General features: G+C 68.7%; 43 protein-coding genes. 25 read left to right on the top strand and 18 right to left on the bottom strand.

Annotated elements, in window-relative coordinates; all coding sequences use genetic code 11:
- From FG99_RS23360 to FG99_RS23380, 5 genes are all read left to right on the top strand, one after another.
- A partial coding sequence (locus tag FG99_RS23360) for a beta-galactosidase (RefSeq protein WP_256204901.1) occupies positions 1 to 2,085 on the top strand: 2,085 nt, incomplete at its 5' end.
- 107 nt (positions 2,086 to 2,192) lie between these two features.
- On the top strand, positions 2,193 to 3,338 hold the full coding sequence (locus FG99_RS23365) for an EstA family serine hydrolase (protein WP_043272515.1): 1,146 nt from the start codon (positions 2,193 to 2,195) through the stop codon (positions 3,336 to 3,338).
- Positions 3,339 to 3,602: 264 nt separating this feature from the next.
- A complete protein-coding gene (locus tag FG99_RS23370) occupies positions 3,603 to 4,391 on the top strand; it encodes an OmpA family protein (protein WP_043272516.1) in 789 nt (262 codons plus the stop codon).
- Positions 4,392 to 4,474: 83 nt separating this feature from the next.
- Positions 4,475 to 5,122, top strand: coding sequence for a pyridoxamine 5'-phosphate oxidase (pdxH, locus tag FG99_RS23375; protein WP_009620672.1), 648 nt, complete (start codon positions 4,475 to 4,477; stop codon positions 5,120 to 5,122).
- A gap of 401 nt (positions 5,123 to 5,523) precedes the next feature.
- Complete coding sequence (locus tag FG99_RS23380; protein WP_043272517.1) at positions 5,524 to 6,663, top strand: glycerate kinase; 1,140 nt, start codon at positions 5,524 to 5,526, stop codon at positions 6,661 to 6,663.
- Here the strand turns inward: FG99_RS23380 and FG99_RS23385 are convergent.
- Entirely contained in the window at positions 6,648 to 6,884 is a 237-nt protein-coding gene (locus tag FG99_RS23385; RefSeq protein ID WP_009620668.1) for a hypothetical protein, read from the bottom strand. The genes FG99_RS23380 and FG99_RS23385 overlap by 16 nt on opposite strands.
- 185 nt (positions 6,885 to 7,069) lie before the next feature.
- Here FG99_RS23385 and FG99_RS23390 point away from each other — a divergent pair, with 185 nt between their 5' ends.
- The 9 genes from FG99_RS23390 (at position 7,070) to FG99_RS23430 (ending at position 15,772) form a co-directional block, all read left to right on the top strand.
- A complete protein-coding gene (locus tag FG99_RS23390) occupies positions 7,070 to 7,534 on the top strand; it encodes an outer membrane lipoprotein (RefSeq protein WP_009620666.1) in 465 nt (154 codons plus the stop codon).
- A gap of 214 nt (positions 7,535 to 7,748) precedes the next feature.
- Positions 7,749 to 10,544: a monovalent cation/H+ antiporter subunit A gene (locus FG99_RS23395; protein ID WP_043272518.1), complete on the top strand. Its 2,796-nt coding sequence runs from the start codon at positions 7,749 to 7,751 to the stop codon at positions 10,542 to 10,544.
- Entirely contained in the window at positions 10,544 to 10,876 is a 333-nt protein-coding gene (locus FG99_RS23400) for a Na+/H+ antiporter subunit C (protein WP_009620662.1), read from the top strand. The genes FG99_RS23395 and FG99_RS23400 overlap by 1 nt, the downstream gene beginning before the upstream one ends.
- Positions 10,873 to 12,372, top strand: coding sequence for a monovalent cation/H+ antiporter subunit D (locus tag FG99_RS23405; RefSeq protein ID WP_043272519.1), 1,500 nt, complete (start codon positions 10,873 to 10,875; stop codon positions 12,370 to 12,372). The genes FG99_RS23400 and FG99_RS23405 overlap by 4 nt, the downstream gene beginning before the upstream one ends.
- The gene (locus tag FG99_RS23410; RefSeq protein ID WP_043272520.1) at positions 12,369 to 12,869 is read left to right on the top strand and encodes a Na+/H+ antiporter subunit E; all 501 of its coding nucleotides are present in this window, start codon (positions 12,369 to 12,371) and stop codon (positions 12,867 to 12,869) included. The genes FG99_RS23405 and FG99_RS23410 overlap by 4 nt, the downstream gene beginning before the upstream one ends.
- Entirely contained in the window at positions 12,854 to 13,123 is a 270-nt protein-coding gene (locus FG99_RS23415) for a K+/H+ antiporter subunit F (protein WP_043272521.1), read from the top strand. Before FG99_RS23410 ends, FG99_RS23415 begins: the two co-directional genes overlap by 16 nt.
- Complete coding sequence (locus FG99_RS23420) at positions 13,120 to 13,449, top strand: Na+/H+ antiporter subunit G (RefSeq protein WP_043272522.1); 330 nt, start codon at positions 13,120 to 13,122, stop codon at positions 13,447 to 13,449. The genes FG99_RS23415 and FG99_RS23420 overlap by 4 nt, the downstream gene beginning before the upstream one ends.
- 303 nt (positions 13,450 to 13,752) lie before the next feature.
- Positions 13,753 to 14,655: a DMT family transporter gene (locus FG99_RS23425; RefSeq protein WP_043272523.1), complete on the top strand. Its 903-nt coding sequence runs from the start codon at positions 13,753 to 13,755 to the stop codon at positions 14,653 to 14,655.
- A gap of 19 nt (positions 14,656 to 14,674) precedes the next feature.
- A complete protein-coding gene (locus FG99_RS23430; protein ID WP_043272524.1) occupies positions 14,675 to 15,772 on the top strand; it encodes a PLP-dependent cysteine synthase family protein in 1,098 nt (365 codons plus the stop codon).
- A gap of 9 nt (positions 15,773 to 15,781) precedes the next feature.
- Here the strand turns inward: FG99_RS23430 and FG99_RS23435 are convergent, their stop codons facing one another.
- A complete protein-coding gene (locus FG99_RS23435; RefSeq protein WP_043272525.1) occupies positions 15,782 to 16,450 on the bottom strand; it encodes a COG3650 family protein in 669 nt (222 codons plus the stop codon).
- Between the two features lie 97 nt (positions 16,451 to 16,547).
- Here FG99_RS23435 and FG99_RS23440 point away from each other — a divergent pair, with 97 nt between their 5' ends.
- A complete protein-coding gene (locus FG99_RS23440; RefSeq protein ID WP_043272526.1) occupies positions 16,548 to 16,946 on the top strand; it encodes a DUF488 domain-containing protein in 399 nt (132 codons plus the stop codon).
- 356 nt (positions 16,947 to 17,302) lie between these two features.
- Here the strand turns inward: FG99_RS23440 and FG99_RS23445 are convergent, their stop codons facing one another.
- Entirely contained in the window at positions 17,303 to 17,902 is a 600-nt protein-coding gene (locus FG99_RS23445) for a short chain dehydrogenase (protein ID WP_043272527.1), read from the bottom strand.
- Positions 17,903 to 18,004: 102 nt separating this feature from the next.
- On the opposite strand from FG99_RS23445, the gene FG99_RS23450 reads away from it, so the two are divergent.
- From FG99_RS23450 to FG99_RS23460, 3 genes are all read left to right on the top strand, one after another.
- Positions 18,005 to 18,919, top strand: coding sequence for a LysR family transcriptional regulator (locus FG99_RS23450; RefSeq protein ID WP_043272528.1), 915 nt, complete (start codon positions 18,005 to 18,007; stop codon positions 18,917 to 18,919).
- 115 nt (positions 18,920 to 19,034) lie between these two features.
- Complete coding sequence (locus FG99_RS23455) at positions 19,035 to 19,517, top strand: outer membrane lipoprotein (RefSeq protein WP_043272529.1); 483 nt, start codon at positions 19,035 to 19,037, stop codon at positions 19,515 to 19,517.
- 23 nt (positions 19,518 to 19,540) lie between these two features.
- A complete protein-coding gene (locus FG99_RS23460) occupies positions 19,541 to 19,999 on the top strand; it encodes a hypothetical protein (RefSeq protein ID WP_043272530.1) in 459 nt (152 codons plus the stop codon).
- Positions 20,000 to 20,012: 13 nt separating this feature from the next.
- On the opposite strand, the gene FG99_RS23465 is transcribed toward FG99_RS23460, so the two are convergent.
- Both FG99_RS23465 and FG99_RS23470 read right to left on the bottom strand, forming a co-directional pair.
- Positions 20,013 to 21,335, bottom strand: coding sequence for an aspartate aminotransferase family protein (locus FG99_RS23465; RefSeq protein WP_043272531.1), 1,323 nt, complete (start codon positions 21,333 to 21,335; stop codon positions 20,013 to 20,015).
- On the bottom strand, positions 21,332 to 22,396 hold the full coding sequence (locus FG99_RS23470; RefSeq protein WP_043272532.1) for a phosphotransferase: 1,065 nt from the start codon (positions 22,394 to 22,396) through the stop codon (positions 21,332 to 21,334). Before FG99_RS23470 ends, FG99_RS23465 begins: the two co-directional genes overlap by 4 nt.
- A gap of 152 nt (positions 22,397 to 22,548) precedes the next feature.
- Between FG99_RS23470 and FG99_RS23475 the strand changes: the two genes are divergently transcribed.
- A complete protein-coding gene (locus tag FG99_RS23475; RefSeq protein ID WP_009620642.1) occupies positions 22,549 to 23,283 on the top strand; it encodes an SDR family NAD(P)-dependent oxidoreductase in 735 nt (244 codons plus the stop codon).
- A gap of 63 nt (positions 23,284 to 23,346) precedes the next feature.
- Positions 23,347 to 24,036 (top strand): GntR family transcriptional regulator, encoded by a 690-nt coding sequence (locus FG99_RS23480; protein WP_043272533.1) that lies wholly within the window; start codon positions 23,347 to 23,349, stop codon positions 24,034 to 24,036.
- A 351-nt stretch (positions 24,037 to 24,387) separates the two neighbouring features.
- On the opposite strand, the gene FG99_RS23485 is transcribed toward FG99_RS23480, so the two are convergent.
- The 8 genes from FG99_RS23485 to FG99_RS23520 form a co-directional block, all read right to left on the bottom strand.
- Positions 24,388 to 25,473 carry an IS110 family RNA-guided transposase gene (locus tag FG99_RS23485; RefSeq protein ID WP_081884568.1) on the bottom strand — a complete coding sequence of 362 codons (1,086 nt, stop codon included), beginning with the start codon at positions 25,471 to 25,473 and terminating at the stop codon, positions 24,388 to 24,390.
- A gap of 525 nt (positions 25,474 to 25,998) precedes the next feature.
- On the bottom strand, positions 25,999 to 26,412 hold the full coding sequence (gene vapC, locus FG99_RS23490; RefSeq protein ID WP_043272534.1) for a type II toxin-antitoxin system tRNA(fMet)-specific endonuclease VapC: 414 nt from the start codon (positions 26,410 to 26,412) through the stop codon (positions 25,999 to 26,001).
- Positions 26,412 to 26,642, bottom strand: coding sequence for a type II toxin-antitoxin system VapB family antitoxin (gene vapB / locus FG99_RS23495; protein ID WP_009620639.1), 231 nt, complete (start codon positions 26,640 to 26,642; stop codon positions 26,412 to 26,414). Before vapB ends, vapC begins: the two co-directional genes overlap by 1 nt.
- 184 nt (positions 26,643 to 26,826) lie before the next feature.
- Positions 26,827 to 27,528 (bottom strand): ATP-binding cassette domain-containing protein, encoded by a 702-nt coding sequence (locus tag FG99_RS23500; RefSeq protein ID WP_009620638.1) that lies wholly within the window; start codon positions 27,526 to 27,528, stop codon positions 26,827 to 26,829.
- A gap of 3 nt (positions 27,529 to 27,531) precedes the next feature.
- The gene (gene livG / locus FG99_RS23505; RefSeq protein WP_009620637.1) at positions 27,532 to 28,299 is read right to left on the bottom strand and encodes a high-affinity branched-chain amino acid ABC transporter ATP-binding protein LivG; all 768 of its coding nucleotides are present in this window, start codon (positions 28,297 to 28,299) and stop codon (positions 27,532 to 27,534) included.
- Positions 28,296 to 29,549 carry a high-affinity branched-chain amino acid ABC transporter permease LivM gene (locus FG99_RS23510; RefSeq protein ID WP_043272535.1) on the bottom strand — a complete coding sequence of 418 codons (1,254 nt, stop codon included), beginning with the start codon at positions 29,547 to 29,549 and terminating at the stop codon, positions 28,296 to 28,298. The genes livG and FG99_RS23510 overlap by 4 nt, the downstream gene beginning before the upstream one ends.
- A complete protein-coding gene (gene livH / locus FG99_RS23515) occupies positions 29,546 to 30,466 on the bottom strand; it encodes a high-affinity branched-chain amino acid ABC transporter permease LivH (protein ID WP_009620635.1) in 921 nt (306 codons plus the stop codon). Before livH ends, FG99_RS23510 begins: the two co-directional genes overlap by 4 nt.
- Before the next feature lie 119 nt (positions 30,467 to 30,585).
- Positions 30,586 to 31,707, bottom strand: coding sequence for a branched-chain amino acid ABC transporter substrate-binding protein (locus FG99_RS23520; protein ID WP_043272536.1), 1,122 nt, complete (start codon positions 31,705 to 31,707; stop codon positions 30,586 to 30,588).
- 305 nt (positions 31,708 to 32,012) lie between these two features.
- Here FG99_RS23520 and FG99_RS23525 point away from each other — a divergent pair, with 305 nt between their 5' ends.
- Together FG99_RS23525 and FG99_RS23530 are read left to right on the top strand one after the other, a co-directional pair.
- Positions 32,013 to 32,330, top strand: coding sequence for a DUF2288 domain-containing protein (locus tag FG99_RS23525; protein ID WP_043272537.1), 318 nt, complete (start codon positions 32,013 to 32,015; stop codon positions 32,328 to 32,330).
- A gap of 65 nt (positions 32,331 to 32,395) precedes the next feature.
- Positions 32,396 to 32,761, top strand: coding sequence for a DUF5064 family protein (locus FG99_RS23530; RefSeq protein WP_009620632.1), 366 nt, complete (start codon positions 32,396 to 32,398; stop codon positions 32,759 to 32,761).
- A gap of 549 nt (positions 32,762 to 33,310) precedes the next feature.
- Here the strand turns inward: FG99_RS23530 and phnE are convergent.
- From phnE to FG99_RS23550, 4 genes are read right to left on the bottom strand one after another with little or no spacing between them, the layout of a single operon-like run.
- Positions 33,311 to 34,093 carry a phosphonate ABC transporter, permease protein PhnE gene (gene phnE / locus FG99_RS23535; RefSeq protein ID WP_051879160.1) on the bottom strand — a complete coding sequence of 261 codons (783 nt, stop codon included), beginning with the start codon at positions 34,091 to 34,093 and terminating at the stop codon, positions 33,311 to 33,313.
- Entirely contained in the window at positions 34,090 to 34,911 is an 822-nt protein-coding gene (locus FG99_RS23540; protein ID WP_043272538.1) for a PhnE/PtxC family ABC transporter permease, read from the bottom strand. The genes phnE and FG99_RS23540 overlap by 4 nt, the downstream gene beginning before the upstream one ends.
- Positions 34,905 to 35,708, bottom strand: coding sequence for a phosphonate ABC transporter ATP-binding protein (locus FG99_RS23545; RefSeq protein WP_043272539.1), 804 nt, complete (start codon positions 35,706 to 35,708; stop codon positions 34,905 to 34,907). The genes FG99_RS23540 and FG99_RS23545 overlap by 7 nt, the downstream gene beginning before the upstream one ends.
- Positions 35,705 to 36,562: a putative selenate ABC transporter substrate-binding protein gene (locus FG99_RS23550; protein WP_043272540.1), complete on the bottom strand. Its 858-nt coding sequence runs from the start codon at positions 36,560 to 36,562 to the stop codon at positions 35,705 to 35,707. Before FG99_RS23550 ends, FG99_RS23545 begins: the two co-directional genes overlap by 4 nt.
- 169 nt (positions 36,563 to 36,731) lie before the next feature.
- On the opposite strand from FG99_RS23550, the gene FG99_RS23555 reads away from it, so the two are divergent.
- From FG99_RS23555 to FG99_RS23565, 3 genes are all read left to right on the top strand, one after another.
- The gene (locus FG99_RS23555; protein WP_043272541.1) at positions 36,732 to 37,619 is read left to right on the top strand and encodes an NAD(P)-dependent oxidoreductase; all 888 of its coding nucleotides are present in this window, start codon (positions 36,732 to 36,734) and stop codon (positions 37,617 to 37,619) included.
- 11 nt (positions 37,620 to 37,630) lie between these two features.
- A complete protein-coding gene (locus FG99_RS23560) occupies positions 37,631 to 38,422 on the top strand; it encodes a hydroxypyruvate isomerase family protein (RefSeq protein WP_043272542.1) in 792 nt (263 codons plus the stop codon).
- 132 nt (positions 38,423 to 38,554) lie between these two features.
- Positions 38,555 to 40,219: a phosphoethanolamine transferase gene (locus FG99_RS23565; protein WP_043272543.1), complete on the top strand. Its 1,665-nt coding sequence runs from the start codon at positions 38,555 to 38,557 to the stop codon at positions 40,217 to 40,219.
- A gap of 99 nt (positions 40,220 to 40,318) precedes the next feature.
- On the opposite strand, the gene FG99_RS23570 is transcribed toward FG99_RS23565, so the two are convergent.
- The gene (locus FG99_RS23570; protein ID WP_009620619.1) at positions 40,319 to 40,768 is read right to left on the bottom strand and encodes a universal stress protein; all 450 of its coding nucleotides are present in this window, start codon (positions 40,766 to 40,768) and stop codon (positions 40,319 to 40,321) included.
- Positions 40,769 to 41,466: the final 698 nt, after the last annotated feature.

Here is a 41,466-nt window from a genome sequence, read left to right on the forward strand (position 1 = left end):
CATCCGGCGGCGCGCCCCACGCTGACCCTCAAGCCCGCCGGCGGCAGTTGGGACTGGTCGCGGGCCGACGCCATGAGTCTGCGCATCCAGAGCGCCATGGACTGGGCGCTGACCCTGGAGATCGACATCGACAACCTCGACGGCACGCCCGGCCTGCACGCCAGCGTCGCGCTGCCCGCCGGCCCGGCGCAGACCCTGCTGGTGCCGCTGCAGGCCACCGCGCCGCAGCTGTTCGGCATGCGCGCCGGGGTGCCGATGCCGATGAGCCTCGACGGCCAGCGCGTGCTCATCGCCCCGGTGGTCACCGGCGAGCTGCAGCGCAACAAGGTCGGCGCGGTGCGCATCTACCTGAACGCCCCGAAGGCGGCCCAGGACATCCTCGTCGGCCGCTTCGGCACCCGTTCCGGCGGCGACGAGCTGCGCAAGGCCTACACCGGCATCATCGACGCCTACGGCCAGTCCACCCGCAGCGACTGGCCGGAGAAGGTCAGGAGCGTCGAGCAACTGGCCAATGCCTGGAAGGCCGAGGGCGAGCAACTGAAGAAATGGCAGGCCCAGGCGCAGCCCACCGACACCTTCGGCGGCCTGCTGGAAGGCCCGGACTTCCAGGCCACCGGCTTCTTCCGCACGGAGAAGCGCAACGGCCGCTGGTGGCTGGTGACGCCGGACGGGCACCCGTACTGGTCCCTGGGCGTGAACACGGTGAACAGCGAAAGCAGCCAGACCTACGTCGAAGGCCGCGAATACATGTTCACCGAACTGCCCGCCGAGGGCGAGCCGCTGGCCGACTTCTACGGCCAGAGCGACGACCGCGACGGCGTCGGCGCCCAGCAGGGCAGGGCCTTCGGCCACGGCCGCTGGTACGACTTCTACGCCGCCAACCGCTACCGCGCCACGGGCGGGCTGAGCGGCCAGCCGGCCGCCGACGCCTGGCTGGAGCGCACCCTGGCGCGCCTCGACGCCTGGGGCTTCAACGGCCTGGGCAACTGGAGCCAGCCGGCCTTCGCCGGCGCCTCGCGGATACCCTACAGCCTGCCGCTGGCCATCGGCGGCGACTACGCCACGGTCAGCACCGGCTACGACTGGTGGGGCGCCATGCCCGACCCCTTCGACCCGAAATTCGCCATGGCCGCCGAGCGCGCCATCGCCATCGCCACCCGCGACCACCGCGAAGACCCCTGGCTGCTCGGCTACTACGCCGACAACGAACTGGCCTGGGCCGGGCAGGGCAGCGAGCCGCGCAACCGCTACGCCCTGGCCTTCGGCACCCTGGCGCTGTCCACCGACAGCCCGGCCAAGCGCGCCTTCATCAAGCAGCTGAAGGACAAGTACCACGAGCACGAGGCCCTGGCCGCAGCCTGGGGCATCGAGCTGGGCGCCTGGGAAGACCTGGACGCGCCGGGCTACCAGGCCCCCGCGGTGCAGGCGGAACACCCGGCCATCGAGCAGGACTACAGCGCCTTCCTGCGCCTGTATGCCGACCAGTACTTCAAGACCCTGCGCGACTCCCTCAGCTGGCACGACCCCAACCACCTGCTGCTGGGCGGGCGCTTTGCGGTGAACACCCCCGAGGCGCTGGCTTCCTGCGCGCAGTATTGCGACCTGCTGAGCTTCAACCTCTACGCGCCGACGCCGCAGCAGGGCTACGACGCCGCCTACGTGCGCAGCCTCGACAAGCCGGTGCTGATCAGCGAGTTCCACTTCGGCTCCCGCGACCGCGGCCCGTTCTGGGGCGGGGTTTCCGAGGTGTACAACGAGCAGCAGCGCGGCGAGCGCTACCAGCAGTTCCTCGCCGCCGCGGTGAAGGACCCGCAGATCGTCGGCGCGCACTGGTTCCAGTACCTCGACCAGCCCGCCAGCGGCCGCCTGCTCGACGGCGAGAACGGCCACATCGGCCTGGTCGGCATCACCGACCTGCCGTTCGCCGGCTTCATCGACGCGGTGCGCAAGGGCAACCAGCAGGTGATGAAGACCACGCTGGAAGAGGCCCGCGCCGCCGCCAAGGCGGCGCCCGAGGCGCCGACCCCGCGGGTCGATCCGGACGCCACCGCCAGCGCCGCGCCGGAAGCGCCGGCGGTGCAATAGAGCGGCATTCGCCGCCGCCATGATGGCCGCGGCCCTACCCTGGTCGGGTTCACAAGCCGGCAGGGGGCTGGAAGAATGCGTCTTTCGCCCACAGCCCGGAGTGCCCCATGACCCTGCAAGGCCATTGCGACAGCCGCTTCACCCCCGTAGCCGACGCCTTCGCCGCGCTCTTCGAGGACCCGCAGGAGCGAGGCGCCGCGCTGTGCATCCAGGTCGGCGGCGAGACCCTGGTGGACCTCTGGGCCGGCAACGCCGGCAAGGACGAAGGCCAGGCCTGGCAGGCCGACACCATCCTCAACCTGTTCTCCTGCACCAAGACCTTCGCCGCCGTGGCCGCCCTGCAACTGGTGGGCGAGGGCCGCCTGGAGCTGGACGCCCCGGTGGCGCGCTACTGGCCGGAGTTCGCTGCCGCCGGCAAGCAGGCCATCACCGTGCGCCAGTTGCTCTGCCACCGCGCCGGGCTGCCGGCGCTGCACCAGATGCTGCCCGCCGAGGCGCTGTACGACTGGCAGACCATGACCGCCGCGCTGGCCGCCGAAACGCCCTGGTGGACGCCGGGCAGCGAGCACGGCTACGCGCCCATCACCTACGGCTGGCTGATCGGCGAGGTGATCCGCCGGGTGGATGGCCGCGAGCCCGGCGCCGCCATCGTCGAGCGCACCGCTCAGCCCCTGGGCCTGGACTTCCACATCGGCCTGGACGACGCCGAGTTCCCCCGCGTGGCGCACATCGCCCGGGCCAAGGGCAACCTCGGCGACGCGGCGGCGCAGCGCCTGCTGCGCACAATGATGAGCGAGCCGAACGCGCTGACTACCCGCGCCTTCACCAACCCGCCGTCGATCCTCACCAGCACCAACAAGCCCGAGTGGCGGCGCATGCAGCAGCCGGCCGCCAACGGCCACGGCAATGCCCGCGCCCTGGCCGGTTTCTACGACGGCCTGCTGCAGGGCAAGCTGCTGGATGCCGCGCTGCTCGCCGAGCTGACCTGCGAACACGCCCGCGGCGAGGACCGCACCCTGCTCACCGGCACCCGCTTCGGCCTGGGCTGCATGCTCGACCAGCCGGAACTGGCCAACGCCACCTACGGCCTCGGCCCGCAGGCCTTCGGCCACCCCGGCGCCGGTGGCTCGGTGGGCTTCGCCGACCCCGAGCGCAGCCTGGCCTTCGGCTTCGTCACCAACACCCTCGGCCCCTACGTGCTGATGGACCCGCGCGCCCAGAAGCTAGCGCGCATCGCCGGCGACTGCCTGTAGGAGCCCGGGCCAGACGCCGCTCAGCGCCCGGCCGACGAAGCGGCGGAACCTTCCGCCGCGGCTCCGCTCGAATGGCGACTTCATGGGGAAACCGCGCCGGGTTTCGTCGCGGTTTTTCCCCCGCTGCTACGGCCGGGGTTCCACCGCTCGTCAGTTGAAGAGCAAAATACCCATTTCCCTTAGTAAGTTATGTTCGAATCTTGATTCGCGACATTAACTTGTGTCCGTCCCTGTTGCCCAAGACCGTCCAATGGAAGTCCGCCCATGAGACTGCTCAAGCTTTCCACCCTGACCCTCTGCGTCACCCTCGGCGCCTGCAGCCACTTCCAGTCCCAGGACGCCGCCGCGCCGGCGCCCAGCCAGGCCAAGGCCGACGGCGGCAGCCACTGGTGGTGGCCGTTCGGTAACAGCGCAGCCAGCGCCCAGGCCGAGACCAAGGCCCCCGCCCAGGTGCCCAAGCCGGTGGTGGCCCAGGTGGACGCGGCCACCGACAAGTCCGCCGGCGGCCACTGGTGGTGGCCCTTCGGCGATTCCGCCTCGGCCCAGGCCAAGGCGGAAAACCCGGTGGCCGCGCCCAGCGCCCAGGACACCAAGGCCTGGCTGGACCAGCACGAAGCCGCCGTGCGCGCCGCCGTGGCCGGCAGCAAGTTCAGCGTCGAACGCCGCGACAACGCCCTGGTGCTGACCGCGCCGGTGGACGGCTCCTTCAATCCCAAGCGCCAGGAACTGCTGCTGCCGATCACCCTGGCGCCGCTGGCCAACGTCGCCAAGATCGTCGAGAAGGACCCGCAGGCCGGCGTGTTCATCCTCGGCCACAGCGACAGCAGCGGCGACAAGGCGGCCAACGACAAGGTCAGCCAGCAGCGCGCCGTGGCCATCGCCGCGATCTTCCGCCTGAGTGGCCTGGGCAACGACCGCCTGCGCTACAAGGGCGTGGGCGACGCGCAACCGGTCGCCGACGACAAGACCAAGGCCGGCCGCGCCAAGAACCGCCGCGTCGAAGTCATGCTGACCCCGCGTGGCGGCCTGCTGGCCCTGGCCCAGAGCAACTGAAGCAGCGCGGCGCTTGTCGCCGGTCAAGCAATCTCGCCTGCCACTGGTTAAGCTAATGCACTGGCTTTTTCGAGGAGACGACGATGGCCCAGACCCTGGCCGACATGCGCCGCGAATACACCCGGGACGGACTCAACGAGGCCCAGGCGCCCGCGGAGCCCTTCGTACTGTTCCAGCAATGGTTCGAAGACGCGGTGAAGACCGAGCAGTTGCCGGTCGAACCCAACGCCATGACCCTGGCCACGGTGGATACCGACGGCCAGCCGCACTGCCGGGTGCTCCTGCTCAAGGGGCTGGATGACCGCGGCTTCACCTTCTTCAGCAACTACGACAGCGCCAAGGGCGACCAGCTGGCGGCCAACCCGCGCGCGGCCATGACCTTCTTCTGGCCGGCGCTGGAGCGCCAGGTGCGCATCGAAGGCCGGGTGGAGAAGGTTTCGCCGGAAGAGTCCGACGCCTACTACCGCGTGCGCCCGCTGGGCAGCCGCCTGGGCGCCTGGGCCTCGCCGCAGAGCCGGGTGATCGGCAGCCGCGAGGAACTGGAGCGGATGCTGGCGGAAACCGAGAAGCGCTTCATGGACGTCGCCCCGCACTGCCCTGACCACTGGGGCGGTTACCGCCTGCTGCCGCAGCGCATCGAATTCTGGCAGGGCCGCCCGAGCCGCCTGCACGACCGCCTGAACTACCGCCTGGTGGACGGCGCGTGGCAGCGCGAGCGCCTGGCGCCCTGATCCCGCACGGTGCTTTTCGTAGGATGGGTTGAGCTTGCGAAACCCATGCGGTCGTGGTGATGGGTATCGCTTCGCTCAACGCCATCCTACGGCGGCTCGTACAAAGCTCCGCGCCCTTCCATGTAGGAGCGCGCCCTGCGCGCGATTCGCGGGCAGGGCCTGGCGGGCACGGCTTCTCGTAGGAGCGAGCTTGCTCGCGAACAGACTCCGCTGCGGGGCTCATTCGCGAGCAAGAACTAGGCGTCCCCCTCGATCCTACGAAGAGCGCTCCGGCATGAGTCCGAGTGGGATACGGCCAAGGTCAAGCGGCGGATAACGCCGTAGGCGTTATGCGCCCTACGGGGAAACCCTGGGTAATGCGGTGTAGGATTCCTCCTCTCGCCTTGCCCACGGACCCACCCATGAAACTCGTCATCGCCCCCGACTCCTTCAAGGAAAGCCTGTCCGCCCCCGAGGTCGCCGCCGCCATCGCGCGGGGCTGGTCGCGGGCGCGGCCGCTCGACGAGATCCTGCTGCGGCCCATGGCCGATGGCGGCGAGGGCACCGTGGATGCGGTGCTGGCGGCCACCGGCGGCGAGCGCCGCGAATGTGCGGTGCGCGGGCCGTTGGGTGCGCCGGTACAGGCTCACTGGGGCTGGCTGGAGGAGGGCGCCGCGGTGATCGAGATGGCCGCCGCCAGCGGTCTGCACTGGGTCGCCCCGCAGCAGCGCGACGCCACCCGCACCACCAGCTACGGCACCGGCGAGCTGATCCGCGCGGCGCTGGACGCCGGCGCGCGCAAGATCATCCTCGGGCTCGGCGGCAGCGCCACCAACGACGGCGGCATGGGCCTGCTGCAGGCGCTGGGCGTGCGCTTCCTCGACGAACGCGGCGAGCCCCTGGGCGACGGTGGCGCGGCGCTGGCCGGACTGCACGCGATCGACCTGGCTGGCCTGGACCCGCGCCTGGCCGCAGTCGAAGTGGAGGTCGCCGCCGACGTGAACAATCCGCTGTGCGGCGAGCAGGGCGCCTCGGCGGTGTTCGGCCCGCAGAAGGGCGCCAGCCCCGAGCAGGTCCGCCAGCTCGATGCCGCGTTGGCGCGCTACGCCGAAGTCGCCGCGCTCACCCTGGGCCAGGACCACAGCCTGTTCCCCGGCGTCGGTGCGGCGGGTGGCCTGGGCTTCGCCGCGCGGGCCTTCCTCAAGGCGCGCTTCCGCCCGGGCGTGGAACTGGTGGCCGAGGTCTCCGGCCTGGCCGAGGCGCTGCGGGGCGCGGACCTGGCGATCACCGGCGAGGGCCGCCTGGACGAGCAGAGCCTGCACGGCAAGACGCCCATCGGCGTGGCTCGGCTGGCACGGGAGGCAGGGGTTCCGTTGATCGCCCTGGCCGGCAGCCTGGGCAAGGGCTATGGCCGCCTGCACCAGGCGGGCATCGCCGCGGCCTTCAGCCTGGTCCCGGGGCCGATCAGCCTGGCCGAGGCCATGGCCGGCGCCGCGGGCGAGCTGGAGGCGCGCGCCGAGGAGCTGGCGCGCCTGTGGAGCCTGGCTCAGCCGGCGCGGTAGTCGTCGGCGGCGCGCTGCAGCCAGGCCGGCAGCTCGCTGCGCGACACGCCTTCGTCGCGGGCCAGTTGCAGGCACTGCAGCAGGTACTCGCGCTTGTGCGGGTCGTCGCCGGCCAGCGACAGCGCCAGGTCGCGGTCCATCCAGCGGCGGATGCGCACGAACAGCCACCAGTGGAAGTACAGGCCGGCGGCGGTGGTGACGACGATGATGAAGTAGTCCATGGGCCTTCCTCGTGGGGATGCTGACCTTACCCCAGGCGGGATGGGGGAATGAACGCGCGCTTTTGCCGCAGCTGTAGGACGAAGCTGTACGGCGGCTGAATCGAACGAAAACTTTGACCTGGCCGGCGTGACAGCAAGTGGCGCGGCAGAGTCTAATATTCACATATCTATCCGGAGGTTCCCGTATGCGTAAATCCGCCTTCCTGCTCGCCGGTTTCACTGCAGTGGCCCTTGCCCTCGGCGGCTGCCAGTCCAGCCTGACCGGCGACACCTACAGCCGTGACGAGGCCCGCACCGTGCAGAACGTGCGCTGGGGCACCATCGAAGCCCTGCGTCCGGTGAAGATCGAGGGCACCAAGACGCCGATCGGCGCCGCGGCGGGCGCCGCCGTGGGCGGCATCGGCGGCAGCGCCATCGGCGGCGGCAAGGGCAGCTACGTGACCGCCATCATCGGCGCCGTGGCCGGCGGCCTGCTGGGCGCGGCCACCGAAGAGGGCCTGACGCGCACCCAGGGCGTGGAGATCACCGTCCGCGAAGACGACGGCAGCTCCCGCGCCTACGTGCAGGAAGTCGACCAGGGCGCCATCTTCCGCGTCGGCGAGCGCGTGCGCATCCTGACCGTCAACGGCACCAGCCGCGTTTCCCACTGATCGGCCCGCTCCGCCCACCCGGGCGGCAGCCTTTCCTGGCGCGCGACACCGGTTTCCGGTGTCGCGCGCTATCGTTTCCGGGTAGCGCTTTTTCCCGCGCCCAGCCTTTCGTAATAGTTCTATCCAAGACGCGCATTCGATAGATATGGATAATCGCCCGGTTCCATGGCTTTCCTGGTAAGTCAGCCATGTCTGAAGGATTAAGGAGAAGGTGATGATGCTGGCGCTGTTGATCGCGCTGCCTTTCCTGGGCTGCTGCCTGCCGGCGCTGTTCGAGCGCCTGGGCCGCAGCGCCTGCGCCGCGGCGGCGGCCGTCGCGCCCTTGCTGGGCCTGGGGATTCTGTTCGGCCAGCGCGGCGTGCTCGGCGGCGAGCGCCTGCTGGCGCGCTACGACTGGCTGCCGGAGCTGGGCCTGAACCTCAGCCTGCGCCTGGACGGCCTGGGCTTCCTGTTCGCCCTGCTGATCCTCGGCATCGGCCTGCTGGTGATCCTCTACGCCCGCTACTACCTCTCCGAGCGCGAACCCACCGGGCGCTTCTACGGCTTCCTGCTGCTGTTCATGGGCTCCATGCTCGGCGTGGTGCTCAGCGAGAACCTGCTGCTGATGCTGGTGTTCTGGGAGCTCACCAGCCTGTCGTCGTTCCTGCTCATCGGCTTCTGGAGCCACCGCTCCGACGCCCGCCGCGGCGCGCGCATGGCCCTGGCGGTCACCGGCGGCGGGGGCCTGGCGCTGCTCGCCGGCATCCTGCTGATCGGCCAGGTGGTGGGCAGCTTCGAGCTGAGCGACGTGCTCGCCGCGCGCCAGGTGCTGCAGGCCAGCGCGCTGTTCCCGCTGATCCTGGTGCTGGTGCTGCTGGGCGTGTTCACCAAGTCGGCGCAGTTCCCCTTCCACTTCTGGCTGCCCCATGCCATGGCGGCACCCACGCCGGTGTCGGCCTACCTGCACTCGGCGACCATGGTCAAGGCCGGGGTGTTCCTGCTGGCGCGCCTGTACCCGGCGCTGGCCGGCAACGACCTGTGGTTCTACCTGGTCGGCCTGACAGGCCTGGCGACGCTGCTGCTGGGCGCCTTCCTGGCGCTGTTCCAGAACGACCTCAAGGGCCTGCTGGCCTACTCGACCATCAGCCACCTGGGCCTGATCACCCTGCTGTTCGGCCTGGATTCGCCCATGGCCAACGTCGCGGCGATCTTCCACATCATCAACCACGCCACCTTCAAGGCCTCGCTGTTCATGGCCGCCGGCATCATCGACCACGAGACCGGCAGCCGCGACATGCGCCGCATCAACGGCCTGTGGAAGTACATGCCGCACACCGCGGTGCTGGCGATGGTGGCTTCCGCGTCCATGGCCGGGGTGCCGCTGCTCAACGGCTTCCTCAGCAAGGAGATGTTCTTCGGCGAGACCCTCTCGCAGAACATGGCCGGCGCCTTCAACTGGCTGATCCCGACCCTCGCCACCGTGGCCACGCTGTTCTCGGTGGCCTATTCGGTGCGCTTCATCCACGACGTGTTCTTCAACGGCGAGCCGGTCGACCTGCCGAAGACGCCCCACGAGCCGCCGCGCTACATGAAGGTGCCGGTGGAGGTGCTGGTGGGCCTGTGCCTGCTGGTGGGCATGGCCCCGGCCTGGACGGTGGCGCCGCTGCTGTCGGCGGCCGCCTCGGCGAGCCTGAACGGCGCGCTGCCGGCCTACAGCCTGGCGATCTGGCACGGCTTCAACGCGCCGCTGGCGATGAGCCTGATCGCGCTGGTCGGCGGCATCGCCCTGTACCTGCAGCGGCGGCCGCTGTTCGCCTGGTTCGCCGGCCTGCCGGCGGTGGATGCCAAGGCGGTGTTCGAGGCGCAGGTGCAGCGCTTGGTACGCTTCTCCAGTGGGCTCACCGGGTTGCTGGAGAACGGTTCGCTGCAACGTTACGTGCTCTGGCTGCTGCTGGCGGCCGTGGTGGTGGTCTGCGCCGGCCTGGCGGGCCTGCCTGCGCTGGCCGGCAGCCGCGCCTTCGTCGAGGTCGATGCCGTCACCGCCCTGTGCCTGGCGCTGCTGGCCCTGGCCGGGCCGCTGACCGTGGTGTTCCACCGCCAGCGCCTGGTGGCGCTGGTGCTGCTGAGCATCGCCGGGCTGCTGGTGGCCCTGGCCTTCGCCCGCTTCGCCGCGCCGGACCTGGCGCTGACGCAGTTGGCGGTGGAAGTGGTGACCATGGTGCTGCTGATGCTCGCGCTCTACTACCTGCCGCAGCGCACGCCGAAGGAAAGCAGCAGCCTGCGTGGCCTGCGCGACTTCCTGGTGGCGCTGGCCTGCGGCGTGATGGTGGCGCTGCTGGCCTACGCGGTGTTCAGCCGGCCCTACGACAGCATCGCCGGCTACTACCTGCAGCACAGCGTTTCCGGCGGCGGCGGGCACAACGTGGTGAACGTCATCCTGGTCGACTTCCGCGGCTTCGACACCCTGGGCGAGATCAGCGTGCTGGCCATCGCCGCGGTGGGCATCTTCGCCCTGCTCGACGGCCTGCGCCTGCCGCGCCGCGCCCGCGACGCCGAGGGCCTGGCCTGGTCGGCCGACGCCCACCCGCCGATCCTCGCCACCCTGGCCCGGCTGCTGTTGCCGCTGGCCTTGCTGGTGGCGGTGTTCATCTTCCTGCGCGGGCACAACCTGCCGGGCGGCGGCTTCATCGCCGGGCTGGTCACCGCGGTGGCGCTGATCCTCCAGTACATCGCCTGCGGCAGCCGCTGGGTGCATACCCGCCTGCCGCTGAACTACTCGCGCACGGCCGGCCTGGGCGTGTTCGTCGCCGGCCTCACCGGCCTGGGCAGCTGGGCCTTCGGCTATCCCTTCCTGACCTCGTCCTTCGGCCACTTCCAGCTGCCGCTGGTGGGCGAGTTCGAGCTGGCCACGGCCATGCTCTTCGACCTGGGCGTCTACCTCTCCGTGGTGGGCGCGACCCTGCTGATCCTCGCCGGCCTCGGCGAGCTGAACGCGCCGCCGCAGCCGGCGCCGGCCAAGGAGGCCCGCTGATGGAAGCGCTGTTCGCCATCACCCTCGGCCTGCTCACCGCCAGTGGCGTGTACCTGCTGCTGCGGGCACGCACTTTCCCGGTGGTGCTGGGCCTGACCCTGATCTCCTATGCGGTGAACCTGTTCCTCTTCGCCATGGGCCGCCTGGCCGGCGAGCCGGCGGTGCTGGGCCAGGTGGCCAACCCCGGGGACCCCATCCCCCAGGCGCTGGTGCTGACCGCCATCGTCATCGGCTTCGCCATGACCGCCTTCGTCATCGTCCTGGCCCTGCGCGGCCTGGCCGAGACCGGTGACGACCACGTCGACGGCAAGGCGCGGGAGGACGGCGAATGAATCACCTGCTGATTGCGCCAGTCCTGCTGCCGCTGTTCGCCGGCTGCCTGCTGCTGCTCGCCGGGCACGCCTCGCGCGCCGCGCGGGGCATCTCGCTGCTGGCCACCCTGGCGCTGCTGCCGATCGCCGCGTTGCTGCTGCAACAGGCCGCCGGCGGCCAGGTGCAGTTCTACGCCCTGGGCAACTGGCAGCCGCCGTTCGGTATCATCCTCGTGCTCGACCGCCTGAGCGCGCTGATGCTGCTGGCCAACGCGGTGCTGGCCAGCTTTGCCTTGCTGTACGCGCTGCGCGGCGACGACCGCCGCGGCAAGCACTTCCACGCGCTGTTCCAGTTCCAGCTGCTGGGCCTCAACGGCGCCTTCCTCACCGGCGACCTGTTCAACCTCTTCGTGTTCTTCGAGATCCTGCTGATCGCCTCCTACGCGCTGCTGCTGCACGGCGGCGGGGCAGGGCGGGTGCGCGCCGGGGTGCACTACGTGGTGCTCAACCTGGTGGGCTCGGCGTTCTTCCTGATCGCCGTGGGCACGCTCTATGGCGTCACCGGCACCCTGAACATGGCCGACATGGCCGTCCGCGTAGCCCAGCTGGGCGCGGCCGACGCGCCCCTGGTGCGCGCGGCGGCGCTGCTGTTGCTGGTGGTGTTCGGCCTCAAGGCGGCGCTGCTGCCGCTGTACTTCTGGCTGCCGCGGGCCTATGCCGAAGCCAGCGCGCCGGTGGCGGCGCTGTTCTCGATCATGACCAAGGTGGGCATCTACTCGATCCTGCGGGTGTACACGCTGATCTTCGGCGACCACGCCGGCGAGCTGGCCAACCTGGCCCAGGCCTGGCTGTGGCCGCTGGCCCTGGCGGGCATCCTGGTCGGTACCTTCGGGGCGTTGGCGGCGACGCGCCTGCAGGGCCTGCTGGCCTACCTGGTGGTGATTTCCGCCGGCACCCAACTGGCGGTGCTGGCGCTGGGTTCCGCGCAATCCCTGGCGGCGCTGCTGTTCTACCTGCTGCACAGCACCTGGGTGGTGGGTGGACTGTTCCTGCTCGCCGACCTGATCGCCCGCCAGCGCGGCGACAAGGCCGGCCTGCTGGTACAGGGCCCGGCGCTGCTGCAGCCGCAGCTGCTGGGCGCGCTGTTCTTCGTCGGCGCCATCGCGGTGGCCGGCCTGCCGCCGTTCTCCGGCTTCTTCGCCAAGCTGCTGATCCTGCGTTCGGCCAGCGGCGGCGAGGCGCTGGCGCTGTGGGCTGTGGTGCTGGGCAGCGGCCTGCTGGTCACCGTGACCCTCAGCCGCGCCGGCAGCACGCTGTTCTGGAACACCGGGCGCAGCGTCCTCGGCAACGCCGAGCGTGACTCGCTGCGCCTGCTGGCTGCGGTGGCGCTGCTGGCCTCGGCGGTGCTGCTGGTGCTGTTCGCCAAGCCGCTGCAGGCCTACCTGCAGGCCACCGCCGAGCAGTTGCTGGATGTCGACCTCTATCGCCGGGCGATCCTGGCCGGAGGTGGCACATGATCCGCCGCCTGCTGCCGCATCCGCTGCTCAGCCTGTGCCTGCTGCTGGGCTGGGTGCTGCTGGTCGACGACTTCTCCTTCGGCCACTGGCTGCTCGGCGGCATGCTCGGTCTGGCGCTGCCGCTGCTGTGCCGCGACATGCTGCTGGCGCCGCTGCGCATCCGCCGCCCGGGCCTGCTGCTGCGCTTCATCGGCCTGGTGCTGTACGACATCGTGGTGGCCAACCTGCAGGTCGCGCGCCTGGTGCTCGGGCCCACCGGCAAGCTGCAGCCGGGCTTCGTCGAGGTGCCGCTGGAACTGCGCGAGGATTTGCCCATCGCCATCCTCGCCAGCGTCATCACCCTGACCCCCGGCACCGTCTCCGCCGACCTCAGCGCCGACCGCCGCAGCCTGCTGGTGCACGGCCTGGACGTGCCCGACCCGCAGGCCCTGGTGGCGGACATCAAGGCGCGCTACGAGGCGCCGTTGAAGGAGGTGTTCGAATGCTCGCCTACGTGATCCCGCTGTGCCTGGCGCTGATCGCCCTGGCCCTGCTGCTGACGGTGGCGCGCCTGGTGCGCGGGCCGAGCGCGGCCGACCGCATCCTTGCGCTGGACACCCTCTCGGTGGAGGCCATCGCGCTGATCCTGCTGTACGGCCTGTGGAGCGGCAGCGGCCTGTATTTCGAGGCGGCGCTGCTGATCGCGGTGATGGGCTTCGTCAGCACCGTGGCGCTGTGCAAGTTCCTGCTGCGTGGAGACATCATCGAATGAACCTGTTGGTGGAAATCCTCGTCAGCGCGCTGTTGCTGGGCGGCAGCCTGTTCGCCCTGCTCGGCGCCGTGGGCCTGTACCGCCTGCCGGACTTCTACACGCGCCTGCACGCGCCGACCAAGGCCTCGACCCTCGGCGTGGGCGGCGTGGCGCTGGGTTCGCTGCTGTACTTCAGCACCAGCGGCAACGGCGTGAGCCTGCACGAGGTGCTGATCACCCTGTTCCTGTTCATCACCGCGCCGGTCAGCGCCCACCTGCTGGCCAAGGCCGCCATGCAGGCGCGCCTGCCGCGCACGCCGCGTACCCGCGGGGAGCCCTGGGAGTAGGGCTTCCGGCTGCGCCGGGGTGCTCTTCGTAGGATGGGGTGAGCCTTGGCGAAACCCATGCGGTTGCGCTGATGGGTATCGCTTCGCTCAACACCATCCTACGGGTCTCGTGCTTGCCGGAGGGGGTAGGAGCGGACCTTGTCCGCGATAGCCGGAGGATCCGGCGCGGTTCGCGGATGAGATCCGCTCCTACGGGCGGGAGAGACGCTGGCGCAGGCCATTACAGTTTTCCCCCGGCGCTGTGCCTGTCGGCCACCCGCGGCGCGCTTCTATACTGCGGGGATTCATTTCCTGGAGCGTCCCGTGCAGCAGTCCCGGCCCTTCGCCCTGGCATGCCTGGTCCTGGCCATGGCGCTGTGGGGCAGTTCCTTCATCGCCCTGAAACTGGCCTTCGCCGAATGGCCGGCGATGTGGGTGATCTTCGCCCGCATGGCCATCGGCAGCCTGATCTTCCTCGCCGCCTGGCGCTGGCGCGGGCGGATGGACTACCAGGCGGGCGACTGGAAGTACCTGGTGGGCCTGGCGGTGTGCGAGCCGTGCCTGTACTTCGTCTGCGAATCCTTCGCCCTGCAGTACACCAGCGCTGCCCAGGCCGGGATGATCACCGCGCTGCTGCCGTTGCTGGTGGCGGTCGGCGCCTTCCTCCTGCTGCACGAGCGCATCGCCCGCAACACCTGGGCCGGCTTCGCCCTGGCGGTGCTCGGCGCGCTCTGGCTGACCCTCGCCGGCGAGCCCGACCAGCATGCGCCGCAGCCGCTGCTGGGCAACTTCTTCGAACTGCTGGCGATGGTCTGCGCCACCGGCTACACCCTGCTGCTCAAGCACCTGTCGGCGCGCTACTCGCCCTTCATCCTGACCGCCATGCAGGCCTTCATCGGCTCGGTGTTCTTCCTGCCGCTGGCGGCTTTCAGTTCGGGCGTGCCGCCGGCGCCCAGCGGCCAGGGGCTGTTCGCCCTGGTCTACCTGGGCAGCGTGGTCACCGTCGGCGCCTACGGCCTGTACAACTTCGGCGTCAGCCGGCTGCCGGCGAGCCAGGCCACCGGCTTCATCAACCTGATCCCGGTGTTCACCCTGGTGTTCGCCTGGCTACTGCTGGGCGAGCGCCTGAACGGCCAGCAGTTGCTGGCCGCCGGCCTGGTATTCGCCGGAGTCGCCCTCAGCCAGTGGCGCAGCGCCACGCCCGCGCCCGCCGGGGTGCTCGACTGACCGAACGAGGAACCGCCCCATGTCCATCGACATCCGTGACTGGACCCGCGAAGCCATCCGCATCATCGAGGCGGACTTCCAGCGCAGCGCCGACACCCACCTGATCCCCCTGGAGGCGCCGGGCCTGCCCGGCATCGACCTGTACTTCAAGGACGAATCCAGCCACCCCACCGGCAGCCTCAAGCACCGCCTGGCGCGCTCGCTGTTCCTCTATGCGCTGTGCAACGGCTGGCTGAAGCCGGGGGCGCCGGTGATCGAGGCTTCCAGTGGCTCCACGGCGATCTCCGAAGCCTACTTCGCGCGCCTGCTGGGGCTGCCCTTCATCGCCGTGGTGCCGGCCAGCACCTCGAAGGAGAAGATCGCCCAGATCGCCTTCTACGGCGGCCGCAGCCACCTGGTGGACGACCCCACGCAGATCTACGCCGAGTCCGAACGCCTGGCCCGCGAGAGCGGCGGGCACTTCATGGACCAGTTCACCTACGCCGAGCGCGCCACCGACTGGCGGGCGAACAACAACATCGCCGAATCGATCTTCCAGCAGCTGCGCCACGAGCGCTTTCCCGAGCCGGCCTGGCTGGTCTCCAGCCCCGGCACCGGCGGCACCCTGGCCACCCTCGGGCGCTTCGCCCGCTACCGCCGGCATCAGACCCGCGTGCTTTGCGCCGACGCCGAGCGCTCGGTGTTCTTCGATGCCTACCGCACCGGCGACCGCAGCCTGACCCTGGACTGCGGCTCGCGCATCGAGGGCATCGGCCGGCCGCGGGTGGAGGCTTCCTTCCTGCCGGCGGTGCTCGACGCCATGGTCAAGGTGCCCGACGCCTGGTCGCTGGCGGCCATGCACTACCTGGCGCAGCGCCTGGGACGGCGCGTCGGCGGCTCCAGCGGGACCAACCTGGTGGGCGCGCTGCTGGCGGCGCGGAGCATGCTCACGCGCGGCGAGTCCGGCTCGATCGTGGCGATCCTCTGCGACGGCGGCGAACGCTACGCGACCAGCTACTACGAGCCGCTGTGGCTGATCCAGCAGGGCTTCCAGCTGGAGCCGCTGATCGACGCGGTGCGCGCCTGCGTGGAGCAGGGCAGCGCACTGCCGGAGGCGTTGCCGGCGCTGGGCTTGTGACGGGCCGGCTTATTCCTGGTAGGCGGCGCCGGGGTAGGCGCAGCCGCGCATGACCTTGTCGTCCAGGCGCAGCTCGGCGGTGAGGTTGTTCACCGCGCCGCTCATGCTGTTGACGCAGCGCGCCGGGGCCACCCACAGCTCCAGCTTCTCGCCGTTGGCCTCGGTGGAATAGCTGCTGCTGCCGCCGGGCACGCTTTCCACCACGTAGGGCAGCACCTGGTCCGGCTGCCCCGGGCGCTGCAGCAGCAGGCCCTGGGCGTTGACCATCACGCTCCAGCCCGGCTCGTTGCCGCCTGCCTGGACGATGGTCTGCCTGAAGTTGGGGTCGTCGCAGCCGTGGCCCTCGTTCTGCAGGCGGTACAGCGAGCGCACCTCGAACTTGCCGTCGGTGTTGCTGGCCTGGCCGCCGGAATAGGCGCCGCGCGCGTCGATGAACAGCTTGCCGGCGCCGTCGGCGAACAGGTCGCGAGACTCGCGGGCCACGGCGCTGTCGGCGCCGTCCACCAGGTTGAAGCGGCGCTGCTCGTTGCACGGCCGCAGCACCAGGCCGCCGTCCTCGCGGGTGACCTCGCCCTGTATCCGCGTCGGCGCATCCTGGCGGGTGGGCTCGGGCTTCCACACCTGGCAGGCGGCGAACAGGGGCAGCAGGGCATAGAGGAAGAGACGGGCTTGGCGCATGAGATAGGGCTCCCGGAAAAATGCGCCCACGTTACCGAGCCAATGGCACCGGCTCAAGGGCTACAGTGGTAGGGACAGTCGCAAAAGGAGGTATCCGATGATTCGCTACAAGCGCGCCTACGAGGCCCCGGCCGCGGAGGACGGCTACCGGGTGCTGGTGGACCGGCTCTGGCCCAGGGGCATCAGCAAGGAAGAACTGCACATGGACGAATGGCTCAAGGACGTGGCGCCGTCCACCGAGCTGCGCCAGCGCTTCCACCACGATCCCGGCCTGTTCGAAGAATTCCGCCGCGCCTACCACGCCGAACTGGCGGCGCACCCGGAGCACTGGTGGAAGCTGCTGGGCATCGCCGGCAAGGGCGAGCTGACGCTGCTCTATGGCGCGAAGGATACCGAGCACAACAATGCGCGGGTGCTGGCGGAGTTTCTGGAGGACGAGATGGAAAGGGTGGGGGAGGGGAGTTCGCCGGTGTGTTATGCGGGGAAGAAGGAGTGAGGGGGTTGGCTTTTCGTAGGGGCGAGGGGGACGCCTAGTTCTTGCTCGCGAACGGAGTTATCCGGTGGCTTCGGTGTTTGGGGTTGACGCCGTCCCCTCTCCCCAACCCTCTCCCTGAAGGGAGAGGGGGCTTGTCCGTGCCGAGAGAAGGAATGGTTTCAGCTGGAACCTTCGGTATTGCCGGCTAACGCCAGAACACCCACATCTGCCCAACGGTCCCCTCTCCCTTCAGGGAGAGGGTTAGGGAGAGGGCGCTCTTGAGGATGCGCACCGAAGTCGCCGGATAACCTCGTTCGCGAGCAAGAACTAGGCGTCCCCCTCGCTCCTACAAGTAGCAAGTAGCCCCCGCCCCACACTCACCAAACCTTGTAGACCCGCCCCGTCTCCGCCCCTTCCACGCTCCGCGCGAACCCCAGCGCCGCGTCCGCCGCCGGCACCGGCTTGAAGCCGCGGAAGAACGGCCCGTAGCCCGCCATCGACTCCACCAGCACGTTCGGGCTCACCGCATTGATCCGCTGCCCGCGCGGCAGTTCGATGGCGGCGCTGCGCACGAAGCCTTCCACCGCGGCGTTGACCATGGTCGCCGAGCTGCCCTGGCGGATCGGCTCCTCGCTGAGGATGCCGGTGGTCAGGGTGAAGGATGCGCCGTCGTTGGCGTAGCGGCTGCCGATCAGCACCAGGTTGACCTGGCCCATCAGCTTGTCCTTCAGGCCGACGGCGTACTCCGCTTCGCCCATCTCGGCGAGCGGGGCGAAGTGCACCTTGCCGGCGGCGCTGACCAGGGCGTCGAAGGGGCCTACCTGCTCGAACAGGGCGCGGATCGAGGCGCTGTCGGTGATGTCCACCCGCAGGTCGCCGCTGCTGCGGCCGACGCGGACGATCTCATGGCGCTGGCCCAGTTCGCTGGCCACGGCCTGGCCGAGGGTGCCGCTGGCGCCGACGAGGATGATCTTCATGCTGACTCCGGGAGTGAGTGGGTGACGGAGCCAGTCTAGGGACGTATTTTGTTGAGATAACCGGGGTAATCGGCAACCTGGCGTTTTCGTGGGGAAACAATCATGGGCGAACTGGAAGACCTCTCGGCTTTCGCCGTGTTGCTGGAATGCGGCAGCTTCACCCGCGCCGCCGAGCGCCTGGGCTGCAGCAAGGGGCAGTTGTCAAAGCGCATCAGCGCCCTGGAGCACGCCCTGGGCGTGACCCTGCTGCATCGCACGACGCGAAGCCTGGCGCTGACCGCCGCCGGTCAGGCGCTGCTGCCCGAGGCCCAGGCGCTCAACGCCCAGGCGGCGCGGGCGCGGCAGGCGGTGGCGCGGTTGCAGGAGGAGGCGCGCGGCACGGTGCGCATGAGCGTGCCGGTGTCCCTCGGCGAGACCTTCTTCGACGCCTGGCTGGTGGAGTTCTCCCGCAGCCACCCGGGCATCCGCCTGGAACTGGACCTGGCCAACGAGCGCCGCGACCTGGTGGCCGACGGCTTCGACCTGGCGATCCGCTCCGGCGTCGGCGGCGACGAGCGCCTGGTGGCGCATCCGCTGTTCGCCCTGCAGGAACTGACCTGCGCCACCCCGGCATACCTCGCCGCCCACGGCGAGCCGCAGCGGCCGGCGGACCTGGCCGGGCACAACTGCCTGCTCAACACCCACTACCCGGGCCCTGGCCCGTGGCTGTACCAGCGCCAGCACGAGCTGTTCCGCGTGGAGGTCGGCGGGGTGCTGGCGAGCAACCATTACACCCTGCTGAAGAAGGCGGCGCTGGCCGGCGTCGGCATCGCCCGGCTGCCGTCCTACATGCTCCAGGACGAACTGGCCGACGGCCGCCTGCGCTGGCTGCTGCGCGACTACCAGACGCGCAGCACGCCGGTGTTCCTGGTGCACCCGTACCAGGGCGGGCTGCCGCGGCGCACGCAATTGCTGGTGGACTACCTGCTGGCCTGGTTCGAGCGCGCCCGCCAGCGTCTGCTGCAACTTCAGGGCTGAAACCGGCTTCGTTCAGCTTCGTTCAGTGCGGGTTCAGCTGGAGTTCAGGGGGTGTTCAGTGACGAGGGAATAGGCTTTGTCCATTCCCTTAGTGACCGTCCGCGAGGACCCGAGCATGAAAAACCCGACCTTGAAAGCCTCCCGTTTCCTGCTGCTCGCCGCCTTCGTCGGCAGCGCCCTGGTGCTGTCCGGCTGTGCCTCGAACCTGTCCGGCAGCAGCTATTCCCGCGCCGATGCCCGCGCGGTGCAGAGCGTGCGCATGGGCACCATCGAATCCCTGCGCGCGGTGCAGATCGAAGGCACCAGGACGCCGATCGGCACCCTGGCCGGCGCCGCCGTCGGCGGTATCGCCGGCAGCGGCATCGGGGGTGGCCGTGGCGCCGCCATCGCCACCGTCCTCGGCGGCGTCGCCGGTGGGGCCGCCGGCTCGGCGCTGGAAGAGGGCCTGACGCGTACCCAGGGCGTGGAAATCGTGGTCCGCGAGGACGACGGCATGTCCCGCGCCTACGTCCAGGCAGTGGATGCCGGCCAGCGCTTCCGCGTTGGCGACCGCGTTCGCATCATGAGCGTCAACGGCGCCAGCCGCGTGACGCTCTGAGCCGCCGTGCAGGAGGCACAGTCATGAACAAGGCACTGATCCTGCTGGCGGCGTTGCTGCTGGCGCCCGCTGCCTGGGCCGGCGAGGGCGATTCCTGGTACCTGCAGACCAGCGTGTTCACCCGGCACTGGAACCACGACCCGCAACACAACAACCACCAGGACCTGATCGGTGTCGAGCGCAACCGCGCCGATGGCTGGGTGTGGGGCGGCGCGACCTTCCGCAATTCGTTCCGCCAGCGCTCCAACTACGTCTACGCCGGCAAGCGTTTCGACCTGGACGACTCGCCGTTCTACTTCAAGGTCACCGGCGGCGCCATCCAGGGCTACCGCGGCGAGTACCGCGACAAGATCCCGCTCAACCGCTACGGCGTGGCGCCGGCCGTCATTCCCTCGGTCGGCGCCCAGGTCGGCCGCTTCGCCAGCGAGTTCGTGGTGCTGGGCAACTCGGCCGGGATGCTCAACCTGGGCGTGCACCTGTAGCGGCGCGCCCCGCTCAGCCGGCGGTTTCGGCCAGGGCGGCGTCCAGGGTATCGATCAGCAGGTCGGCGTGTTCCTGTTCGAAGGCCAGCAGCGGGCGGATCTTGAGGATGTTCTCCTGCGGTCCGGCGGCGCTGATCAGCACGCCGCGCTCGCGCATGGCGTTGACCACCCGGCGCGTCTGCGCGGCGGCCGGGGCCTTGCTGGCGCGGTCGGCGACCAGCTCCACGCCGAGGAACAGCCCGGCGCCGCGCACGTCGCCGATCAGTTCGTGGCGCCGGGCCAGGCGCTGGAAGCCTTCGCGCAGGTAGTTGCCGAGCCGTTCCGAGCGCTGTTGCAGGCCTTCCTCGCGGATCACATCGAGCACCGCCTGGCCGGCGGCGCAGCTCACCGGGTTGCCGCCGAAGGTGTTGAAGTAGCGCACGCTGCGGCCGAAGCTTTCCAGCACCTCGGGGCGCGCCACCACGCCGGCGATGGGCTGGCCGTTGCCCATGGGCTTGCCCAGGGTGACCAGGTCCGGCTGCACGCCGTGGCGCTGGAAGCCCCACATGCGTTCGCCGGTGCGGGCGAAGCCGCTCTGCACTTCGTCGGCGATGTAGAGCAGGCCTTCGCTGCGGGCCACGGCCACCGCCTCGGCGAGGACGCCGATGGGGCCTGCGAACACGCCGTCGCTGGCGAAGATGCCATCCACCAGCAGCGCGGCGGGCTCGATGCCGTTGGCGCGCAGGTCGGCGATGGTGGCGCGCACGTCCTCGGCGAGCAGGCGGGCGACGTTCTCCGCGCCCAGGCGGTAGGCGTCCGGCGCGCGCACGGTGCGCGCGTGGGCGGGCAGGGTGATGCCGCTGCCCAATGCCGGCGAGAGTTCGGAAATGTCGCCGGTGACGCCGTGGTAGGCGAAGCGGGTGACGATCACCCCGCTGCCGCCGGTGTGGTGGCGGGCGATGCGCAGGGCCAGGTCGTTGGCCTCGCTGCCGGTGCAGGTGAACATCACCTGGCCGAGTTCGGCGGGGAAGGTGGACAGCAGGTCCTCGGCGTAGTCGAGGATGCCTTCCTGCAGGTAGCGCGTGTGGGTGTTCAGCACCGCCGCCTGGCGGGCGATGGCCTCGACCACCCGCGGGTGGCAGTGGCCGACCGAGGCGACGTTGTTGTAGGCGTCGAGGTAGCGCCGGCCCCGCTCGTCGTAGAGCCACACGCCCTCGCCGTGCACCGTGTGCAGCGGGCGCTCGTAGAACAGCCGGTAGGCCGGGCCGAGCAGGCGCTCGCGGCGCTCGATCAGGCTGCGTTCCTTGTCGCTCAGGCGCTCGGCGTCGGCCGGGCTGTAGCCATTGGTCATGGTCATGCGGGGGACTCCTCGTGGCAGGCGCGGGCGATGCGTTCGCGCGCCTCGGATCGGGACAGCCCGGCCAGGCCCTGCAGGCTGGCGCGGGCCTGGCGGGCGTTGCGCAGGATGTAGTCGCGGTTCTCCGGGTGCAGGCTGGCGCGCCAGGCGGTGATGCCCAGGGTGAGCACCAGGCGGGTGGCCATGAGGTCGCAGAGGATGTCCTGCTCGGCTTCCAGCAGCGGGTTGCGCGCGTGATAGGCGGCGATGAACTCCAGGGCGGGGGCCAGCACGTCGCCCTCGCTGCCCAGCTGGTAGGCGGCGGCCACGCCGAGGTCGTTGACCAGCGGGGCATGGACCATGTCGCCGAAGTCGAGGATGTTGCGCAACTGCTCGGGGTGCGCGGCGTCGACTATCACGTTGTGCGGGTTGAGATCGTTGTGGATCACCTGGGCGCGCAGCGTCGGCAGGCGCGGCAGGGCGTGTTCCTCGAAGTTGTCCAGGGCGCGCTCGACCAGGGCGCGCAGTTCCTCATCGTCGATGTGCCGCAGCAGCGGGCGCAGGCGCTGGGCGTGCTGCAGGTCCCAGAGCAGTTCGTGGCCGGAGGCCGGGTGCTGGTAGCCGTGCAGGGCCAGGTCCAGGCGCGCCAGGGCTTCGCCCAGATTGCGCCGCAGCGCCGTCGAGCGCTGCGGCACGCGGTGCAGCGGCAGGCCTTCGACGAAGGACATCAGCCGCGCCAGCATGCGCTGGCCGTCCACTTCCACCCAGGTCTGGTACTGGCCGTCGAGGGCTGGGTAGACGCGCTGCACCGGCAGGTTCGGGTCGGCCTGCTGGACGCGCAGCAGGGCACGGTTGTGGAAGTCCACCACCTGCGGGTCCTCCAGCGGGTGGGACAGCTTGAGCAGGCGGCTGGCGCTGTCGTGGGCACCGATCTGGAAGTTCAGGTCGCGCTCCCCGGCCAGGCGTTGCAGCGGGCCTTCCAGGCCGAAGCAATCGCGGGCGATGGCCGCGGCCTGGTCCGGCGTGACCTGGGCGGGCGCGGCTTCCAGCAGGGGATCGTGGGCGAGGGCGGTCAGCGGCATGCGCGGTGGCTCCGGTTCTTGTCGTGCTTGTCGTTCTTGTGGGGCTGGCGGCCATTAAAGCATAAAGAAAATATGATGCATCATATTTTATTCGGTGGCCGATTGCGTCATCATCGAACGCACTCCGCAAGCCCGAATGGATGGACACGCACATGAGCGAACCCAGGACCCTGCTGCTCACCGGCGCCAGCCGCGGCATCGGCCACGCCACCGTGAAGCACTTCAACGCCGCCGGCTGGCGCGTGTTCACCGCCTCGCGCCAGGACTGGGTGGCCGAATGCCCCTGGGCCGAGGGGCTGCTCAACCACATCCACCTGGACCTCGAGGACATCGCCAGCGTCGAGGCCGCCCTGCCAGCCATCCGCGAGAAGCTCGGCGGCCGACTGGACGCCCTGGTGAACAACGCCGGCATTTCGCCCAAGGGCCCGGAAGGCCAGCGCATGGGCGTGCTGGAGAGCGACTACGGCACCTGGCTGAAGGTGTTCAACGTCAACCTGTTCTCCACCGCGCTGCTGGCCCGCGGGCTGTTCGAGGAGCTGAAGGCGGCCCAGGGCAGCATCATCAACGTCACTTCCATCGCCGGCTCGCGGGTGCACCCTTTCGCCGGCGTCGCCTACGCCTCGTCCAAGGCCGCGCTGGCGGCGCTGACCCGTGAGATGGCCTACGACTTCGGCCGCCACGGCGTGCGGGTAAACGCCATCGCGCCGGGGGAGATCGATACCTCGATCCTGTCGTCGGGCACCGAACTGATCGTCGAGCGCGACATCCCCATGCACCGCCTGGGCAAGCCGGAGGAGGTCGCCTCGCTGATCCACTTCCTCTGCACCCAGGGGGCTTCGTACGTGAACGGCGCGGAAATCCACGTCAACGGCGGCCAGCACGTCTGAGCCGGTGGCTGGCAATTCGCCGGCCAGCACCGCATCATCGCGCCCGGAACCTGCGAGGAGCCCATGAACTACCCCATCGACGGCCTCAACCACGCCTACCTGGGCAGCGGCGTCTACGCGCTGCTGCGCGAGGCGCTGATCACCGGACGCTTCCAGCCCGACGACCGCCTGCGCATCCGCGACCTGGCGCAGCAACTGGGCACCAGCGTGACGCCGGTGCGCGACGCCATCCTGCAACTGGCCAAGGAGCAGGCCCTGGTGCTGCGCACGCCAAGGGACATCCGCGTGCCGGTGCTGAGCCGCGAGCAGTACCTGGAAATCCGCAGCATCCGCGTGGCCCTGGAGGGCCTGGCCGCCGAGACCGCGGCCAGCCGCGTCACGCCCGCGCAACTGGCGATGCTGGAGAAGAACATCCGCGACAACCTCGCGGCCATCCACGCCGACGACCTGGTGGCGGCGCTCAAGCTCAACCAGGCCTTCCACTTCGCCCTCGCCGAGATCGCCGGCATGCCGCTGCTCAAGGGCTTCCTCGACAGCCTGTGGATGCGCACCGGGCCGCTGATCGCGCGGACCTACGGCAGCTTCAACGAACGCATGGCGGTGGAGCACCACTGGGAGGTGCTGCACGCGCTGCAGCAAGGCGATGGTGCCGCGGCGCGAGTGGCCATCTGCGCCGACCTCACCGATGGCAGCCAGAAGATGCTGGAGTTCCTCGCCCAGCGCGAAGAGGACGAGGCGCGGGCGGCGGGGTGAATCCCCCATGGGAATGGCGCGGGTGGGGCAGCGTAGGAGCGGATCTCATCCGCGAACCGCGCCGGTGGTTCCGGTTATCGCGGACAAGGTCCGCTCCTATGTATGGACTCACCCCCACCGTCAACCCGCTTTTGAACATGAAAACCCGACTGCATCTATGTATTAGGCCTGTTCGAGGAAGCCACGTCGGGCTTCTGGCCAACATTGGGTAAGCCCGCGGAATGCCGATTACAAAGAGGCCTCGAAGGCCGGTAGGAGCGTAGGCATCGATCCGCGACGGTCTGACCAGGGGTCAATGTTCTTCAGCAAGGGTTGGAGCGACTTGGCGCCCCGTTGGCGGGAACTCGTTGATCAGTGGCTCATTTCCATCTCCCGGCAAGCATTCGGCTTGCGCTGGTAGGTTTGTTCGCTGCACAGCAGCACCCAGGCGATACGCAGGTTGCGGTTGGCCAGTCGCACTGCCGCGCCCTTGCGCCCCAGACGTTGTAGCCAGCGCTGCAGGCGCCGATCATCCGGGTGTTCGGAATCGGGCCGCAGTTGCTTCAACACCGCATGCGAGCCTACGACCATCAGGCTGCGCACATAGGCGTCGCCACGTTTGGTCATCTTGCCCAGCCGCACCTTCTGCCCGCTGCTGTGCTGGTCGGGCACGATGCCGAAGTAGGCAGCGAACTGACGCGCATTGGCGAAACGTTCCGGCTCGACCTGTTTGGCCAGCAAGGCCGTAGCCGTGATCGGACCGATACCACGTACCGTCATCAGCCGTTTGGCTGTCGGGTCGGCGGCGGCACAGGCTTCCAGACGCCCGGTCAGCGCGGCGATACGCTCGCCCAGCCGTTTCCATTCGTTCAGCATCTCGTCGATCAGCTCGCGCAGCAGCGCCGGCAACGGCTGTCTAGCGTCTTCCAGCACCCGGGTGACACCTTGCTTCAAGCCCACATCCCCCTGCGCCAGGGCGATACCCTGCTCCAGCAGCAGCCCGCGGATCTGATTACCCATGGCGGTGCGCCGCCGCACATAGCCCCGCCGGACACGGTGCCAGGCCTGCATCGCCAGTGCCGCGACGCTCTTCACCGGCACCGACGCAATACTGCTATCCCGGCCCGCCCGCAGAATGGCGTGGGCATCATTGCGATCATTCTTCGCTCCGCTCCGGTGCTCGGCCACCCGCTGGGCCGGCAGGATACGCACCAGGTTGCCCTGCGCCTGCAGCAGCCGGGCCCAGGCTTGTGCTCCAGGACCGGTCTCCATCAGCACCGTCACGCCCTCCGGCAGCTTCTGCAGAAACACCTGAAACGCTTCACGCGACTTGATTCGCTGTTCGTATGCCAGTTGACCCTGGGCGTCTTCCCCCGCCACCTGGAAGACCTTTTTCGCCAGATCCACGGCGACTGTCGTGCACACCGATACATCGGTTGCAGACACCGGCTTATTCATCGTCGTATGCTTTTTCATGGATTCACCCTCACTGTCGGTGGCTTCTTAGACCGCCACCGTGGCGCCTCGACGCCTCGGTGAGGGTGAGTCCATCCAATTACGACCGTGCATTCCTGTGGCTATCCGCCATGTCATGCCGATGTAGCGGGCCCTGCCCGCGATTTCGCGCGCAGGGCGCGCTCCTACTCGCGAATGGTGTTTACCGGCGGCAACTGTGTTTCGGATTGACGCCGCTCCCTCTCCCCAACCCTCTCCCTGAAGGGAGAGGGGGCTGTCCGTGCGACCGGGGAGGGAGGTTTCATCCTGCCGTTTTCGCAGGTCCGCAGAGGGCGCAGTCGTAGGATGGGTTGAGCGAAGCGATACCCATCGCCATGCATGACCGAGCGCCGGCCTTTTCGGTCATGCCATTTCAATGTAGGAGCGCGCCCTGCGCGCGATTCGCAGGCAGGGCCTGTTCCTACGCTACAGGCGTGCACGGCTTCTCGTAGGAGCGAGCTTGCTCGCGAACAGATTCCGCAGCGGCACCTAAGGCGATGGGGCTACGGTCCAGTCCTCCAGGCGCAGCCCCGGCACTCGCTCGAATTCGCGCAGGTTGTTGCTGACCAGGATCAGCCCGCGGGAACGGGCGTGCCCGGCGATCATCTGGTCGTAGGGGCCGATGGGCTTGTCGATTCGCGCCAGTTCGGCGCGCAGTTGCCCGGTGTGGGCCGCCGCGTTGCCGTCGTAGTCGAGCACTTCCAGGCGGGCGGCGAAGCCTTCGACGATGCCCAGGTCGTGTTCCGGCATGGAGGACTTCTCGGCGCCGTATATCAGTTCCATCAGCGTCACCGAGCTGATCGCCAACTGCCCATGGTGCTGGTTGAAGGCCTCGCGAACGACTTGCGGCTTGTTCTTGATGGTGAAGATGCAGATGTTGGTATCGAGCATGAACTTCAGCATCAGAACCCCTCGCGTTCCTGTTCCGCCGGTTGCTCGCGCTCGCTCATGAAGTCGGCGCTGACGTTCTCGCCGTCGAACCAGCTGTCCCAGCTCTCCCCGGCCGGGGTGAGGATGCGGGTTCGGCCGATGGCCACGACGTCCACGCGCTTCACGTCTTCAGGCAGCGCGACGGCCTTGGGCAGGCGCACGGCCTGGCTGCGGTTGCTCTGGAATACGGCGCCTTGTTCCATGTTCGGCCTCCGAGAAGGGGAGGTTCCATGGTAAGGCGAACTTGGGATATGTCAACGGGATATACCAGGCTTCAATCGTAGGATGGGTTGAGCGAAGCGATACCCATCGCCAGGACTCGACCCATCCTGCGAAGAACCAAAGAAAAACGGCCCCGAAGGGCCGTTTTCTCTTGCCGCAAGAGGCTCAACCCCCCAGGTAGGCGTCGCGCACCTTGGGGTTGACCAGCAGGTTGGCGCCGGTGTCCTGCATCACGATGTGGCCGTTCTCCAGCACGTAGCCGCGGTCGGCGAGCTTCAGCGCCTGGTTGGCGTTCTGCTCGACGAGGAAGACGGTCACGCCTTCGCTGCGCAGCTGTTCGATGATGTCGAAGATCTGCTGGATGATGATCGGCGCCAGGCCCAGGGACGGTTCGTCGAGCAGCAGCAGCTTGGGCTTGCTCATCAGCGCGCGGCCGATGGCGAGCATCTGCTGCTCGCCGCCGGACATGGTGCCGCCGCGCTGGCTGAAGCGTTCCTTCAGGCGCGGGAACAGGCCCAGGACGCGGTCCATCTGCTCCTGGTAGTCGCCCTTGCTGGTGAAGAAGCCGCCCATGGCCAGGTTTTCCTCGACGGTCAGGCGGGCGAACACCCGGCGGCCTTCGGGGACCACCGCGATGCTCTTGCGCATGATGTGCGAAGACTCCTGGCCGACCAGTTCCTCGCCGAGGTACTTGATGCTGCCGGAGGCCGCCCGCGGCGAGCCGCAGAGGGTCATCAGCAGGGTCGACTTGCCGGCGCCGTTGGCGCCGATCAGGGTGACGATCTCGCCCTGCTGCACTTCCAGGCTGACCTCGTGCAGGGCCTGGATCTTGCCGTAGAAGGTGGAGACCTTGTCGAACTTCAGCATGGCTCAGGCCTCCCCCAGATAGGCTTTGATCACGTCCGGGTTGTCGCGGATCTGCTCCGGGGTACCGTCGGCCAGGGGCGTGCCCTGGTTGATCACGTAGATGTGGTCGGAAATGCTCATCACCAGCTTCATGTCGTGCTCGATCAGCAGCACGGTCACGCCGTGCTCGGCGCGCAGCATGGCGATCAGCGCCTTGAGGTCCTCGGTCTCGCGCGGGTTGAGGCCGGCGGCCGGCTCGTCGAGCATGAGGATCTGCGGGCGCGTCATCATGCAGCGGGCGATCTCCAGGCGGCGCTGCTGGCCGTAGGCCAGGGTGCCGGCCGGGCGGTTGGCGACGTCCTTGAGGTTGACCACTTCCAGCCAGTGCGCCGCGTAGTCCAGCGCCTCGGCCTCGGCGCGGCGGAACCCGGGGGTCTTCAGCAGGCCGGCGAAGAAGTTGGTGTTGATGTGCCGGTGCTGGGCCACCAGCAGGTTCTCCACCGCGGTCATTTCCTTGAACAGGCGGACGTTCTGGAAGGTGCGCACCACGCCGCGGTGGGCGATCTTGTGGCCCGGCAGGCCCTGGATCGGCTCGCCGCGCAGCAGGATCTGCCCGCCGGTGGGCTGGTAGAAGCCGGTCAGGCAGTTGAACACGGTGGTCTTGCCGGCGCCGTTGGGGCCGATCATCGAGACCACCTGCTTTTCCTCGACCTTGAGCGCGACGCCGTTGACGGCCAGCAGGCCGCCGAAGCGCATGGTCAGGCCGGATACTTCAAGAATCGGTCGACTCATTTACGCAACTCCAGGTGCGGGCGCTGCATCGGCAGCAGGCCCTGCGGACGCCAGATCATCATCAGCACCATGATGGCGCCGAACATCAACATGCGGTATTCGCTGAACTCGCGCATCAGCTCGGGCAGCAGGATCATCACCACGGCGGCGAGGATCACTCCCAGCTGCGAGCCCATGCCGCCGAGGACGACGATGGCGAGGATGGTGGCCGACTCGATGAAGGTGAACGACTCCGGGGTCACCAGGCCCTGGCGCGCGGCGAAGAAGCTGCCGGCGAAGCCGGCGAAGCAGGCGCCGAGGGTGAAGGCGGAGAGCTTGATGATGGTCGGGTTCAGGCCCAGCGCGCGGCAGGCGATCTCGTCCTCGCGCAGCGCTTCCCAGGCGCGGCCCAGGGGCATGCGCAGCAGGCGGTTGATGACGAACAGCACCAGCAGCACCAGCAGCAGCGCCACCAGGTAGAGGAACACGACCTTGTAGTTGGAGTTGTAGGCGATGCCGAAGAACTCGTGGAAGGTCTGCATGCCCTCGGGGGCGCGGCGCTCGAAGGTAAGGCCGAGCAGGGTGGGCTTCTCGATGCTGCTGATGCCGTTGGGGCCGCCGGTCAGGCCGGTGAGGTTGCGCAGCAGCACGCGGATGATCTCGCCGAAGCCCAGGGTCACGATCGCCAGGTAGTCGCCGCGCAGGCGCAGCACCGGGAAACCGAGCAGGAAGCCGAACAGCGCGGCCATCGCCCCGGCGATCGGCAGGCAGGTCCAGAAGCCCAGGCCGTAGTAGTGCGAGAGCAGCGCGTAGCTGTAGGCGCCCACGGCGTAGAAGCCGACGTAGCCCAGGTCGAGCAGGCCGGCGAGGCCCACCACGATGTTCAGGCCCAGGCCCAGCAGCACGTAGATCAGCACCAGGGTGGCGATGTCCACCGCCCCGCGCGAGCCCCAGAAGGGCCAGGCCAGGGCGACCAGGATCATCACGATGATCACCTTGCGCTGCACCGAAGGCTGCGTCAGCGAGCGGTACAGGAAGTTGTTCTCGCCCATGTGCAGGGTACGGCCACGGCTGAAGCTGAAGCGGTCGCGCACCAGCTGCCAGACGAACATGGCCACGGCGCACGCGGCGATGGTCCACAGGGTGCTGGGGCTGACGCCTTCCAGCTGCAGGCCGATGCCGATGACGCTGAGTTTCACCCCGAGGATCGGGTAGGCCACCGCCAGCACCAGCAGGGCGCTGAAGAAAGCCGTCTTGAGTCGCTTGTTCATACCTTCTCCACCTCCGGACGACCGAGCAGACCGGTGGGGCGGAACAGCAGCACCAGGACCAGCAGGCTGAAGGCCACCACGTCCTTGTACTGGTCGCCGAACACGTCGGCGCCGAAGGCTTCGGCGACGCCCAGCACCAGGCCGCCGAGCATGGCGCCCGGGATGCTGCCGATGCCACCGAGCACCGCGGCGGTGAAGGCCTTGATGCCGGCGAGGAAGCCGATGTTCGGGTTGATCACGCCGTACTGCAGGCCCAGCAGCACCGCGGCCACGGCGGCCAGGGTGGCTCCGATGACGAAGGTCAGGGCGATGATGTTGTTGGTGTTGATCCCCAGCAGGTTGGCCATCTTGATGTCCTCGGCGCAGGCGCGGCAGGCGCGGCCCAGGCGGGAACGGGAGATGAACAGGCTGAGGCCGTACATGGCCAGCAGGGTGACGATGAAGATCAGCACCTGCATGTACGAGACGGTCACCCCGTAGGTGGGATCGCCGAAGACGAAGTTCCCCGGCAGCAGGTTGGGGATGGCCTTGTCCTTGGAGTCCTGGGCGAGCAGGACCTCGTTCTGCAGGAAGATCGACATGCCGATGGCCGAGATCAGCGGGATCAGCCGGTTGCTGCCGCGCAGCGGGCGGTAGGCGATCCGTTCGATGCTGTAGCCATAGGCGCTGGTGACGATGATGGCGGCGGCGAAGGTGCAGAAGATGACGATCGGCAGGCTGACGATCCCCATCATGGCCAGGCCGGTGATCACGATGAAGGCTACGTACGAGCCGATCATGTAGACCTCGCCATGGGCGAAGTTGATCATGCCGATGATGCCGTAGACCATGGTGTAGCCGATGGCGATCAGGGCATAGGTGCTGCCAACGGTAAGGCCGTTGACCAGCTGTTGCAGGTAGTGATAGAGCTCAGGCATCACCTAACTCCTCGGGCGTCGCGTGAAGCGGCGCTTGTGGCGCGACGGACCCCCGGAATACGCGGAATAAACAAAGCCCACTGCGGGCGCAGTGGGCTCTGGACCTCAGGCGGCGGACCTTATTTGACTTCGGTCTTGGTGCCGTCCTTGTGCCACTGGTAGACCACGAAGTTGAAGTTCTTCAGGTCGCCCTTCTCGTCGAAGGCCAGGGCACCGGTGGGCGTATCGAAGGTGTTGCTGCGCAGGGCGGTGGCGACCTTTTCGGTGTCCTCGCTGCCGGCTTTCTTGATGCCGTCGGCGATGACCTGCACGGCGGCGTAGGCCGGGAACACGAACGGGCCGCTCGGGTCCTGGTTCTTGGCCTTGAAGGCGGCGACCAGGGCCTGGTTCTTCGGATCCTGGTCGAAGGACTTCGGCAGGGTCACGTACAGGCCTTCGGAAGCCGGGCCGGCGATGGCGGAGATTTCCTTGTTGCCGACGCCTTCCGGGCCCATGAAGCCGACTTTCAGGCCTTTCTCGGAAGTCTGGCGCAGCAGCAGGCCCAGTTCCGGGTGGTAGCCGCCGTAGTAGACGAAGTCGACCTTGGCCTGCTTGAGCTTGGCGATCAGCGAGGAGAAGTCCTTGTCGCCGGCGTTGATGCCTTCGAACAGGGCGACTTTCACGCCGGCGTCTTCCAGGGTCTTCTTGACCGCGGTGGCGATGCCTTCGCCGTACTGCTGCTTGTCGTGGATGACCGCGACGATCTTCGGCTTGACGTGCTCGGCGATGAACTTGCCGGCGGTCGGGCCCTGCATGTTGTCCAGGCCGATGGTGCGGAAGATCAGCTTGTAGCCGCGGCTGGTGATGTCCGGGCTGGTGGAGGCCGGGGAAATCATCAGGACGCCTTCGTCCTCGTAGATGTCCGAGGCCGGCTGAGTGGAGCTGGAGCACAGGTGGCCGACGACGAACTTGACGCCGTCGTTGACGATCTTGTTGGCGACCGCCACGGCCTGCTTCGGATCGCAGGCGTCATCGTAGACCACGCCTTCGAGCTGCTTGCCGTCGACACCGCCGGCCTTGTTGATCTGTTCGATGGCCATCTTGGCGCCGACGAACTCCATCTCCCCGTACTGGGCGACCGCACCGGTCACCGGACCGGCCAGGGCGATCTTGATGGTATCGGCGGCCATCGAATAGCTGGCGACGCCGGCCAGGGCCATGGCGGTCAACAGTTTGGAAAGACGTTGGGTACCCTTTTTCATAATGCTCCACTCTTTCTTGTGTTTTCGTTCTTGTGGTTCGTGGCCGCGGTTCGACGGGCTTTGCGCCCGGGGGAAGCCGCCGGCAACTGTACCGGTACAGTGTAGAGTGCCGCTTCGCCGCTTGAAAAGCCGCTGGCGGCGGGGCGTTTCGCCCCATGTCGCAAAGACGAAACAAACGTATAGAAAAACGGCGTTGTGCCAGTAGCCCTCCTTTGGTCACATCCACCCCCCGCGCAACTCCCGGGAAACTTGCCTGGCGACGACCGGGCGGTATCATGGCGCCGCCTGATTTCCCGGTGAGTACCATGACTGAACAAACTAGCACCCTCTATGCCAAGCTGCTCGGCGAGACCGCGATGATTTCCTGGCAGGAGCTGCAGCCGTTCTTCGCCCGCGGCGCCCTGCTGCAGGTGGGCGAGGCCGTCGACCTGGTGGAGGCCGCGCAGGCCGTGGCCGAGGACGACCGCCAGAAGGTCGCCGCCTGGCTGGCCAGCGGCGACCTGGCGCGGGTCGACGAGGCCCGCGCCCGCGACTTCCTGGAGCGCGACCCGCAGCTGTGGGCGGTGGTGGTGGCGCCCTGGGTGCTGGTTCAGGAGCGTGCGGAAAAAAACACGCTGCATTGACCCGGGGCGGCTTGCGTTGCCCGCAGGCGAGCTAGACTTGCGGGACCACTGCAAGGAGTCACGTCATGTTCGAGCCTGGTCACCTGCATCTCCACGCCCTGCCGGGCCTTGACCAGCAGGCGCTGGATATCAACCTGTACTACGAGATTCGCCACGACGCCGAGAAGGGCGCCTACGTCCACTTCACCATGGACGGCAGCATCGACGGCAATGCCTTCAAGGAAGAGTTCGACATGCCCAAGGACCAGGCCTTCAACTTCGCCAGCGATGCCACCCGCATTGCGCAGAAGCATGGCCTGCACCCGCGCTTCGGGCCGATCGTGCGTATCCACAAGGAATACGATGCGATGTTCGAGGACATCCGCGTCAAGCTGGGGACCCAACCGGGCGACCCGGTGGACCTGGACAAGGTGCTCCATGGCGGCGAGTGAGCCGCGATATGAAGAAGCCCGGCGTGTCAGGCTGTGTGAAAACCTCCGGATCGGTCCAGCTGGTTAAAAAACAACCTGGATTTCGCGTTTCTACGCGGATTCTGGGTTGGCTGAATAGCCAAGCCTTTTCAGATTTCACGTAGGAACGCACTCTTCGAAGAGCCGCTCGGGTTTTCACACAGCCTGGTGTGCCGGGCTTTTTCATGGGCGCGAAACCGCTGGGTTGCCACCGGTAACCGCGAACGGCGTCTCCCGCAAGGCGCAGGAGAAACACCGTCGTAGGATGGTGTTGAGCGAAGCGATACCCATCGTCACGGCAGTTACCGGGGGGACCGGCGTGGGAGAGGAATCCAATCGCGGACGGAGTCCGCTCTACTGTCCTGCGGGCCGCGCCGAGGCGCTCTTCGTAGGATGGTGTTGAGCGAAGCGATACCCATCACCGCAACCGCATGGGTTTCGCAAGCTCAACACCATCCTACGAAAAGCCATGCTCGCTCATGCGGTAGGAGCGGACTCCGTCCGCGATTCGGCGGATAACGCCGTAGGCTGTCAGGCGCTGACCCACCGCTGCCGCGCCCAGGCGCTGAGGGTGTCGACGCCCAGCACCAGCACCAGCATGGCGAGGATCACCGTGGCCGCCTGGGCCTGCTGGAACAGGCTGAGGCTGAAGTAGAGCATCTGTCCCAGGCCGCCGGCGCCGACGAAGCCGAGCACGCTGGCCATGCGGATGTTGTTCTCCCAGCGGTAGAGGATGTAGGCCACCAGCTGCGGCCAGACCGCCGGCAGGGTGCCGTAGGCGAAGGCGGCGACCCGCCCGCTGCCGCCCAGGCGCAGGGCTTCGGCGGGTTCGGCCGGGGTATTTTCCAGGGCCTCGGCGAACAGCCGGCCGAGCACGCCGCCGGTGTGCAGGGCCAGGGCCAGGGTGCCGGCGTTGGGGCCCAGGCCCGCGGCCAGCACCATGAGCGCGCCCCACACCAGTTCCGGCACCGCGCGCAGGGCGTTGAGGACGAAGCGCGCCAGGCTCTGCGCGGCGGCGCCGAAGCGGCCGGCGGCCGGCAGGGCGAAGAGCATCCCCAGCAGCGCCGCGAGCAACGTGCCCAGGGCCGACATGGCCAGGGTTTCCAGGGCGCCGCGGCCCACCGCGCTCAGGTGCGTGGCGGACAGGTCCGGCGGGAAGAAGTCGCTGGCGTAGCCGAGCATCTGCCGCAAGCCTTCGCCGCTGAGCAGGCCGTCGCTGTCGACTTGCAGGTAGACGAAGGAGGCCACCACCGCGAGCAGGATCGCCAGGCTCCAGCCGATGGCGCGCAAGAGGCCGGCGCGGGCGCGGTTCATTCCAGCCTCCGGCGCAGGAAGCGGCTGAGCTGGTCGGCGCCCAGCACCAGCAGCAGGAAGGTCAGCAGGATGCTCGCCACTTCGCCGCCGGCGAACATGCGCAGCGACAGGTCGACCTGCTGGCCGAGCCCGCCGGCGCCGACGAAGCCCATGACCACCGAGGCGCGGATGGCGCACTCCCAGCGGTACACGGTGTAGGAGATCATCTCGCTCGCCGCCTGGGGCAGCAGGCCGTAGGCGAAGGCGCCCAGGCGCGAGCCGCCGCCCAGCAGCAGCGCGCGGGTGGGGCGCGGGTCCACCGATTCGAAGATTTCCGCGTAGACCTTGCCGAGCATGCCGCCGTAGGTGATGGCGATGGCCATGACGCCGGCGGTGGGACCCAGGCCGACGGCGCGGACGAACAGCAGCGCCCAGACGATTTCCGGGATGCTGCGCAGCACGATCAGCAGCAGCCGCACCGGCCAGCGCAGGGCCCGCGCCCACCAGGCCGGCAGGCCGCCGCGGGGCAGGGCGGACAGCGACAGCGCGCGGGTGGCCAGCAGCGCGGCGGGGAAGGCGATCAGCCAGGCCAGGGCCATGCCGGCGGTGGCGATGGCCAGGGTTTCCAGGGTGGCGCGGCCGAGGATGGCGAGGAATTCGGCGTCGTGGGCCGGCGGCCAGAACCCGGCGAGGAAGCCGGCCATGGTGCGAGCGTTGTCGCCAGTGAACAGGCCGGGGATGTCCAGTTCGCTCAGGCGCAGGCCGGGCCACAGCAACAGCAGCGTCAGGGCGGTCAGCAGCAGCCGCGGCAGAGCGGCGGGGTCGCGGGGTTTCAGCATCGCGGGATCTGCACCACGTGCAGGGGCTCGACCGGCGTCGGGGCATCCAGGCTCAGCTGTTCGTTGGCGTAGAGCTGCTGCAGGTCGTCCGGGCTGACGCTGGCGGCCGGCTTGTCGAAGACGATGCGCCCGTCGCGGATGCCGACGATGCGCGGGAAGTGCGCCAGGGCCAGGTCCACCGCGTGCAGGCTGGCCAGCAGCGTCAGGCCACGGTTGGCGGCCTCGCGGGTGAGCAGGTCGAGGGTGTGCCCGGCGAGCACCGGGTCCATCGCCGAGACCGGTTCGTCGGCCAGCAGCAGCTGCGGCTGCTGGTACAGCGCCCGGGCGATGCCGACGCGCTGCAGCTGGCCGCCGGAAAGCTGGTCGCAGCGCTGGAACAGCTTGTCGGCCAGGTCCAGGCTGCGCAGGGCCTCGCGGGCGCCGTCGATGTCCAGCGGGTAGAGCAGGCTGGCCAGGCTCTTCCACAGCGGCCACTGGCCGAGGCGCCCGGCCAGCACGGCGTTGACCACCCGCTGGCGCGGCGGCAGCGGCGGCGCCTGGTGGATCAGGCCGATGCGCGCGCGCAGGCGCTGGCGGGCCCGGGCGCCCAGGCGCCAGGGCTGGCTGCCGAGCAGTTCGATCTCGCCGTGGCTGGGCTTCAGCGCGGTGGCCAGCACGCGCAGCAGGGTGGTCTTGCCGGCGCCCGAGGGGCCGATGATCGCCACCCGCTCGCCGGCCTCGACGCTCAGGTCGATGCCGGCGAGGGCGCGCTGGCCGTTGGCGTGCTGGTGCTCCACGCCGGTCAGGCGCAGGCTCACTTCAACAGGCCGGCGGCGCGGGCCGACTCCTCGATGCCCTTGTAGTTCTCGGGCTTGGTCTCGATGAAGCGGCTGGCCGCCTGCAGGTCGAGGATGGCCTTGTCGCGCGGCTTGCTCGGGTCGAGGTCGAGGAAGGCCTGCTTGATCTTCTCGGCCAGGGCCGGGTCGAGGTTGCCGCGCACCGTCCAGTTGTAGTCGTAGTAGGTCGGGGTGGTGGCGAAGACCTTCACCTTGTCGGTGTCGACCTTGCCGGCATCCACCAGCTTCTGCCACACCGAGGCGTTGAGCACGCCGGCATCCACCTTGCCGGCCTGGACCCAGGCCACGGTGGCGTCGTGGGCGCCGGAGTAGGCCACGCGGGAGAAGAACTGCTCGGGGACGATGCCGTCCTTCTGCATGAAGTAGCGCGGCATCAGGCTGCCGGAGGTGGAGGACACCGAGCCGAAGGCGAAGGTCTTGCCCTTGAGGTCCTGCAGCGACTTCACGTTGGCATCGGCAGTGATGAACTTGCTGGTGAACTGCTGATCCTGCTCGCGCTGCACCAGCGGGATGGCGTTGCCGGTCTTCAGGCGTGCCTGGACGAAGGTGAAGCCGCCCAGCCAGGCCATGTCCAGGCGGTCGGCGGCCAGGGCCTCGACCACGCCGGCATAGTCGGACACCGGGATGAACTTCACCGGCATGCCCAGGCGTTCCTGCAGGTATTCGCCCAGCGGCTTGAACTTGCGCAACAGCTCGGTGGGGGCTTCGTCGGGGATCGCCGAGACCTTGAGTTCCTTCAGGGTTTCGGCCTGGGTGAAGCTGGCGGAAAGGGACAGCGCAAAGCAGGCGGCGAGCGCCAGGGTGCGTTTCAGCATGGGAGCAGTCTCCGGTTCAATAGCGGAAAAAGCCTGGGAAGTATAGTGGCGGTCTGCCGGTGCGCGTGGAAATGACCACGGCGGCGGGCTCGCAGGCTCGGCGAAGGCGGCGGTGGACGGTTAAGATGGCCGTCCCCGTGCCCGCTATTTTGCCCGACAGGAGCCATCCATGTCTGCCTTGCCCTCCATCGCCTTCGCCGGCCTCGGCCTGATGGGCGTGCCCATGAGCCGCCGCCTGCTGGCCGCCGGCTACCCGTTGACCGTGTGGAACCGCTCCGCCGCCAAGCGCGAGCTGCTGGCCGGGGAGGGCGCCCGCGTCGCGCAGAGCCCCGCGCAGCTGTGCGCGGATGCCGAGATCGTCATGCTCTGCCTGGCCGACACCGCCGCCGTGCGCGAGGTGGTGTTCGGCCCCGGCGGCATCGTCGAAGGGGCGAAACCGGGGCAGTTGCTGGTGGACTTCTCCAGCCTGGAACCGGCCGCTACCCGCGAGATGGCCGCCGAACTCGAAGCCCGCAGCGGCATGCGCTGGGTCGATGCGCCGGTCTCCGGCGGCACCCCGGGCGCCGAGGCCGGCAGCCTGGCGATCATGGCCGGCGGCCGGGTGGAGGACATCGAGCGCGTCCGCCCCGTCCTCGCCCACCTCGGCCAGCGCCTGACGCGCATGGGCGAGGTCGGCGCCGGCCAGGTGACCAAGGTGTGCAACCAGATGATCGTCGCCTGCAACGCCCTGGTGATCGCCGAAGTGGTGGCCCTGGCGGAGAGCGCCGGGGTCGACGCCAGCCTGATCGCCCCGGCCCTGGCCGGCGGTTTCGCCGATTCCAGGCCCTTGCAGATCCTCGCCCCGCAGATGGCCGAGAGCCGCTTCGAGCCGATCAAGTGGCACGTGCGCACCCTGCTCAAGGACCTGGACACCGCGGTCAAGCTGGCCCGCGAGCAGGGCTCGGCCACGCCCATGAGCGGCCTGGCCGCGCAGCTGATGCGCCTGCACGGCAGCCAGGGCCACCTGGCGCACGACCCGGCCACCCTGGTCGAGCAGTACCGCCAACCCCGCGATTGAGGAAAGCCGCCATGCCGATCTGCGCCAACCTGTCCCTGTTGTTCACCGAACTGCCGCTGATCGAGCGCGTGCGCGCCGCCGCCGAGGCCGGTTTCGCCGGGGTGGAGATCCAGTTTCCCTACGAGGTGCCGGCCGCGGCATTGCAGGCCGAGCTGCAGCGCAGTGGCATGCCGCTGGTGCTGTTCAACCTGCCGGCCGGCGACCTGATGCAGGGTGGCGCCGGGCTGGCCGCAGTGCCGGGGCGCGAGGCGCAGTTCGCCGCCGGGCTGCGCCAGGCCCTGGAGTACGCCGAGGTGGCGCGGCCGCAGAAGATCAACGTGCTGGCCGGGCGCCTGGCCGAGGGCGTCGAACGCGAGCAGGCGCTGGCGCTGCTGGCCGAACACCTGCGGCAGACCGCCGAGGCCTTCGCCGGGCGCGGCATCGCGGTGCTGATGGAGGCGATCAACCTGCACGACATGCCCGGCTTCCTGCTCAACACCCCGCAGCATCTGCTGGACATGCTGGCGCGCGTCGGCCACCCGAACCTGGCGGCGCAGCTGGACTTCTACCACATGGCGCGCATGGACCTGGACCTGGCGGATTGCGTGCGCCAGCTGCAAGGGCATATCGGCCACGTGCAGTTCGCCGACGCCCCCGGGCGCGGCGAGCCGGGCAGCGGCGAACTGGACTTCGAGCCGGCGCTGGCGGCCCTGCGGGCCCAGGGCTACGCCGGCTGGCTGGGCGCCGAATACCGCCCGGTCGGCGCCACCAGCGCTGGCCTGGGCTGGTTGCCGGCTTGGCGGGAACGTCTGCAATCGGCCTGAGCCGACAAACGTTGTATCGATTCAGTGGCAAATTTGACACTTTTTTGACTAACTGATCAGTAGATTCGGCGCGCCCGCCGCGACGGCGGGCGATGCCGTTCTTTCCGCTGCGCCCAGTCAAGGAGTGCCTCGATGTCCGAGGGCAACCGCCGCCTGTTACCCACCATCAGTTCCAACCGCCTGGTCCTGCTGTTTTCCCTGGCCCTGGTGCTGTTCTACAACCTCGCCACCTGGAAGGCGCTGGACGGCCTGGTGCCGCTGCAGGGGGCGTACCGCATCGCCTTCTTCGCTTCCTTCGGCGTCTTCCTCTGGGCCGCCTTCACCCTGCTGCTGACCCTGGTGTCGTTCCGCCCGCTGCTCAAGCCGGCGCTGACTCTGGTGGCGCTGTGCTCGGCCGCCGCGGCCTACTTCATGAACAGCTACGGCATCGCCATCGACACGGTGATGGTGCAGAACGTCTTCGAGACCAACCCGGGCGAGGCCGAGGCGCTGTTCAGCGGTAGGCTGGTGGCCTACCTGCTGCTGCTCGGGGCGCTGCCGTCGGCGCTGGTCTGGGCGCTGCCGGTGGCCTACAAGCCGTTCCTGCGCGGGCTGCTGAACAAGGTGCTGGTGGTGTTCGCCTGCGTGGCCGCGGTGGCGGTGATGGTGGGTAGCTTCTATTCCACCTACGCGCCGATCTTCCGCGAGGAAGACAAGCTGACCCACTTCATCAACCCGACCAACTACATCTACGCCGTGAGCAAGTACGGCAAGCAGCGCCTGGGCATCAAGAAGGCCGACCTGGTGGTGCAGAAGATCGGCGAGGACGCGGTGCAGAGCGCCAAGGCCGCGCAACGGGCGAAGAAGTCGCTGTTCGTCTTCGTGGTCGGCGAGACCGCGCGGGCCGACCACTTCTCGCTCAACGGCTACGCCCGCGAAACCAACCCGGAGCTGGCGAAGCTGGACATCCTCAACTTCACCCAGGTGCATTCCTGCGGGACTTCCACCGCGGTCTCGGTGCCCTGCATGTTCTCCAAGTTCCCCCGCGAGGACTACAGCGACAAGAAGGGCAAGACCTACGAGAGCCTGCTGGACGTGCTGCAACGCGCCGGCCTGCAGGTGCTCTGGCTGGACAACAACAGCGACTGCAAGGGCACCTGCCTGCGCGTGCCGCACCGCGACATCCCGAAGAACCAGCCCGGGCCGTTCTGCGACGGCAACCGCTGCCTGGACGAGGCCCTGCTGCAGGACCTGCAGGCGTACATCGATGGCCTGAAGGACAACGCCATCATCGTCCTGCACGCCGACGGCAGCCACGGCCCGGAGTACTACGAGCGCTACCCGGCGGACATGGAGCGCTTCAAGCCGGTGTGCCGCACCAACCAGTTGGGCAGCTGCTCGAAGGACGAGCTGGTGAACGTCTACGACAACACCATCCTCTACACCGATTTCTTCCTGTCGAAGGTCATCAAGCTGCTGAAGAAGAACAGCGACAGGTACGACACCTCGATGCTCTACGTCTCCGACCATGGCGAGTCGCTGGGCGAGAACGGCGTGTACCTGCACGCCGCGCCCTATGCCATCGCCCCGGCGGCGCAGACCCACGTGCCCATGGTGATGTGGTTCGGCCCCTCGACCCTGCGCGACCTGGGCATCGACCGCGGCTGCCTGGCCGGCAAGCGCGACGAGCAGGACCTGAGCCACGACAACCTGTTCCACTCGGTGCTCGGCCTGCTGGACGTGCGCACCAGCCTGTATCAGCCCGGCCTGGACATCTTCCACTCCTGCCGCGGTAACGTGGTGGCGGCGGGTGAATGACGCCGATGCCGTAGCCTTCCGCTTTTCCTACAGGGGCGCTTCAGGTGAAAAAAAGGCCGTGCGGGTCATCCCGCACGGCCTTTTTCATAGGGGTTGGACTTACTTGTCGCGGACCAGCAGCACCGGGCGGTTGCTGACGCGCAGCAGGCCCTCGGCCACGCTGCCCAGCATCAGCCGGCGCACGCCGCGGCGGCCATGGGTGCCCATGACGATCACGTCGGCCTTGGCATCCTCGGCCTCCAGCTCGATACGCTCGGCGACTTCCTCGCTGGCGCGCTCCTGGCACACACGGTCGAACTTCGCCTTGACCTTGTCGCCGACCTGCTCGCGGGCCTTGGCCAGCACGTCGTCGGCGGCCTTCAGCGCGGCTTCGCGCAGCGGCTCGGGGTTGTAGTAGACGGCATAGTCGGGCAGGTGGCGCAGCGGGCTGTCGACGATGGTGATGACGCGCAGCTCGCCGCCAGTCAGTTGCGCCAGCTTGACCGCCTCGCCCAGCGCGCGGTCGGAAACCGGGCTGCCGTCCACTGCTACCAGAATGCGCTCGTACATGATGTATCCCTCAATGAGTGGCTTGGTGGGAAAACTCTAGCTCTCCCCGGGGTGGATTCCCTTGCGCAGCGTCAATAGTAGACCGTGAGGGCGGATGTGCCGGCGGTGGGAGGGGAATGTCCGAGCTGTAGGAGCGCGCGGGCCCTGCCCGCGATTCGCGCGCAGGGCGCGCTCCTACAGGGGAATGGCGTGGGTGGGGCAGCGCGGATCTCATCCGCGAATCGCGCCGGGGTGTCCGGCTATCGCGGACAAGGTCCTACGGGGAGGCATGCCATGCTTCCCGGCGACCTGTAGGAGCGGGCCCTGCCCGCGATTTCGCGCGCAGGGCGCGCTCCTACATGGGAATGGCGTGGGTGGGGCAGCGTAGATCTCATCCGCGAATCGCGCCGGATCGTCCGGCTATCGCGGACAAGGTCCGCTCCTACGGGGGAGGCACGCTGTGCTCCCCTGCAACCTGTACGAGCGGGCCCTGCCCGCGATTTCGCGCGCAGGGCGCGCTCCTACAGGGGAATGGCGGGGGTGGGGAAGCGTAGGAGATCTCATCCGCGAATCGCGCCGGGACGTCCGGCTATCGCGGACAAGGTCCTACGGGGAGGCATGCCGTGCTTCCCGGCGACCTGTAGGAGCGGGCTCTGCCCGCGAAATCGCGCGCAGGGCGCGCTCCTACATTGGGAATGGCGGGGGGGGGGGAGGCCCCG

The sequence above is a fragment of the Pseudomonas sp. AAC genome (assembly GCF_000725445.1).
In the GTDB taxonomy this organism is placed as follows: Bacteria; Pseudomonadota; Gammaproteobacteria; order Pseudomonadales; family Pseudomonadaceae; genus Pseudomonas; species Pseudomonas citronellolis.

Bases quoted from the DNA above. Each gene is read 5' to 3' on its own strand.
- FG99_RS23405 (WP_043272519.1), top strand. From the start codon at position 10,873: ATGAATCACCTGCTGATTGCGCCAGTCCTGCTGCCGCTGTTCGCCGGC.
- FG99_RS23380 (WP_043272517.1), top strand. From the start codon at position 5,524: ATGAAACTCGTCATCGCCCCCGACTCCTTCAAGGAAAGCCTGTCCGCC.
- FG99_RS23560 (WP_043272542.1), top strand. From the start codon at position 37,631: ATGCCGATCTGCGCCAACCTGTCCCTGTTGTTCACCGAACTGCCGCTG.
- FG99_RS23500 (WP_009620638.1), bottom strand. From the start codon at position 27,528: ATGCTGAAGTTCGACAAGGTCTCCACCTTCTACGGCAAGATCCAGGCC.
- phnE (WP_051879160.1), bottom strand. From the start codon at position 34,093: ATGAACCGCGCCCGCGCCGGCCTCTTGCGCGCCATCGGCTGGAGCCTG.
- FG99_RS23365 (WP_043272515.1), top strand. From the start codon at position 2,193: ATGACCCTGCAAGGCCATTGCGACAGCCGCTTCACCCCCGTAGCCGAC.
- FG99_RS23530 (WP_009620632.1), top strand. From the start codon at position 32,396: ATGTTCGAGCCTGGTCACCTGCATCTCCACGCCCTGCCGGGCCTTGAC.
- livG (WP_009620637.1), bottom strand. From the start codon at position 28,299: ATGAGTCGACCGATTCTTGAAGTATCCGGCCTGACCATGCGCTTCGGC.
- FG99_RS23465 (WP_043272531.1), bottom strand. From the start codon at position 21,335: ATGACCATGACCAATGGCTACAGCCCGGCCGACGCCGAGCGCCTGAGC.
- FG99_RS23445 (WP_043272527.1), bottom strand. From the start codon at position 17,902: ATGAAGATCATCCTCGTCGGCGCCAGCGGCACCCTCGGCCAGGCCGTG.
- FG99_RS23470 (WP_043272532.1), bottom strand. From the start codon at position 22,396: ATGCCGCTGACCGCCCTCGCCCACGATCCCCTGCTGGAAGCCGCGCCC.
- FG99_RS23390 (WP_009620666.1), top strand. From the start codon at position 7,070: ATGCGTAAATCCGCCTTCCTGCTCGCCGGTTTCACTGCAGTGGCCCTT.
- FG99_RS23565 (WP_043272543.1), top strand. From the start codon at position 38,555: ATGTCCGAGGGCAACCGCCGCCTGTTACCCACCATCAGTTCCAACCGC.
- FG99_RS23395 (WP_043272518.1), top strand. From the start codon at position 7,749: ATGATGCTGGCGCTGTTGATCGCGCTGCCTTTCCTGGGCTGCTGCCTG.
- FG99_RS23415 (WP_043272521.1), top strand. From the start codon at position 12,854: ATGCTCGCCTACGTGATCCCGCTGTGCCTGGCGCTGATCGCCCTGGCC.
- vapC (WP_043272534.1), bottom strand. From the start codon at position 26,412: ATGCTGAAGTTCATGCTCGATACCAACATCTGCATCTTCACCATCAAG.
- FG99_RS23435 (WP_043272525.1), bottom strand. From the start codon at position 16,450: ATGCGCCAAGCCCGTCTCTTCCTCTATGCCCTGCTGCCCCTGTTCGCC.
- FG99_RS23370 (WP_043272516.1), top strand. From the start codon at position 3,603: ATGAGACTGCTCAAGCTTTCCACCCTGACCCTCTGCGTCACCCTCGGC.
- livH (WP_009620635.1), bottom strand. From the start codon at position 30,466: ATGCCTGAGCTCTATCACTACCTGCAACAGCTGGTCAACGGCCTTACC.
- vapB (WP_009620639.1), bottom strand. From the start codon at position 26,642: ATGGAACAAGGCGCCGTATTCCAGAGCAACCGCAGCCAGGCCGTGCGC.
- FG99_RS23400 (WP_009620662.1), top strand. From the start codon at position 10,544: ATGGAAGCGCTGTTCGCCATCACCCTCGGCCTGCTCACCGCCAGTGGC.
- FG99_RS23480 (WP_043272533.1), top strand. From the start codon at position 23,347: ATGAACTACCCCATCGACGGCCTCAACCACGCCTACCTGGGCAGCGGC.
- FG99_RS23475 (WP_009620642.1), top strand. From the start codon at position 22,549: ATGAGCGAACCCAGGACCCTGCTGCTCACCGGCGCCAGCCGCGGCATC.
- FG99_RS23460 (WP_043272530.1), top strand. From the start codon at position 19,541: ATGAACAAGGCACTGATCCTGCTGGCGGCGTTGCTGCTGGCGCCCGCT.
- FG99_RS23450 (WP_043272528.1), top strand. From the start codon at position 18,005: ATGGGCGAACTGGAAGACCTCTCGGCTTTCGCCGTGTTGCTGGAATGC.
- FG99_RS23440 (WP_043272526.1), top strand. From the start codon at position 16,548: ATGATTCGCTACAAGCGCGCCTACGAGGCCCCGGCCGCGGAGGACGGC.
- pdxH (WP_009620672.1), top strand. From the start codon at position 4,475: ATGGCCCAGACCCTGGCCGACATGCGCCGCGAATACACCCGGGACGGA.
- FG99_RS23410 (WP_043272520.1), top strand. From the start codon at position 12,369: ATGATCCGCCGCCTGCTGCCGCATCCGCTGCTCAGCCTGTGCCTGCTG.
- FG99_RS23455 (WP_043272529.1), top strand. From the start codon at position 19,035: ATGAAAAACCCGACCTTGAAAGCCTCCCGTTTCCTGCTGCTCGCCGCC.
- FG99_RS23430 (WP_043272524.1), top strand. From the start codon at position 14,675: ATGTCCATCGACATCCGTGACTGGACCCGCGAAGCCATCCGCATCATC.
- FG99_RS23570 (WP_009620619.1), bottom strand. From the start codon at position 40,768: ATGTACGAGCGCATTCTGGTAGCAGTGGACGGCAGCCCGGTTTCCGAC.
- FG99_RS23550 (WP_043272540.1), bottom strand. From the start codon at position 36,562: ATGCTGAAACGCACCCTGGCGCTCGCCGCCTGCTTTGCGCTGTCCCTT.
- FG99_RS23540 (WP_043272538.1), bottom strand. From the start codon at position 34,911: ATGCTGAAACCCCGCGACCCCGCCGCTCTGCCGCGGCTGCTGCTGACC.
- FG99_RS23525 (WP_043272537.1), top strand. From the start codon at position 32,013: ATGACTGAACAAACTAGCACCCTCTATGCCAAGCTGCTCGGCGAGACC.
- FG99_RS23420 (WP_043272522.1), top strand. From the start codon at position 13,120: ATGAACCTGTTGGTGGAAATCCTCGTCAGCGCGCTGTTGCTGGGCGGC.
- FG99_RS23385 (WP_009620668.1), bottom strand. From the start codon at position 6,884: ATGGACTACTTCATCATCGTCGTCACCACCGCCGCCGGCCTGTACTTC.
- FG99_RS23510 (WP_043272535.1), bottom strand. From the start codon at position 29,549: ATGAACAAGCGACTCAAGACGGCTTTCTTCAGCGCCCTGCTGGTGCTG.
- FG99_RS23555 (WP_043272541.1), top strand. From the start codon at position 36,732: ATGTCTGCCTTGCCCTCCATCGCCTTCGCCGGCCTCGGCCTGATGGGC.
- FG99_RS23485 (WP_081884568.1), bottom strand. From the start codon at position 25,473: ATGAATAAGCCGGTGTCTGCAACCGATGTATCGGTGTGCACGACAGTC.
- FG99_RS23520 (WP_043272536.1), bottom strand. From the start codon at position 31,707: ATGAAAAAGGGTACCCAACGTCTTTCCAAACTGTTGACCGCCATGGCC.